Below are 57354 nucleotides of genomic sequence, written 5' to 3'. Positions count from 1 at the left end.
ATGGTTCAACCAGGACCTGACCCTGATCGGCAGCAAGGACATCAGCTTCGGCCCCAAACCATCCGACGACATCTACCTGGAATACGAGTACTTCGGCCGCAAGGGGCCTTTCGAGTTGTACGGCTATATTGATGTGCCAAAGGTCCTCGGCATCGGCAACAGCAATGACAAAGGCGTATGGGACCATGGCTCGCCGGTGTTCATGGAGCATGAGCCGCGTATTTCGATCGACTACCTCGCCGGACGCAGCCTGGCCATCGGGCCGTTCAAGGAGTGGTACGTGGCGTTCGACTGGATCTACGACCACGGCAGCAACAAGGAAAACCGCGCCAACACCCTCTACAGCGGCCTGGGCACGGACATCGACACCCACTCGCGGGTTAACCTTTCAGCCAATTTCTACGGGCGTTACCAGTGGGAAAACTACGGCGCCAGCAATGAATACTCCTGGGACGGCTACCGCGCGCAGATGAAGTACATCGTGCCCATCGGCACCTTCGACAACGGCGCCTCGCTGACCTACATCGGCTTCACCAACCACGATTTCGGATCGAACCTGCACCATGACAACCCGGCACGCACCGCCAATTCCACGGTGGCCACCAACGTGCTGCTGTATGCCTTCACCCACCTGCGCTTTACCCTGGTCGGCCGTTACTTCCATAACGGCGGCAACTGGGAGGATGGCAGCGAGTTGAACTTCGGCGAAGGCAATTTCCGCGCACGCTCCGACGGCTGGGGTTACTACGCCGGCGTGGGCTACCAATTCTGATCAAGGAGCATGAGATGAACACCTTTACCCGTCTGTCGATGGCCGCTGGCCTGAGTTTGCTGCCGCACCTGGTGCTGGCTGACGCCCCGGCACCGATCAAACCCAAGGTGATGCTGATCACCATGTTCGCCCCCGAGGCGCAAACCTGGATCGAGCGCCTGCAACTCACGCAGGAAGTTCGCGTGCCGGGCCTGTCCGCCGAATACCCGGTGATCCGCTGCAATACTCAGGACGTGTGCCTGCTGGTCACCGGCATGGGCCAGACCAACGCCGCAGCATCCACTCTGGCCCTGGCCTTGTCGCCCAGGTTCGACTTGCGCCACAGCTACTTCCTGATTGCCGGGATCGCCGGCATCAACCCCAAGCACGGCACGATCGGCACCGCTGCCTGGGCCCATTACCTGGTGGAATTCGGCACTCAGTGGGAGCTGGATTCACGGGATGCGCCCAAAGACTGGCCGACCGGCTATATCGGCATCAACACCAAGGGTCCCAACGAAAAACCACCGCTGGACTACAAGACCGAAGTGTTCGAGCTGAACCCCAAGCTGCAAGCCAAGGCGTTTGCCCTGTCGCACAAGGTCGAACTGACGGAAAGCAAGGAGTCCAGCGCCTGGCGCAAGCACTACCCCGCCGCGCCGGCCAACCAGCCGCCGCAGGTCACGCGCTGCGACACGCTGGCGGGCAATACCTGGTTCTCCGGCACGCGCCTGAGTGAACGCGCCGAAGTCTGGACCAAGTTGCTGACCGACAATAAAGGCGAGTACTGCACCACCCAACAGGAAGACAACTCCACCTATGAGGCTCTGCTGCGCGCCAGCCGTGAAGGGTTGGTGGATATCCAGCGCCTGGCCGTGGTGCGTGCCGGTTCCGATTTCGACCGGCCTTACCCCGGCTACAGCGAGGTGGACAACCTGCTCAAATACGCGGATCAGGGCGGCTTCGTACCGGCCCTGGAAAACCTGTACCGCACGGGCAATCCGTTGGTACAGGCAATCCTCAACAACTGGTCGGCCTGGGAAAAGGGCGTTCCCGAGGTATAACCGCGCAATCAAGGCAGCCGGATGATTGTGTCCGCGCTGCCTCGATTCACGTCCCTGGCAGCCCCAACGGCCAGCGGGGGGGACGCCCAGGCCCGTGGCGTGCGCATCGATCAAGGGAAAGGCGGTCGTGAAAATGATGACCGCTCGACCATCCGAGTGAATTTTTACCCGCACCGGGGATCACTTGCTTACATCACCAAGGTTAACGGGCCAATGAATAACGCAAAATTGTTTGTCATCGACTACACCCTGCATGGCGATGCCAAGTCATTCATTATCCGCCTGGATAAGCTTGATGCAGCAGAGGCCTGGCATTGGGCAAGTTGTGACGCCGGCGTGGGACGTATCGGACGTTTCTCCCGCGAGCAAGTGAAAAAGACCAGCCAGGCTCAAGCCGAGAAGTTCGGCATCCATAACGTGCAATGGCGCCGCTCGGACGCGCGCGCCCAGGCTTGATCAAGCAAGGAGTATGAATCATGACGTTACCCGAACAGATCCATGGCAAAGCGCGGATCGATTACACCCAGGACACGCTGCTTGGCCCCTTGTCCAAGCATGCGGAGTGTCAGGTAAGCCTGCAAAAAACACCTGGATGGCTGGTGGTGAAGGTGTTCCAGCCGTTGCCGGAAGACCTGCAGGATGCCCAGACGGTAGTGTTCGCGCTGCAGGGGCGGCGTACCAGTGGTGTGGTCAAAGACCGCCAGCGTCTGGCCGACCACAGCTTGCAGCTGGAGCTGGAAACCCAATGAATCGCGCCAGGGGCCGGCGCTACCGGCCGCCTGGCAACAGCGTCAGCCGTGAGCCGATTTAGCGCACTCACAGCCTGTCGGCGCGGCACAAGGCTCACCGTGGGCATGATGTTCCGCACACCCCTGGCAGCAATAGCCCTTCCCATCTTTCATGATCGCGTCGACGCCCAGTACGCATTTGCAGTGGGGGCAAGCACACGTTTGATCCGGCATGTTCAGACTCCTTCTTCATGGTCGTCCCGGTGCGGCGAACGCCGGCACCTTAAGCAATGACTGCACGCCCGCGCCGTTCGTTCAAACCATCAGTCGGTTCGCGTGTTGCTGCGATACATGAACACCAGGGCCAGGGCCAGACACACCATCGCCACGATCCGACTGCCTGACAGCTCAATCGCCGGGTTGCCCAGCCAGCCGAAGTTGTCGATCAACATCCCCATGGCCAACTGCCCCGTGATCACCGCAACGGTCGCCACTGCCGCGCCAACCACCGGTACCGCACCGACCATCACCATCATGTACACCACACCGAACAGCGCACCGGTCAGTTGCCATTTGGGCACTTCCAGCAAGCTCACGGCCTGGGCGGGCTCGAAGAAAAAAATCAGCAGGGCCGTCACAAGGGCGCCGACCCCAAAGGTCACCAGACTGCTGCGCAGCACGCCCACCGTCTGGCCCAGACGCCCGTTGATGGCCGCCTGCACGCTCAACACCGCGCCCGCTGCCACCACCACGACCAATAACAGAATCAGATTCATCGCCTTATCCTCGTGCAATCAAAACAAGTGCCGCCACAATCAACGCCAGGGCAATCCAGCGCTCGCCATTGACGCGCTTGCGCGCGGTGCCGAACCAGCCGAAATGGTCGATCAATACGCTCTTGCCCACCTGTCCCGAGAGGATCGCGATCATGGTCATGGCGATACCGATATGGGGGGTGGCCAGGGTCAGCACCACCACGTAGATCGGCCCCAGGAAACCACCGATCAACTGCCAGCGCGGCAGCTCGGTGAGTGCCGGGCCCTTTTGCGGGCCGCTGAACAGCAGCAGCAACCCCAGAATTGCCGAGCCCACGCCAAAAATGCTCAGGGTCGCCCATAAATGCCCCACCTGCTCGCCCAGCGGCCCGAGCAAACCGGCTTCCACCGACAAGCCCATGCCGGCCAGGATCACCAGCGGCAAGAGCAGCAGCCGCAACAGGTTAATTTTCGGCTTGGCCGGTGCCACACCTTCGATAGATCTGGATTGCATACATCACCTGCGTTGAACGCTGTTTTGAATGGCGCGCATTATCCGATGGCTGTGCTGTGCGATAAATGGGAGCATACGGATAACACCTTTGCGTAAAACGCACAGCACGGAGCCCCGATGCACGGTTTGAATGAATTGAGTTTCAAGGCCCTGCGCCTGTTCGTCGCAGTGCTCGACCACGGCAGTTTTTCTGAAGTGGCGCGGCGCGAAGGCCTGGCGCCCTCCTCCATCTCGCGCCAGATCCAACTGATGGAACAGGCCCTCGGCCAGCAGTTGCTCTATCGCCACACGCGCGCGGTGAGCCCCACCGAAGCCGGTCGCCTGCTGGGCGGGCATGCCCGCTTGATGCTCGAACAGTTGGAAGCCGCCAGCCAGGCCTTGCAGGAACAGGACAGCGAACCCAGCGGCGTGGTGCGCATCAATGCACCGATGGTGTTCGGCCAGCGGCATCTCTCGCCTTGGCTGGGCGAGCTATGCCGGCGTTACCCGAAGCTGCAACTGGATATCCAGCAAACCGACACCTACGTCGACCCGCTACAGGACGGCACCGATTTGCTGTTTCGCATCGGCGTGCTCAACGACTCCAGCATGCAGGCCCGCATCTTCGCCCCGCAGCGCTTTCGTATCGCCGCCAGCCCGGCGTACCTGGCAGAGCACGGCACGCCCACGCACCCCGACGAACTCAAACATCATCAATGCCTGGCCTACAAAGGTGTCACCGGCCAGCAACGCTGGTTCTTTCGCCGCGATCAGGGCGACTGGACGTCCTACAGCGTCAAAGGCCCGGTCACCGGCAACCATGCCGACACCCTCACCCACGCCGCCGAACAGGGCCTGGGGCTGGTGGTGTTTCCGTCCTGGCTGATCGGTGAAAGCCTGCGCGCCGGCACCTTGCAGGCAGTGCTGACGGAATACGACGTGGCGACCACCCTGGAACCTCAACAGATTGCGGCACTGTGGCCGGGCAGCCGGCGCCTGTCGCTGAAGGTCAGGACGGTGATCGATTACTTTGTAGAGTGTTTTGGAGCGGTGCCGTATTGGGACCGGTAAGGAATGTACAGAAGGGTTGAGAGAGGCCCGTGCTGATTTCCGGGCCCCTGCACCTCAAAACAGCCACTGAGCGATCAACCACGCGTTCGCGCCACTGATCACGGCGAACAGAAACCACGCCAGCACCCGCGTCGGCAGCCGGTTGACGAACGGCCCCATCAGTTGCTTGTCGCCGGTCATGCGGATCAGCGGGTACAGCGCGAAAGGCAGCTGCAGGCTCAGCACCACCTGGCTCAGAATCAGCAACTTGCCGATCGCATCGTCGCCCATCACCCACACACCGACAAATGCCGGGATCAGCGCCAGCCCACGGGTGATCAAACGGCGTTGCCAGCAGGGAATGCGCAGGTTCAAGTAACCTTCCATGATCACCTGCCCGGCGATGGTGCCGGTAAACGTCGAGCTTTGCCCGGACGCCAGCAAGGCAATACCAAACAGGATGCTGGCGAACGCACCGCCGACCAACGGGTCGAGCAGGTGGTAGGCGTCCTGGATTTCCACCACGTCGGTATGCCCGGTCTTATGGAAGGCAGCGGCGGCGAGTACCAGGATGGCACCATTGACCAACAACGCCAGGGCCAGGGAGCCGATGGTGTCGATACGCGCCAGCTTGACCGCGTCCTGCTTGCTGGCCAGGTCCTTGCCGATCAGGCGGGTCTGCACGATTGAGCTATGCAGGTAGAGATTATGGGGCATCACCGTCGCCCCCAGGATGCCGATGGCCAGGTACAGCGGTGCGGCATCGCTGATGGCCGACAGGGACGGCGCAAAGCCGCTGAACACGTCCGGCCAATAAGGCTTGATCAGCGCCAGCTCGATAAAGAAACACACACCGATGGTCGCCACCAACGCCAGCATGATCGCTTCCAGGCGACGAAACCCACGGTTTTGCAGGGCCAACACCAACAACGTATCGAACGCGGTAATCACAATGCCGGTGGTCAGCGAGACGCCCAGCAGCAAGTGAAACGCCAGGGCGCAGCCGAGCACTTCGGCAAGGTCGGTGGCGATGATCGAGATCTCCGCCAACACCCACTGGGTGCGTGAGGAGCGTTTGCTGTAGCGCTCGCGGCACAGTTGCGCCAGGTCCTTGCCGGTGGCGATGCCCAGTCGCGAGCACAGACACTGCAGCGCCATGCCCGCCAGGCTGGCGAGTAACACCACAAACAATAAGCTGTAGCCATAACGCGAACCCGCCTCGATGGCGGTGGCCCAATTGCCGGGGTCCATGTAACCGATAGAGACCAGCAAGCCAGGGCCGGCAAACATCAGGACGCGCTTGAAGAACGACGCCTTGGGATCAACGGCGACGGAACCGGCCACTTCCGGCGGGCAGAACGGGGCGGTAGCGATTTTTGGCAGGCTGAATTTCACGCGGTATCCCAGGCAAACACACTAGACAGGCGCGCAGCTTATCAGTCGGATGCAACCGTGCGCATCACCGTATCCCGCGGCAGGTCGAACGCTTCCACCACCTGCACCACCAGGTCCATCTCCTGGTTCAGCGCCTCACGCTCCATGCGCTGGCGAATCACACCGATCACCAGCACGGCGAGGGTGGTGATCGAATAGGCCGGCCCCGAAAATGCCCGCACCCCGCTCACCAGCAGCATCGCCGCCGCCAACGCCTGCCCCACCACCGGAATTGCAGTGGCCGCCCCCCGACGCAGGATAAACCCGGTCAGCCCCGCCAATGCCGTACCGCTCAAGGCAGTGGTGGCCGAACGGCCAAGGTCGATGCGATTGAACAAGCCCTGCTCTTTTTGCGCGGCGGCCTTGAGTTCGGCATCGAATACTTGCCGGTCAGCGTTGCTGAGTTTGTCCTTGTACTGCTCGATCAGTTTTTCTGCGACCTGGGCTTCAATGTCCGCCAGCACCACGCTCTCAAGCGGGTCGTCAAACTTGATCCCCAGGCGCTGCGCCACGTCCTCGGCGATCTGGCGGTAACTCACACCATGACCACGGGCCAGGTTCATAAAGGTATCGCCACCCATGCGCTGCAACTCGATGGCCAGCTTGAGCGGCTCACGCACCGTGGTGTCAATCGATGCACTGCGCTTTTGCGCCATCAACTCGGCGAGGAATTTCAACTCCTCAGGCCGCGCCTGCACCAAGGCCGGGAACAACTCGGTGTCTTCTTCGGCAAAGCGCACCTCGGCACTGCGCTGGTCGGAGCGAATCATGCCGCGTCGTTCGTGCAGCAGGTCGGTGTACTGCACCACTGTTTGTAACTGCGGCCAGTAGGCGGCGTGGTCGAAGGTGGCCAAATGCACATTGGTCACCTTCGCCTTCAGCGCCGGCGTCACGGGGATCGCATAACGCCCGATGCAACGCTCGGTGTCCGGCTTCAGGGCCAAGGCCCAATCCTTGCTGGAGTGGCAGTTGATCAGCCGTCCCTTGAGTGGCGCAGACACCTCATCCCAGGGGCTCGATGTGCAGATCGCGCCGCCCATCAGCAGCAAGTTGTCCAAAGGCAGCTCACGCGCGGTTTCAGGACTGGCCAGCAGGCTCTTGACCAGAATCCGCGCGCCCAGGGAATGCCCGATCAAATTGATACGCCGCACTGGCAGCGCCTGGCCTTGCAGGTAGCCGGCCAGTTCCGGCAGCAGGCTCTTGGCCACCTCATCCACTCGCGCCTCGACGCTTTTATAGTGGTCCAGGAAATACGCAATCGCCTTGCCCACGCCCACGGTGGCAGCCCCCACACTGCCGCCGCCGAGCATCGCGCCAATCACTTCCTTGAAAGGTGCAAACAGGTTCTCCAGAAAGTGCCCCGCCGGCCAGAACAGCATCAGATTGGTCGAGCCCTCAATGCGCGCCAACTGCTGCTGGAAATTGCCCAGTTGTTGCCGGTTAAAGAACGCTGAATAACCGTGAACATAGAGATTGAGCACATCCCCCTGGGGCTCGCCACACAGTACGAACGTGGGCTTGCGGGTGCGGTGCATTTCATCCCACTGGTGTTGCATGGGGCAGTGACTCCTGGTGACGAGGGGGAGCGATAGTAACAAAGGCTGAGCGACAACGCCCATCACGCGATATCTCACGACCACGCAGCAAAAACACAATTTTCAACCGGCAAAAAGCGCTCTAATACGCGCCTGTTGATTGGTTTTAAAGATTCTGGAGTTCGCAATGCCCCATGAAGGCAACCTGTTACAAGCAGCCGTAGTGTTCCTGCTCGCCGCTGTGCTGACCGTGCCACTGGCCAAGCGCCTGCAACTCGGCGCGGTGTTGGGCTATCTGTTTGCCGGTGTGATCATCGGCCCGTCGGTGCTGGGCCTGATCGGCAACCCGCAAAGCGTGGCGCAGTTCTCCGAGCTGGGCGTGGTGTTGCTGCTGTTCATCATTGGCCTGGAACTGTCACCCAAGCGTTTATGGGTGATGCGCAAGGCGGTCTTCGGGGTCGGCCTGGCCCAGGTGCTGTTGACCGGGTTGGTGATGGGCGCCGTGGCGCTCTGGGTGTTTGGGCAGGCCTGGAACAGCGCCATCGTGCTGGGTCTGGGCCTGGCGCTGTCGTCCACCGCATTCGGTCTGCAAAGCCTGGCCGAACGCAAAGAGCTGAACCAGCCCCACGGTCGGCTGGCGTTTGCCATCCTGCTGTTCCAGGACATCGCCGCGATCCCGTTGATCGCCATGGTGCCGCTGCTGGCCGGCAGTGATCACCCGACCACCGAAGCCCAAGGCGTGCAACACGTGCTGCAGATCCTCGGCAGCATTGCGGTGGTGATCATCGGCGGGCGTTACCTGCTGCGACCGGTGTTTCGCATCGTCGCCAAGACCGGCCTGCGCGAAGTGTCCACAGCCACCGCTTTGCTGGTGGTGATCGGCACGGCCTGGCTGATGGAACTGGTAGGCGTGTCCATGGCGCTGGGCGCGTTCCTCGCCGGCCTGCTGCTGGCGGATTCCGAATACCGCCACGAACTGGAATCCCAGATCGAACCGTTCAAGGGCCTGTTGCTCGGGTTGTTTTTTATCAGCGTGGGCATGGGCGCCAACCTCAGCCTGCTGCTCAGTTCACCGCTGGTGGTGATTGGCCTGACGCTGCTGTTGATCGGCCTCAAGTTGCCGCTGCTCTATGCCGTGGGCCGGCTGGTGGGCGACCTCAACCGCGAAAGTGCCTTGCGCCTGGGTGTGGTGCTGGCGGCGGGCGGTGAGTTCGCCTTCGTGGTGTTCAAGATCGGCCGCGACCAGGGCCTGTTCGAACCGCACCTGTACGACATCCTGGTGCTGACCATCACCCTGTCCATGGCCGTCACGCCGCTACTGCTGTTGGTGTGCCCAAAGCTGTTCAAGCCCAAGGTCAAACCAGTGCATGTGCCGGAGGAATTCCGCGCCATCGAGAGCGATGCGCCGCGGGTGGTGATCGCCGGCATGGGACGGATGGGACAGATCGTGGCGCGGATCCTGCGCGCCCAGAACATCTCGTTCATCGCCCTCGACACCTCGGTGGAAACCATCGAGCTGACCCGCAGCTTCGGCGGCATGCCGGTGTTCTACGGCGACCCGCAACGCCCCGAGATCCTGCACGCGGCCAAGGTCGACCAGGCGGAGTTCTTCGTGATCGCCATGGACGACCCGGAGATCAACATCAAGACCGCCGAGTTGGTGCGCAACCTCTATCCGCACATGAAGATCATCGCCCGTGCCCGTAACCGCCAGCACGTGCATCGTCTGGTGGACCTGGATGCGTCGCCGGTGCGCGAGACCTTCTATTCCAGCCTGGAAATGAGCCGCCGCACCCTGGTCGGCCTGGGCCTGACCCAAGCCCAGGCCGATGCGCGCATCAACCGCTTCAAGAACCACGACCTGCAAGTGCTGGCCGCCCAACACGCGGTCTACGACGATGCCGCCAAGGTGATGCAAACCGCCCAGGAAGCCCGCACGGAACTGGCGCGACTGTTTGAGATGGACCGCCTTGAGGAGGAGTCCGACAAGGGGTGAGCCTGCGGGTGAACGAAATTGCGAAATTTCTGACAGAATGTTCCGCAATTTCGTTCATCACTGGAGCGCTTCATGGCCACCTTCACCAAGACCGCCGCCCTGCTGGCCCTCGTGCTCGCCGCGGGCAGCGCGTTCGCCGCAGCCAAGCCCACCACCCAGACCATCTCCACCCTGGGCGGCAAGTTCACCTTCACCCTGCCCAAGGCCTACGCGGCCGACACCCTGCCGGCCGGCAAGGCCGAAGACGGCACCGCCGACACCCAGGGCACGATGTACGCCAACCAAACCACGAAAAGTGTGGTGATCGTCGCCGAAACCGTGCGCAACGATGGGGTAAACATCCAGGACAACGACTCGAAGTTCCTCGACGGCGCCGTGGCCGGTTTCATCAAGGACCAAAGCGCCGCCCTGCCCGACTTCAAGAAACTCAGTGAGAAAAAACTGACCCTCAAAGGCCTGGGCCTGCGCCAGGTGGACAGCACCGCCACCCAGGGCGGCGGCAAGACCTTGAACTCCACCTTCCTGGGCGGCTCGGGCAACCAGCTGCTGGTGATCCAGGCAATCTCGCGGGCCGACGATGCGAAGGGGCATGCCGCGCTGGTGAAGCAGATTACAGGCGGTAAGTAACGCCGACTCAATAGCCGACAGACACTCCGTCAGCGCAGGCTCTTCTGCAACCAGGCCTTCAAATCGCTCAACTGCGCCTCACTGACGGTGTGATTCATCCCCGGGTACCCATGAAACTCGGGTTGCAACCCCAACCCCACCAGCACCTCATTCGCCCGCGTCGCCGAGACATACGGCAACGCCTGGTCCAGCGTGCCGTGGCCGATAAAGATCGCCAGTTTGCCCAAGCGCTGATCCGGCTTGAGCTCTGCCTTGAGCACCGGCAACAGGCTGCCACTCAACGCCGCAATGCCCCGCACCAGAGCGGGATCACGCAAAGCCACCTCATAAGACATGATCGCGCCCTGACTGAACCCCACCAGGAACACCCGATCGCTTTGCGTGTGGTATTTCGCGGTGGCCTTGACGACGAAGTCCTTGATCAGCTTGGCGCTGCTGCGCAAATCAGCGGTCACACCATCGTAATCGCCGTCACCCGGCGTCTTGGTAAACCAGCGAAACCCGCTGGGCTGCACCGGTATCGGCGCGCGTACGGACAAGTAGGTCCATGTGGACGGCAACGCGTCCTTGATGCCGAACAGGTCTTCCTCATTGCTGCCGAACCCGTGCAAAAAGATCACCAGCGGCTCATTGCGCGCATCGCTTTGGCTCTGTTCCAGGTAAGCGAGCGGCAAATCGGTGTGCAACTCGGAATCAGCGTGGGCAACGCCGGCCACCAGGGTCAGCGCGAGGGCAAACAGCTTGAACATGGGGACGTTACCTCAGGGTTTGCGCAACAAATACGTATCCATGATCCAGCCATTGGCCAGGCGTGCCGCCTTGCGCACCCGTTGAATCTCGTCAGCCACGTCGCTGACTTTACCGCTGATCAGGATTTCATCCGGCGTGCCCAGGTAGGCACCCCAATAAATATCCAGGTCCTGATCGGCCACCGTGCGGTAGGAATCTTCGGCGTCGAGCATGACCACCAGGGTGTCGGCATCACTCGCCTGCCCCGCCGCCAGGCGTCGACCGGTGGTGATCTCCACAGACTTGCCGATACGGTTCAACGCCACCTTATGCTGCGCCGCCAGGGCCTGCACGCTGGTGATGCCGGGGATCACCTCAAACTCAAATGCACAGCGGCCGCTGGCCAGGATCGCCTGCAGGATGCGGATGGTGCTGTCGTACAGCGCCGGGTCGCCCCAGGCCAGGAACGCGCCCACTTCACCGTCGGCCATTTCCTCGTTGATCATGCGTTCGAAGGTGGCTTGCTTGTCGCGGTTCAGGTCCTGCACGGCGGTGGTGTAGTCGATGTCACCGCGCACGCGCTCGGGGCAATCGGCCTCTACAAAGCGGTAGCCGGGTTCGGTGATATAGGTCTGGCAGATCTCGCGGCGCAGGTCGATCAGCTTGTCTTTGCTCTGGCCCTTGTCCATCAGGAAAAACACGTCGGTGCGGTTCAGCGCCTTCACGGCCTGCATCGTGATGTAGTCAGGGTTGCCGGCGCCAATGCCGATGATCAGGATGCGTTTCATGGGTTGCTCTCATTGCGGGGCGTGGATTTTGCCATGTTCAGGCGCCTGGGCGTGAGTTTCCAGACGCAGGCGCCACACACCGTTGAAACGCAGTTCCGTGGTGGACAACGGCTCGACATCGATCCGGTAGAACATCGAGACCGGGAACTGCATGACGTACAGCAGCGCGGCGCGGACCACAAAGGGATGGGTAACGGCCACGACATGGCCCGGCTGCCTTTCGAGGGATTGCAGCCACTGTGCCACCCGCGTGCACAGGTGCGCCACCGACTCGCCCCCGTGGGGCGCGCAGCTGCTATCGGTGAGCCAGGCACTCAGTTGATCAGGTTCAACCTGTCCAATGTCCCGGCCAGCCCAAGCCCCCAGGTCAACGTCGCGCAGCGCGGTTTCGATCACCGGGTGTGCGCCGAACAGTCCCGCCGTCTGCCGGGCTCGCGCCTCGGGGCCACACAGCAGGCGCAGGTTTTTCGTGTAACGGCCGGCCAGGGACAACCGCGCGCCTTGCCAGTCCATCGCCACCGACTCGTCCTCGGCAAAACGCCCCTGTTTTTGCAGGGGCGTAACGGCATGGCAGACGAGGGTCAAACGGGTGGCCTGCATCGCAGGTTGCTCCAACACAAAGGACGAGGCCGTCAAGACTGGCGCAGATAGCGCCAGGGCGCAACGCCTCTGGCCGCACAAAGCGCCGCAGCGCTAATCAAACCAAGCGCGTCGCCCCTCGAAGGTACTGACTATCAGCGCCACAATCATCTGCACCGCCTCGGCATCGCGCACCTGTGCATTCACCGCCAGCCACACCTGGCGCTGCATGCTCTCGGCCAGCAACCCCGGCAGCGCCACCAATCCACGGTCGAAGCTGCTCATGTAGTGCGGCAGCAAACCGATGCAGGCACCGCAGCGGATCATCTCCAGCATCAGCGAATACGCCTGCACCTGTACCACGGCAGCCTGGCGTCGTTCCACCATCTGGTTCCACGGTTGCAACGCGTCGACCTGTGCGTCGGGCTGCCATTGCACCAGCATGTAATCGTCGAGGTCTGCCACGCTGTCCGGGCGTGCGGTCACGCGTGAATAGCGCTTGGCGATGTGCGGCAAATACTGCAACCGCGCCAGCGCTCGGGGCGGTTCGGTGGCAAAACCCGGACCGGGCAACGGACCGTCGTTGCCCGATAACCACAGCACGATGTCCACGTCCAGCGCTTGCAGGGACTGCCGGCTGTCGAGGGAGATGATCTCCAGGCGCACGCTGGCATTGCGGCGCAGCAAGGCAATCAGATCACGCCCGAGGATGTCGTGCAGGATCGGTTCGGCCACCGCCAGGCGAATCAAGGGTTGCGCCACCGCCGGCAGGCGCCGTTCATGGGCCAGGGCAACCAACTGGGCCTGCAATTGCAGGCCATCGCGACTGAGCACCAGGCCATTGCCCTGGTAGCTGAACAACGCGTGGCGCAGGTGTCCTTCCAATTGCGCCAGGCGTTTGCGCAGCAAGGTGGCCTTGATATTCAAGCTGCGCGCGGCCTGCATGAAGCAGCCGCAGCGCGCACTGACCAGAAAGTAACGCGCCACCTCCGGGTCGATCTCATGGGCCAGAGCCAGCCAATGGCTGCGCGACTCGGCCGGTGCACGATAGGCGGCGGGGCCCTGAGGGCCGGACGGTTCCAGTAATGCCATGGCAGACTCCCTGTCTTGTCGGTCGATGCATCCAATGCGGGTTGGAGCGTATTACTCCAGCACTTTATTCAGCTCGGCGCCGTCGATGCTCAGCGTGGCGGTGTTGAGCATGCCTTCCAGATAGGCCTTGGCGATCTGCTCCTGACGCTGGGCACGCAGGGCCTGGGTGAGGCGTTCGCGCAGTTCGTCGAGGGTGGCGGTGCGCGCCGGTTGCTGGCCGATCAACTTGAGTACATGGAACCCGGCCGGGCTCTGCACCGCGTCCGACACCGCGCCGACCTTGAGCCGCGAGACGGCCTCGCGCACGGCCGGCACCAGTTGCTGCAAGGGCTGCAGGCCCGAGTCGCCACCGCGCGCGGCGCTGTCCGGGTCCTGAGAGAACTGCGTGGCCAGGGCGGCAAAGTCCGCCGGCGCGGCCTGGGCCTTGCGGCTCAATTCCTGGGCCTGACGGCGTACCGCATCGGCACTTTGCGGGTCATTCACCGCAAGGAAGATCTGCCCTACCCGGTACAACGGCGGCGTCATCCACTGGGCCTTGCCGCTGTCATACGCCTGTTGCAGTTCGACAGCGCTGGGGTAATCGGCCGGCACTTGGCTGACCGAGAGCATGTAGTCGCGAAACACAATCTGCTCAGTCGCGGCGCGGGTCTGCTGTTCCACCTCCGGGCGCTGGCGCCAGCCCTGGGCGTCGGCCTGTTCGAGGACGGCCTTTTGCGCCAGGCGCGAGCGAATCCAGGTTTCCAGGGCGCCACGGTTGCCGCGCAGTTGCTCGCGGGACTCAGCCGGCAGGCTCGCCAATACGCTTTTCAGTTCCGGCAGGTCGATTTGCTGGTTGCCCAGGCGCGCCACCGCCGGCCCGCCCGCTACAGGGTTAGTCACCGAAGCCGGCTGTTGCGCCGCCACCGGGTCGCTGCCCGGGCGCAGGCTCAAGCCCACCGCCACCACCAGCAGGGCCAGCGCGCCGGCGCCGACCATCAAGGTTGGCTTTTTCACAGCGCCGGCGCCTCTTCAGCAACGGGTGTGGACTGGGTCTGCAAGTGCGCCGCGTGCTGGCTGTATTCACGCAGGTACACGATGAACTCCTGCAACAGGCGGTCCCACAGTTCCAGCTGGCTGCGCAGGTGCGTGGCGCCAACGCCGGCGACCACCACGTCCATTTCCATCAGCAGAAACTCGCCCTGCAGCGACAAGCGCGCAAAACGCCGCGATGCGTTCCACACCTGGGCCAGGCCTTCAGGCAATTCGCCCTGTACCCGCAGCGCACAGCTGTAGGTGAAATCCACATAACTGCCCTGCTCGGCCGCCGCGTTGCCAAAGCGCACCGCATAGCCGATGCCCTGACTGGCGCTGAGCAACTGCACGATGCCGTTCTGTTCGCTTTGGTTGACGCGGTAGCCGGCCTCCTGCAACAGCTCGGTGAGGCTCTGCACGCTGACGCTGTTAATCAATTCGCTCATGGTGATCTCTTCCTTGTCTATCAATGGTTGGCGGTTGCCTGGGGCGCATCGAAACGGCTCTTGTACAAATCGTCACCAAACCCCTGGGCCAGTTCCTCGAACTTGACCCGCGTGCTGCTGGCGAAGGGCTGGCGAATGCTCATGACCTGCGCCACGTCGATTTTTTCATAGGCCGTGAGTAAGTGTTGGGCGACCCCGTACATCTGTTGATTCTTGACCGAACATTGCTGCACTTGTGTGTCACGTTCGCTCAGTTGCACCTGCAATCGGGCACGCTCGGCCTCCTTGCCTTTGGCCAGTACCAGCAGTTCGTCATAAGCCTTCTTGAACTTGCCAAGCTGCTCATCCCGCGCCGCCACCTGGGCCTGGGCCTGGCTGTGCAGGCTTTGTTGCTGGCCGGCCAGTTGCTCGGCCATGCCACGGGTCTTTTCCAGCTCGGCCGTAAGCTGCTTGATTTGCGCCTGGGCCTGCCTGGCCTGGGTTTCGGCCGCCAGACGTGCCGCACTGGCCTGGGCCTGCTCGCTTTGCAGCGCCTGTAATTGCTGGGTGGTGCTGCGCAGTTGGGTACGCAGGCGCTCTTCCATGCCTTCGGCCGAGGCGCCGGTGGCGACGAACAACAACAGCAGTGCGCAGATTCGCGTGTTCATGTGGCATCTCCCGGCGCATCAAAAGCGCGTGTTGAGTTCCAGTTGCATCACGTCCACTTCGAACGGCTGGCCGTACACTTCGGACGCGCTCAACCAGCGCGCACTGGCGTAGATGTTCTTGTCGATGCCGTAGTTGCCGCCAATGAAGTAACCCTTGGCGTTGGTGCCGCCCAGGTGGAACGAGGAGTCGTTGAAGCCGTCGGGCAAGGCGTCGGGCTGGATGTACTTGTAGCCGGCCAATACGTTCCAGTCGCCGCGCTTGCGCATCTCCAGCGCACTGCCGAGGGTGAACGAGACCATCAAGGCATTGCCGCCACTTTCAAACTGGCCCTTGCTGTTGATGTTGTTGACGATCTCGCCTTCGCTGCGCTTGAGCATTTCGCCCTTGTCGTAGCCCAGGTTGTGGATGAAGTTGCCTTGGCTGCGCAGCTTGAAGTCGCTTGGCAGTTCGCTGTCCCAGACCAGGTTGAGGTCGAGCACGTCGAATTTGGACGCCAGGCCCACAAACTGCGGGTCGGCTGTGCGCACAGGATCAGCCGGGTTGGTGGTGTTGTTGCGCAGGTTGAACACTGAGTTGCCTTTTTGCATGAACGCCACGCGCGAGCCGTCGGTGTCGCACCCCGCTGCCCCTTGCCACGTGGAGCAAGGGCTGGAGCGCTCGCCCTCGATGTCCTGGAACTGGTAATAAGCGGCAGCGAGCTTGAGTGTGTTGCTGCGGTTGATCTTCCAGTCGGCACCGATCTGCCCGCCGAACAGCCATTTGGTCTGGCTGTCTTCCTTGTCGATGCCGTTGCTGCTGGCCGTGTCGGAGGTGTATTCGACCGGGAACGCACCGAGGGTCCCGAACAGGCCCCACTCGCTGTTGAGGCGGTGGTTGAAGAGCGCCGCCACGCCGTCGAAGTTGAGGTCGTTGGAATACATCATGTCGGTGGAATAAAACGGGTTGGCGATACGCCCGGCAGTCAGCATCATGTAGTCGGTGGTTTTCCAGGTCAGGTAGCCCTGGTCGAGCCAGATGTCTTTTTTGCCGAAGCCGCCGCCCAGGGTTTGGGTGGTGGACACCGGGTTGTTGTCCGAGCCGGTGGCGATGCGGATGCCGGCGGTCCACTCCGGCGAGATCACCGCTTTCATGCCCAGGCGCGCGCGCAGGCGGAACAGGTTTTCGCGGTCCTCGCGGGTGTTGAGCAGCGGCGGAAACTTGGTGTTGGAGTTTTTGTTGACGTCGTACGGGCCGGTGTCATTGAGCTTGGCGAAGTCGGTGATGTTGTTGCTGTTGTTACCCGAGAAGTAGCGCGACTCGTCGCGCAAACGGATATCGCCATCAAAGCTGATACGCGAGATCCAGTCCGGGAACGTATTGGGCTGGGCCCAGTTTTCCTGTTTGGCGGTGGCCATGACTTCGGCTTTGACCTGATCACGGATCTGGTCGCGCACCGCTTGCGGCACGTACTGCACGCGCACGTCCCCAGGGGCGGTAGGCGGCCCGCTGGCGACCGCCGGCGCGGCATTGGCCTGGCGTGCCTGCCGAGCCTCTTTTTCGGCCTGGGCGATCAGCCCGTTGGCGGTGTCCTGGGTCAGCACGCCTTGCTGCACCAGCAGGCGGATCAGGTTGATGGTGACGTTTTCCGAAGGCGCGACCGGCGCGGCCGTCGCCTGGCCAACCAGGGTCGCAATGACCATGCCAACCGCCAGGGTCAGTCGATTCACGGGGGAAATCATGTGTACGCAACTCCTGTAAAAAACCGTTGAAAAATTCAGTTGAGCAATGCAGTTGAATACGTATCCGATCAATCCGGCCGTCGGCCCTTGAGCGACAGGCGTACCGGCATGCTGACCGAGGCCGGCACCCGTTGCGTGGCGTGGGGTGCACGCAACGCGGCCAATACCTGGGCATCCGTGTCGGCATCGCCGCTGGATTTGGCCAACGCCACGCGAGTGACTTCGCCCTCGGCGTTCAGCCACAAGTCCGCCTGTACGCTGTAAGCCTTCTTGCGCAACTCCGGGTCTTCGCGCAGCAGGCGTTGAAACACCCCAGCCAGGTATTGCTTGTAAGTGCCCGTGCCCAGGCCTCCTCCTCCGGAACCGGCCATCCCCCCGCCCTTGCCGGCGCCGATATTGAAACCGTCGGTGCCCGACTGGGCATCGCCGTCGATCTGCATCGGGTTGGCCAGATCATCGGCGGGCGACGGTGGCGCCTCCTCGGCCGGCTTGACCTCTTCCGGCGCTGGAGTCGGTATTGGCTCCGGCACTTTTTCTTCCACCTGGGGTTCGGGCTCCTTGGGTTTTTCCGGTGGTGGCGGCGGCGGTGGCGGCGGTGGCGGCAACGGAATGATCGTCGGCACCTTCGGTGCTTCGCGGCGTACGCCACTCATGTCATTGGCCCATTGCCACAAAAACCAGGCGGCCACGGCCCCCAACAGCAGGCCGGCGCCCCACTTGAGCGGGCGCAACGGCGGCTTGGTCTTGGTCGGTAAGGGCGTGATCGGCATCTGTGCGGTCATGACTCAGCCCTGGCTCGGTTTGCCGGTGACCAGCCCGACCTGGGACAGCTCCAGCCGGCGCAGCAAGTCGAGCACCTCGATGACCTTCTGGTACTGCACCATGGCGTCACCGCGCACGATTACCGGGAAGTCCGGGTTCAACGCTTTCTCGATACGCAGTCGCTCTTCCAGCTCGCCGAGGGTCACCGGGTAGGCATCAAGGAACACCTGGCCGCCGTCGTTCACCGAGATCGCCTTGGTCTTGGCCTCCGACAGCGACACCGAGGCGCTGGCCTTGGGCAGGTGGATCTGGATCCCCGAGACCTGGGCGGTGGCCGTGAGGATAAACATCACCAGCACCACCATCAGCACGTCCACCAGGGGCGTGATATTGATGCTGTCGACGGCCGCATCATCGTCATCGTCGTGGGAGGCATTTACAGAAGCCATGGCAATTCTCCTCAGGCCGGAACCGATGCGTGATGCTCACGGCGATGCGCCGTCTCGCTGTGTTGGCTCTCGCCGTGCATCTCCGCCAGGCGGGTGATGAACTCGTCGACGAACACGCGCATGTCCGCACTGACTTCCTTGTTGCGCGTGATCAGACGGTTGTAGCCAAACAGTGCAGGAATCGCGACGAACAGGCCCATGGCCGTGGCCAGCAACGCCGCCGCCATACCGGGGGCGATGGCGTTGATATTCACGTCACCGGCCATGGCCGTGCCGAGAAACACCACCATGATCCCCAGCACCGTCCCCAGCAGGCCGATATAGGGGCCGCCGGCGATGGCGTTGGATAAGGTTGAGAGCTTGGCACTGAGGGCCTGGTTTTCGCGGGTGCGCACGCCGTCCATGGAGCAGCGGATGGCTTCGATGGTGGCGGCCGACACCGACGAAGTGTCCGCGCCCTGGGCACGGCGGGTGCGGATTTCCTTGACCGCCACCAGGTACAGGCGCCACAGCGACGAATAGGTCAGGCGTTCGCCCAACTGGGCGTCGTCGGCATACATCTCCAGGCGCGTGCCGATCTGCGCAAAGTGCTCGCGGAACACCTCGTTGGCGCTGCTCACGCGGCTGACCTGACGGTTCTTGCGCAGCATGATGAACCACGACTGCACCATCATCGCCACCAACACCAGGATGATCACCCAGGCGTCCACCGGCACCGCGTTGAGCAAAAAGCCCAGGCTGCCGAAGCCCATGCCCGACTGCTCTTCATCCACCCCGTAAGCCACCAGCTTCGACTCGGCGCCCTGGGCACTGGCATCGGCCAGCAACAGCGCGGCCGGGCGCGCCACCTTGGACAGGCGCAGCTCATCCATGGCCCCGGCGAACGGCTGGTGCGTAGCGGCTGCGTCCGGCAGGTCGGCACCGATGGCCAACGGTGTGTTGAACGCGGGCATGGCCACGGCGAGGCTCGCGCTTTCGCGGCCGTTGACATACAGCGCGACCTTGTCACCCTCGGCGGTGAACGCCAGGTGCTGCCATTGGCCGGGGTTCAGCGGCTGCGTCGAGACCGCACGCTGGCCGTCGATTTCAACAAACGGCGAGCCTTGGTTCAGCCCCAGCAAGAGGCTGTGGGGCCCGTCGCGCCGGGCCAGGACGATTTGTTCACCGCTGGCCTGGTCCAGGCGCAGCCAGGCGCTGAACGTGAACGCGCCGCCTGCCGCGTGTTGCAACGATGGGCTGGCCGGCAACATCAGCGGTTGGCCGCCGAACTGCAAGGCACGGCCGATCACGCCATCGATGCTCGATCCGGTGGCGTTCAACGCATTATTGGCGTAGGCCGTGGTGTCGCGCGGCGGCGTCGCGTTGGCACCGTCAAAGTGGTACAGCGCGGTGTAATTGGGGTCGAACGTCAGTTGGCCGTTGGCCGTGGCCGGGGCCTTCTGGTTGCCGTAGTACATCCACAGGTCCTGGCGCTGCCCGCCTTCGACCTTGGGCACATCGACCCAGATCAACGCCATGCCCATCAGCGGATCGAAGCTCTCGATCTGGTGATTGAACACGGTCTTGTCATCGGCACTCACAAACCGCAAATCAGCGCCGTCGTCCTTGACCCCGTCAAAGGTGAAGTTGCCGGTGTGCAGGCGCACCAGCAGTGCGGTGCGCCCCAAGGCCTGACTGATCGCCGCGCCTTGGGCGGTGGTGTCTACCGAAATCTGTTTGCGGTAGTGCCAATCATCCTGCCACCAGGCATGGGCGGTGGCCGGGAGCGCGAAGCCCAGGCAGATCATCAGGCTCAGAAATAGGCGTTGCATGGGTGAAGTCTCCGGAAGAAAAAGTCAGAAAGTCGCCTGCACACTGAAGTGCAGTCGCGAGTCCTGTTTCTGGGTGTTCGGTCCATCGAGCAGCGGGTAGCCCCAATCCAGGCTGCCGGACAACCATTTGCTCAAACTGGCGCGGGTGCCCAGGCCGACACTGGCCAGGCTGTATTCGTCTTCTTGCTCGGGCAGCGGATCGTGCAGGCGCAGACGCGCACCTTCGGCGAATGCATAGAAGCGCCACTCCTGCACGTAACTGCCCAGGAACTTGGCCAGGGACGGCGTGCGCAGTTCCTGGGAGAGCAGCAAGCCCTCATCGCCGGTGCGTTCCGCCGCCAGATAGCCACGCACCGAGGTGGCGCCACCGGCCGAGTACTGCTCGTTGGACACCAGTGGCCCTGAGGCCAGTTGGAAGCCGGCCTTGGACGCCGACTGCCAATCATTGGCGAAGGTGTAGCTGTAAGTCAGGTCGCCCTTGAGCACGGCAAAACTGGCGCTGGCCTTGTAGCGTTTGTAGTCGAATTCTTCAGCGTCGCTGCCATAGCCGAAGAAGGCGCGGGTGCCGACGATCAGGTTCAGGCCCAGGCCCAACTGGGATTGCTCGGTATAGCGATAGCCGTTGTAGCCCAGGGTCAACGGTGCGTACTTGAGCGGCACCTGATCGCTGCTGGCACCGAATTTCAACCGCTCGTCGAAGTCTTTGAAGTCGATACCCAACGAGAAAGAGTTGGCCCAGTTGCCGGCGGCCGGCAGGCTGTAGATCGCCGACACCCCGTAGGAGTGCCCCTTGCCCAACACGTTGCTGCCGCCGATGGTGGCGATGTCGCTGTCGGACTGGTAACCGGAGAACTGCAAGGTCCAGCGCTCATCCAGCGGCGCGCTGTAGGAGCCGGACCAGACCTTGGCGTTCGAGGTGTCCTCGGGTGCGGTGAAGTAGGTCAGGGAAATGCTGTGGCCCAGTTGCCAGAGGTTGTCGTAGCCAAGGGTGGCGACTGAGCGCAGTTCCTTGGTGTCGGCGCTGTAGTCGTTGTTCAGGCCAAGACTGGCGTGCCAGGGGTTCTGGTCTTCGACCTGCAAGTCCACATCCATGGTGCCGGGGCGCTGGCCTTCGCGCACCAGTGGCGTGACCTGGCGCCCGGCGCTGCGGTTGAGCCCGGCCAATTGGCTTTGCACCTTGGCAAAGTCCGGCACCGCACCCTCCTCCAGGCCGGTCACTTGCTCGCGGATTTCTACCGGCGAGTAATGCTTGGCGCCCACCACACGCACCCGGCCGACCTTGGTTTCACTGACCTGCAGGTAGACGATGCCGTCATCGACTTTCTGCTCCGGCAGCTCGACAAACACCGACTGGTAGCCACGCGCCTGGTAGATCTTCTGCAGCGCATCACGCGCGCCTTCGATATCGTCCAGGGTCTTTTGCGGCCCCAGGAACGGGTACACCGCCTCTTCGATCGTGGCGGCATCGAGCACAGTGTTGCCGCGCACGAAATACTCATTGACGTCGACCTTGCGTGCCGCCGCTTCGTCCTCTGCCAGCACGGGTTGGGCCATGGCCCAAAGCGTCAGGCAGCACAGCGCCAGCGTTGACTTGAACAGATGCTCCACACCGCCCCCTAATGGTCTATTTTTATGCGCCGCCCTGCGTTGCCCGGCGTTCAACCGGTTCAATTGCTGGCGATCGCGGTGTTGCCGTGGCGGGCCAGCCAGGTGTGCAGCAAGGCGAAGTTCAAGGAGAACTCCGGCATGTGCAGCAAGGCGCCACAAAACACGTCACTGATGATTTTCTGGATGAGTTGCACCGCCCGCGGGTTATCGAGCAGCGTGGCAATGTCGCGGCTCAACACCTGAATGCTCCAGACCTTCTGGTTCAGGTCCAGGCCGACAAACCAGCGGAACAGCAGGTTGTAATTGAGCTGCTCGTGCAGTTGCTGTTCGTTGGGCACCGAGTACAGCAGTTGCAGCAACAGGATCTGCAGCACGGTGTGCGGCGCGATCTGCATTGAGGGCGCGACCACCAACAGGTCGCGGTGCTGGTCCAGCACCTCGTCGATCTGCGGACGCAGCAACACCAGGGAATGACCGGCGGGGATGTAGCTGGAGACTTCCTTCAAAGCGCCTTGCCAATCGTCCTGGGAGACGATCCACACCCAGGGCGCGCCATAGCGATAGACCGACACCGGCTTCTTGCGCGCCGCTTCGACGATCTTCGACAGGCGCTGATCGAGCTCCTGCATGCCGACTTTCGAATAACGTTCCATAGTTCCCATTGCCCCACTCCTGGCGTCCTGCTGGCGACTTGAGAAACACCGTGATGGTGTCCTTGAGCGCGTTACACAGGAGAGACGGGGATGGCCAAGGGCTACCGAACTTTTGTCATGAAAGGTTCATTCGGGATTGGGTGGGAGGCAATTTTTTGGCTGGATGGGGCACACCACCTTGCAAAAAAACGGGGCGATCACTGATCGCCCCCAAGGTACAACGAGAGGTTTTTGCACCGCCCTACAAGGTAATCTGCTTGCGCTCCTCATCGGTCAAACGCGCCCGCGCCTGTTCGCTCAAGGGGCCTGCGCCCAGCACCTGCACCGGGCTGTTGGGGTTGTACGCCGAGGTTTTCTGCTGCTCCTGCGGCTCACGGGGCACCGGTTCGGTGCCAAACCCCAACACCTCCACGGTCACGATCGAGGCCCGGCCCTGCCTGGCCGCCGCCTGCTGACCGCGCGCCGCGTCTTCCGCCGCCTGGGAGGCCGCCGCCCCCGCCGCGCTGGCCGAGCTCATGGCGCCGGTGTTCACCGTCGCTGTCACCGGCACGCCCGACGACTTGCCCTGGGTCTGGATATTCGCCGCGTTCACCACACGCAAGGCGGCGATGTTGACGTTACCCGACACCCGGATTCCCGCCTCGCCGGCATCGATGGTGCCCAATGGCGCGATCAGGTCGATATCCCCCGCCGGCACTTCCGGGATCGGGTTGAGCGTGGCGATCCCGGCACCGGTGCTCGGCACCGACGGCGACAGGCTCACGTTGCCCCAATTGTCATAGACGCGCTTGGGCGGCGTGTACACCACGGTGGTCTTGGAGCCGCGCCCGGCGTTGATGTCGCCCTCGCTGGTCCAGGCCATGATCGAGCCGCCAAAGGTGGTCATGATGCGGCTCTGGCCAAGCAGAATGCTGCCCAGGGAGTACAGCTGGATATCTCCCGCGCCTTGAGTGATCACACCCGCCGTCGACGGTGGTGCGGCGCCTTCGATGCCAAAGGTCTGGCGGCCGCCGGGGGTGAGCATCTGGATCGAGCCACCGAAGTTGGTGTGCACACCCGCGCCGCCGAACATCGTAATGTCGCCTTTGTAGGTGATCGGGTTGCCGGCCACGTCGGTCTCGGGGAACAACTTGGCAATCGCCACCCGGCCGCGCACATAGCTGCCCTGGCGCACACTGCCGTCCTGGTTGTACTCACGGCCGGCGGCCTTGAGTTCGGCAAAGTACACGTCGCGGGCGAAGATCCGTTGTTGTTCGGCGGGCAGTGCGGCGTAGTCGGTACGGGCCTGTTCGCTGTCGCCGGCAACGCCGAAGCGTTCGGTGAGCCAGGTAACCAGCTCGTTTTCGTAAGTCTTGGCCACCTTGGCGCCTTGCAGGGATTCACCCGGTTGCGCCAGGTTGGCGGGGTTCAGGTAAGCCTCGACGAAGCGGCGGTAATCCGGGCCGTTGGCGCCCATGCCGGCTTGCATGACGATGCTTGCGCCAGGGCGGCTGTCGCCGGCCGCCACAGCGCCCAGGCTGTTCACCGCGACCCTGTCTTCCATCTGGATGTTGCGCCCCGCCGTCAGTTCCAGGGTACCGGGGCCGGCAACGTTGAAACTGCTGTAGAGGATGTCGCGGCCAGCGCTGGCGATGGAGATATCGGTGGGGCTGTTGTGCACGAACAGGTTGCCGGCGTAGGTGTATTCACCCGTGGTCTTATTACCGCCATTGGCACCGCTCAGTGGCGTACCGCTGCTGACGATGTCGCGACCGGCCTGCATCCAGACCGGACCGGCACCCTCGTAGTAGGTCTGCCCAAAACGCGGGTCCTTGGAGGCGTCGGTAGTAATGGTGATTGCACGCCCGCTGTTGACACCCAGCAGGTCCCCGCTCAGCGCGTAGAAACGTGCCGGTTCCAGGGCGTCGCCCCAGGCCGTGCTGGCGGTGTTGGGGCCAAAGGCAAACAGCGGCGAAACCGTGAAGGTGGCAATGCTGCCATCGCTGGACAGATTACCGCTGCCGCTGACCGGGTTTTGATCAGTCAGAAAACCAAGAAACGCCGGGCGCAAAATCGTCGCCAGGCTTTGCGGGGCTGCGCTGGAGCGGCTGATGGGCAGGTCGCCGCCGTAGATCGAGTCGCCGGCGAGCAGTTCCAGTTGCCCGTTGGCCGAAGGCGCCAGCACCATGGCCCTGAGCGGCGGCACGGTACTTGGGTCACCGTACGATGCGCGACCGTAGTACAGGCTGCCGCTGGCGGCGACGGCGCGCAAGGTCGCGGGATAGACGGCCGCCATGTCGGTGTCCAGCGTTTCGGTCAGGGGCGTGAGGTTGCCCCCGGCGGAAAACAGGTCCACCGCCGTGCGGTCGGTCCACAGGCTGAACCAGCTGTGGCCAATCCCGTTGACGCCACCGTTGGCGTAGGCCAATGCGTTGACTTGCGGCGCGCGGCCCGGATCGGCGACATCCTGCAGCACCAGGTCACCGCGGGTGGCGAGACTGAAGGTAGCGTCACCCGGCAACAGGCTCAAACCACCCGCCGCCCTGGCGGACGTGGAGCGCAGCGGGTCGTAGGCGCGCACCTCACTCGGGCTCTGGTAGCTGGCCTGGTTGCCATACAGCAGCGTCAGGCTACCCAGAGCGCCGCCAGTGAGCTGTACATGCCCTCGCGTATTCACCAGTACGCCATTGAGGTGGTTCAGGTTGATCTGGCCGGCTGGGTTAAGCGCTCCGCCGACCCGCAGGTTCAGATCGCCGCCACCGGTCAGTTGGACGCTGCCATCGGTGGCGACGCGACCGGTGCCGCCGATGGCCAATACCAGGCCTTGGCTGCGGGGGCTGACGTTCTGCGGCCCCGACGACGCGTTGAGAACCCCCGCGTCGCCGCCCACATCAACGTTAAGGTTGCCTCCCCCCAGGGTGCCGAAGCCCGTGAACCCGACCATCTGGTCCGCACCTGGGTAGGCCATGCCGGGCACGTAGGAACCAAAGTTGACCCACCACGCGGTGGCCTGCGCCTGGCTGCCACTGAGGCCATTGCCCTGACGCCACAGCCAATTGCCGACATTGGCTGAGTCCTGGCCCAGGTCGCTGGGTACCGGACGACCGACGCCATTCAGCGCCGGGCTGGTGATATTGCCAGTCAGGTTGCCGCCCACTTTAAGCAGCAAGTTGCCACCCGTATCCGGGTACCAGGCACGGTACGGGCTGGCAGTGTCTGCGTTGACCAGCTTTTCGTTGCCCCCGGCGTTAGCCAATACCTTGCCATTGCTGCCCAGGGCTCGCTTGAGGTTATACGGATCGCTGGCCGAGGTGCCGGTGGACGAACTGCCCGCCGTGTATACGCCGAACAGCGACTCCATGCTCAGGTTGCCGGCGGCCAGCAGGTCAAGGTCGGCAGCGCCGGTGCGGATTACGCTGAAGCGAGTGCTGCCGCCCACCAGCAGCGTGTAGGCAGTACCACTGATAACGCAGTATTCCGGGAGGTCTTCGCATATCCCCGGGTATTGTATTGCGTCGAAATCAACCGGTTGGCCTACCATGCTGTCATCGCCGAACCACCCCTCTGAGCCCTCAAGGGTCCAGACCTGGGCGCCCTTCCCAAACGTCCCGTAGTGACTGTCCGCCAATCGCAGATTGCCGCTTACCGGATGCGGTTGCAGCAGGCGACTGTCGGCTGCCTCGGTGTCGGCCCCCGCAACCAGGCGAATCGACCACGACTGCGAGCCCTCCTCCAGCATGGGAGCAATGGCCCAGTTTTTGCCAGGATGGCCGGTGTCACGCAACGTCACCGACTCCACGCCGCCCGGCAGCTTCACGTCTGTCCCAGACGGCAACAGGGCGCCACGGGGCAGCACTTTGCTGGCGGTCAGGGTCACCTTGGTGGCCAGTGGCACGCCCTTGGGCCAGATCAGGCTGTCGACACTGGCTGAAGTGCCCAACAGGCTGCCGGCCTCCAGGACACTGCCACTGGCGAGGGTCTGGCTCTGAGTCAGCAACGTGCCCGCCGCGAACAGCACAGTGCCCGAGGCATCCCGAACAGCCGCCGCCAACACCGTACCCGCCGGGAGTACCAACGGTTGAGTCAGCTTGGCCGCCACGGGCAAGCGGGTGCCCGCCGGCAGAAACAGGGGGTTGGTCAGTACATCGAAATTAAGCGCAGCGCCCGCAGGGAACACGGTGCCCACATCCAGGGTCACGCCGCTGCCCGGTACCACCACAGTGCCGCCGGTGTGGTCGATACCGGCGCGCAGCACCCAGCCACTGTCATCGTCGGTGGGCGGTGGCGCGGCAAAGCCATCGTTGATGCTGCCGTAGATATTCAGGTCGCCGCCGGCGCGCAGGGTCAGGCTGCCGGACTCGGTCTTGGCCGTTGATTTAAGGCTGGCGTAGCGATAGCTGGAGAGGTCCAGATCGCCCTGCACGACCAGATCACCGTCCGGGGTTTTACTGATGATTTCTACACCGGGGCGCAGGTGGAACACGTCGCCGTAGGTCGCGTTGTTCAAGCCGGCGAGCTTCTGCAGCAAGTTGCTGTTAACGCGCGCGGCATCGATGAATGTCGTATTCGCGTCATTGACGCCATTGAGGTAGTCCTGATCAATCACTTGGTACGGGCGCCCATCCGGCGTTTCATCGGTTTTGGTCGGGGCATCGTCGTAGGTTCTCATGCCGTTGAGGGCAATCGAACGCGCGCCCTGGATAGTCAACGGCCCACGGGCGTCGATGGCGATGTCATTGCCACCCACGCGCGGCGCGTTGAGTTCCAGCGTGCCACGGTTGCGCCCGTCGTTGCCGGTCGCGGCCTCGGTGCCATGGCGCAGGTCGATGCGCGCGCCAGTGGCCAGGGTCAACTGGCCCTGGCCAGAACTAAGGACCACGGTGGCGCGGTTAGGCGAATCGATGATCTTGCCGTAACTGTCCACGCGTAATTGTGTGCCATGGGCGTCCAGCACGGCGCTGCCGTCGAGGGTCAGGCCATTTTTTGCGGCCAGGTTGATGCTTCCCACGCGCTCGCCGCTGGCATCCACCAGGCCGGTCACGCGCAGGCTGCCATTGTCGATCGAGACGTTGACGCTGCTGGCCTTGACGTCGCTGCCGATGGTCAGGTCGCCCTGCTTGAGCTGGAAGCTGCGCGCACCGTAGACCTGGCCCTGGTTGAGGCGCTGGTTGAGCGCGGCGAACTGGTCGCTGAGGGTGCCATTGCCGCCCAGGCGTTGGGCCTGGATTTCCACCGCGCCGGCGAGGTACGGCACCAGGGTGCCACCGGCATCGTAGCCACCGCTGCTGCCGGCGGTGATCTTGCCCGCCAGGTCGACGATCCCCGCTGCGCCGGCCACCGCCACTGCGCGCAACGTGCCCGCCTGGTTGTGCTGCGCCGACAGGTCGATGGTCGATCCGGCGGCCTGCTGCACATTGCCCGCACGGCTTTCCAGCAACACCTCGCCGCCGGCGCTGTATTTGGTCACGTCATTGAAGGCAATGGCCCGGCCGGACACATCGATCGAGGCGGCATCGGTCAACACCACGTCGCCCCGCGCGCCCAAGGTCACCTTGCCGCTGGGCAGCACCACGGCAGTGGCCAGGCGCAAGCTATCGCCTTGCAACGACAATTCGCCGCCGATGCCGTCCACCTTGCCTGCTGCGCCAGCCGAGGCGCTGACATCAATCGCGCCACCGGCGGTAATACGGTTGACCGAACCGGCCTCACCGGTCATCAGCGGCGTGAGGATATTCAGGTTGCCGCCGCTGTAGGCAAAGCCCTTGATCGCATCAAATGCACCCTGGCTCTGGTACACCGACAGGCTGCCCTTGTGGTTGGCGGTGATGCGCTCACTGGCATTAAGATTGACGTTGGCAAAGCCCAGGGCCAGGCGGTCGAAGGTCTTGGTGGTGCTCGGCTGGGCAAAGTCGCCGTAGCCGAATTCGATACGTTCGGCATTGATATCCAGGCGCCCGCTGCCGCTGCCGGCACCACCGGTCACCGCCGCCACAGGAGCTGCCTCGGCACCTTGCCAGATCAGGTTGGCGGTGTGGATAGTCGCCACGTCGTTCAAGCCGCCAGCGCCGTAGATCGCCGGCGTGGACAGCATCAGGTTGCTCAGCAATGACTTGCCGGTCACCGCGTCGTAAGTGTCCAGGGTGCTGGTGCCGTAGAAGTTGAAGCTGTCACGCGCCGACAGTTGCAGGGTTTCCAGCGCCGGGGCGCCGAATTGGCTGTCGCCGCGCAGCAGGCGTTCCAGCACTTGCTGGTTGAGGGTCATGCCCACCGGCAGGCGATTGTTGGCGGCTGCAGCGGCCAGGGCTTCGGGGCTGCCGACGTTGATGCTGGACACGCCCAGGTTCAGGTGACGGGTGCCATAACGTACCTCGTCGCCCATCTGCAGGGTGCTGTCGGTGACGGTAACGATGCTGCCCTCGGAATACAGGGCCGTCTGCCCACTGCAGGATGCGTTCGCGCATACGCCTAACTGAATGCCCTTGCTGGGGACTCCACCCGGCGACGGAGCGGCGATGACATTGAGCAAACCGTTGGACACCGCCAGCACATTGCTCAGGTTGTAGATAAAGCCGTCACGTGCGTCGTAGCTGGCCTTGCCCTGGCCTATCGTGTTGATCGAGGCGCCTTGTTCGAGCGTAATTTTCCCGGTGACGGTCGCCAGTAGTACCTCCGGCGCCGCCAGGTTCGCGCCGTCGCGCAGGATGATGGAGCTGGTGACGTTGCTGGGGAGGTTGATGTAGTTGCCGCCCTGGCCGTACGTGACATAGGTCATTCCACCGATCAGCAGGCGAGCCGCGCCCATTGCGTTCAGGCTGTCCGCATCCACCGTAATGCCTTTGAAATTGGCGGTAGCCGCGTTGCCTGCCGCGACAATTTCGATGTCGGTTTTTTCTCCGTTTATCAGCGATACGGTCCCGCCGTAACCGCCAGCAGCGGCCTCGAAGCGGCCGATGCCCTGGAACGAAAAGGCATCCGCACCTGCGCCTGGCCGCAGGGCCAGTTGCAGGGTCTTGGCATCCACCGGCAGCAGTGCCCGAGGGACACCAAGCCGGGTGGCATCGGCCACGGCGAAGGGTGAATAGCCGGTCTCGTTGTATTGAGAGTAACGACGCAACCTATCGGCCGACGTGAGAATCACCTGGCTGGGCGCACTGTTGCTGATACCGGTATTGGCGATGGACAAGCGCCCTGCCGTGGCCCATGAGCCATTGCGCAACGCCTGGGTCGCACCGTCGGCGCCCATACCGGCCAGGCCGTTGATCTCCAGCCGGAAAGCCCCCGGCATCAATGCATAGGTGGACGGCATCAGCGTATAGGTGCCGGCCGCCAGGCCCGGCACGCCGGAGCCGATTGTGATCTGCTGGCCGATCAACGGATCGACCGCGCCACCTTCCGGCGCCACCGGGGCATAACCCGGTTGCACGCCCGGCACAATTGCATAGATCGGGTTGGTACTCAGACCCGGCAGTACAAACCCGCCGTTCGCACCGAACTGTACCAGTGGGTTGTAACGTGCATCCGTAGACCCCCCGCGCCCGGAAATAAAGCCGGCGCCGAGCAGTTCGCCACCGCCGGACAGATCCAACGTCGCCTGTGGCAGCACCGCCACCGTCTGGCCCCCCAGAATCACCCCGACGTTCAGACTGCCTGCACCGTTGCCGCCACCTTGGCCTATGAACGTTACGGTCTTGCCGTTGTACTTGTAGATCTGGCCATCCACGGTACCGCCGTAAGGCAATACCAGGCCCTTGCCACTCACCGACGTGAGGCTGCCCGGCAGCAGTTGCACGTTTGTAGAACCCAGGTTGCCGATCTCGATCAGCCCCAGGGGCGCACGCACCACCCCGTCCTGCTTGATGGTAGGCCCGCCCAATTGCAGACGACCAAAGACCGAGTAAGGCATGGCGGCATTGCTGTTGGCGGTGCGTGCGATGGTCAGGGTGCGTGTCGGATCGTAATTGAAGCCTGTGCCATTGCTGGCAGCATTATTCACATAGCCCGCCAGTACCCGGGCGCCGACTTCAGTCGCCGGATACAACTGCGCCGCGCGCAGGGTCAGGTCACCACCGGTCACTAACTGCGTGCTGATGCCCTGGGCAATCACATCTGCCCCCGCCCCCGCCAGGAAGCGCAAGTCGCCCTGGCTGGTCAGTTGCACCTCATCAAACCCACGCCGCTCAAGGCTGGCCCGGCTGTTGTCGGGCCGCAACAGATAGCTTTTGTTGCCGAACACCACATTGCCACGCACCTCGATCAGGTTGGCGTTGGCGTTGAACTGCGCCGTGGTGGCCAGCACCGAGGGATTGGGCAACACCGGCACCGCGCGGGTGTAGGCCTCCTTGCCGGTTTCTGCGGGCGCGAGCAGGCCGGCCAGCAGCAGGTACGGGGCCGACAGGTTGACCCGTGAACTGGCCGCGGCGGTTTCACTGAGGTTATAGCTGCCACCGTAGAGGCGCAGGCTCTGGCCCATGCTCAACGACACATCGCCGTCGAAACTCAGCAAGCCGTTGCTGAGCAGCGCCAGGTTGTCGAAACCGCCGGCGGTGACCTGGTCCACCCCGAGGCGGCCATGGCCGTATTCCAGGCTGGCGTTCGGGCTGGTTTGATGGGTCTGGCTGAGCACCAGTTCACGCACGTTGAGCACCCGGTCATTGACGCCGGCCTTGAGGTAATACGGGCTTTCCAGCGCAAGCGCCAAACTGCCGCCCGCCGCACCCGCCCCGCCCGCGCGGGCAACGAAGCTGCCGTCCAGGTACAGGCCGTTGTTCGACGCAAAGCTGATACTGCCGCCATTGCTGGCCACCGGCACGCGACCCTGACCGGGCACGTCGAGCACCGCCTGGGCACCGGAGGCGTCCAGCCGCGCGCCCTCACGGACCACCACAAACACATCGCCGGCACTGGCAATCCCGGTGGTCAGGTTGATATCGCCGCCGATGCTGATCTTGCCGCCATTGAGGACCTGGCCGTACACGTTGCCCCGGCTGCTCACCGCCGTGACCGCTCGCGCTGCAACGTCGATCAACGCCTCTTCGCCCACCCGGATCGAGCGGTCGTGACCCGCGGCAATCGACGGTTCCCAGGTCTTTGGCGAGACACTCAAACCGCCCAGGCTGACACTGCCGCCCCAGGCATTCAGGCTGCCATTGAGGGTCAACTGGCCGATGCTACGCAAATTGATGCCCTGGCCGGGGTCGACATTAATCACTGCCCCCCGGCCTACCGTCAGGGCGGTGGTCGCCAGTTCTGCGGCGGTGGAATCCTTGGAGCCGGCCGTCAGCGTCAGGCTGGCACCCCGGCGCTGGGTCAGAACGCCCTGGGTCGGGTTTTCCTGGTAGAGCGTCGGCGTCCAACGCTCCAGAGCCGTGGCCGGGTCGCTGCCACTTGGCGTCATCGCTGTCTGCTCGCCCAAACGGTAGACCGGCACATTCACATCGACTTGGGTACCGTCGGTGACGAGCAGTCCCTCGTTGCCGGTGATGTCGTAGGCCGAGAAACCCTTGTTAAAGAAGCCGCCAGTCAATTGCAGCGTGTCGATATCGGGTGCATTGGCGCTGTCGCCGATCTGCACCTTGCGCCCCTGCAACGCCAGCGTGCCGCCGCCGTTGACGCCATAACCGCGAATGTCGCCGCCCAGCGCCAAGGCCCCAAGCGCCCCCAGCGTCACGTCGCCGCCCTTGCCGCCGCTGAGCTTACCGTCAACGCCGAGCGTGCCTGCGGAGGACGTATCCACCAGGCTGCCGGTCGCCAGATCAAGCGTACCGGTACTGCGCAGCGAGACCTTGCCACCGTTCACATACGCCAGACCTTCACGGGTGTTCGGGTCCAGCGCCAGGTTGTTCCAACGCCCGCTGGCATCGAGCTTGACGCCCGCCGCCACATCGACCCGCCCGCTGCCCGCGAGGATCACATCGTCGAGCGCATTACCGGCATTGAGATTGACCTGATTGAGGATGTTGCCCGCATTGATGCTGCCGCCATGGGCGGTGAGGTTGGCGTTGAGGTTGACCACTGGCCCGAACAGGGTGATCTCGCCGCCATCCGCCACATTGAGCGCGCCCTTGACGGTGATCTGCTGCGTGACACCGGCTTTGATCTGATTGGTGACGCCGACTTTGATCGCGCCCAGTTGATAGCCATTGAGCTGATCACTGTCGAGCACCATCTTGCCCTGGCGATCCGCTGGCAGCGCGGTGGTGAGGTCCAGTCCGTCGGCGATTTTCTGCGTGTTGCGGTCAATCAGCACCTCATCGGCAATGCCGGTCAACGCATAACGCAGGGTGCCGGTGCTCTTGTTGTAGACCGGCGTGTAGCCACCAATGATCAACTGCGCGCGCTGGGCCATGGCCTTCTGCGACTGCTGATAACCGTCGAGGTTGATATTCGGTGCCTGGGTCTGGCGATCGCCCTGGAACACATCACTGACCACCTGCCCTTCGAGCACCGCGCTGGTGGTGCCGACCACCAGCTTGCCGGCATCGCGGCCCACGGTGTACCCGCTCTCGAAACGGCGTTGCCTGGCAATCATCGGGTTGTAGTAGTAATCGGTCTGGCCCCAGCGCTTGCTGGTGTCTTCATAGCCCTTGTAGAACCCGGAATAGAGAATGTCCCCCGGCGCGTTGGACAGCTCATACAAACGCCCATCCGGACCCTTGAGCCAGGTCTGCTGGATATAACCGTCCTGCACGTCCACGGTGCCGCCCGACAGGTTGATCTGCGCGCCCTTCTGGGTCACCACCTCCTTGCCGGTAAAGGTCACGGTGCCGCCCTGGGCCATCCACTCGCCCACCGAGTGGCCTTGCGTGCCAAGGTAACCGCCGACTTCCAGCAAACCGCCGGCGGTGTACCAGCGATCCGTTGCATAGCCGTTGGTGCCTGCGGGCACAAACACCAGATCGCGCAGGTCGACCCACACATCGTTGTTGATCAGCTTCCCGTCTTCACGGTTGACCGGCGCGTCGCGCTGCTCGTTGCCCTGCACGTTGATCTTGATGTTGTTGGATTCCATCGACACCTTGACGCCCACCGCGCCGGACACGTCGATCAGCGCCCCATCGCGTAACAGGCTGCGCCCGGCGGCACTGACCGCGACCTGCCCGCCGGTGGCCAGGGTGATCGAGCCTTTCTGGAAATCCACGGTGCCGCCGCTGACGATTTCGATGCGCGACTGATCGGTACGGTCGGCCACCGTGCTGAGGTTATTGAAACGCCCGGTCGCCTGATTGGCCGGCATACCGTCGAGGTTGACCAGGCCATTGCTTTGCTGGCTGTTCAGCGCGGTGCTGCCACTGCTGTCCAACAGGATCGCGGTGGTGCTGCCCTCGCCCAGGGTCACACTGCCGGTGGTGTCGGTGGCGGAGTTGAGCAGGTGAATCGTGCCACGGGTGTCCACCGAGGTGCTGGCCAGGGCCACGCCATTTTGCTGCACCTGGTGCCCGGTCAGGGTGATGTCCCCGGTGGCGGCCATGATCAGGCCATTGTTGCTGACCTTGCCGGCGCTGCTGCCGGGTTTGAGGCTGGTCGCCACTTCGTTGCCACGCGTGGTGGAGCGGTCATTGCCGGACGTGCTCACGCCCTTGCGGATGTAAAAACTGTCACCGGCCGCCAGGGTGGTCTGGCCCTTGGCGGTGATGATCGTACCGGCGTTGTCCACTTCCGAACCGAGCAACAAGGCGTAGCCACCTGCATCGGTGGACGTGGCCGGGTTGTGAGTCTGGATCAGCGCGCCGCGCTGCACCTGGACCTTGCCCGCCGCATCGGTGAAGGTCGGCTGGGTGCCGGTGCCATCCACATAGAGACCGCGCTGGGTGAACTGCTCATCGGTCATGTTCGCTGCGGCGGCCACCAGGTTGCGCACGTTGACTTGGCTGGTGCCGCCGAAAACCACGCCGTTGCGGTTCATGATCATCACCGTGCCGGCGCCATTGATCTGGCCCTGGATCTCACTGGGCCGCGCATCGGGGTCGTTGACGCGGTTAAGCACGGCCCAACTGGACTGCTGCTGGAAATCCACGGAGGTGTTGCGCCCGACGTTAAAGGTCTCCCAATTGAGGATGGCCTTGTCGGCGGTTTGCTCGATACTCACCGTGGTCTTGCCGCCGGACTGGCTTTGGGTCGGGGCCTTGGCGTTGGTCCAGCCCTGGGTGAGGCTGTTATCCACCTGCAGGCCACCTTTGCCGAGGCCATCGGAAATCGTCGAGACCTGGCCGAACGCCGCCTGACGCCCCGCCGCTTGCGCGGCCTGCTGCGCCGCAATCGCCGCGACGCTGGTGTTCAAGGTGCTGATGGAACGCGCCAACTGCTGGTTGACCCGCGCCTGCTGGTTCAGCGAAGGAATTCCCGGCACCTGCCCGGCACTGATGCGCGCCGCCGTCGCCGCTTGCGTCGCACCTTTGTCGGCAAACCAACTGGAACTGAACGCCGTGGCCGCATGGGCATTGCCCGCCACCATCAACAAGGCAATGGCCTGGGCCAATGGCTTGAGGCGCAGCACGGTTTCTTGGGCTTTCAGGTTGACCGGTGATTTGCAGCGGACCATCGGGAATCTTCCTTCTTTGTTATCACGCAGGGAGCAAGACAGGCTCACGTATGAGGGTTAGGCGGTTGGCGGGAGACGGGACTGAACTTATGTCATGCAAAGTTCACATAGGGCTGGTAACGGCGGGCACCCACGCAAAAAATCAGCAACGGCGCAGGCCGTTGCTGATCAGGTGGTGCAGGTCGTTGAAAGCGAGGGTTACAGCGGACGACCGATACCGTTGCAGACGTTGGTGTTGCCGATGCTCAGGGCGTTGCTCGCGGTCAGGAAGCTGGCGCGAACGGTGGCTTTCCAAGCGGTTGGCAGCGGCACGAAAGCGTTGGCGGTGATGGCTGCATCGTTGTTGTTGGAGGCGCCGTAGTGCTTGGCGAAGAAATCACGCACTTGGCTGGTCTGGGTGGCATCGGCGTAGCACTGGCTGAAGATCAGGTTGGTGAAGCCCAGGATCGGGTAGCCCGAGGTAGGGTAAGGCTGCACGCCGGCGGTGTTGGCTTTACCGAACACTGGAACCCAGGCGTCCGGGTTGCCACGCTCGGTGGAGGCCGGCACGGGTACGGCGTTGATGGCAGCGGAGACGTTAGCGGCGGCAGGCGAAACGCCCGCAGTGTTGGTCGCGACGTCCTTGCCGACACGTGCCACTTTGGTCGCGTCGTCCAGACCGGCCAGGGTTGGGGCCGCGAAATCAGGGCTCATGTAGGTGATACCACCGTCGGCGCCGGCCAATGCGGTCATCACACCTTGGCTGCCGGCGGCAGAAACGGCGCCGGCAGGCAAACCACCGGTGTAGCTGGTGCCGAACGTGGTGGAGATATTGAAGGTGCCGGTTTCAGCACACTTGGCGTTGAGGAAACGGGTGAACAACTCGGTGGTGCCACTGCTTTCGCTACGGTAGACCACGGTGATCGCGCCGGTACGGCCGGAACCGGAAATACCGCTCCAGTCAGTGATACGCCCCGAGAACACACCGCACAGCTCGCTGACGCTCAGGTCAACCGCTGCGGTGCCGCTTTTGTTGAAGGGAATAGCGACCGCAGTACCCACCGACGGCACCTGGATCAACTTGCCCCAGGTCGGTTGCTTGGCAGACGCGTAGGTCGACAGCTCAGTGGCGCTCAGCTTGGAGTCGCTGCCCGCCCAGTGCACGTTCTTGTTCGTCACGCCGGCCTGGAACTTGGTGTAGTCGTTGTTCAGGAAGGCGGCCTTGCCGTTACCGCTGCCCACGCCGATGTACGGGGCAAAACCGGCAGTCAGCACGCCGGAAGTCTGGTACAGCGCTTGTGGCAGGGTTGCACCACCACCGTTGATGTCAGCCATTGCAGCCTGGGCCGAGCACAGTGCAGCGAGGGTCATGGATACCGCGAGAACGTTGCGCTTAAACATGAAGAATCTCCTTTCGTCGTGTTTGTACGTTTGGGTAGAGGGCTCTTGCATGACGCCATGGCTTCGGTCCCAAGCCGGTATGCGGGGGTGGCCGGGGGTGAAAACCATGGGAACGAAACTCGCAGTTTCCGATGACAGATATAGGAAAAAACCTCGGGAGGAAGCGCTTGATTTTAAAAAGATTCTCGGGTGTTTTGGTCATACTTTTGAGCGTTTTAGGCCCACGTGACAGCGGCGTTTCAGTACGCCTTCGCAACCGTGGGCTGGAGGCCGCGCGGGGCGTGCCGAACGGGTGAAACATGACAGGATGAGGAACCCGAGTTCGCTCCGCTGACCTAGGTGACCAACTGGTTGATTTCGATGATCGGCAGCAGCACCGCCATCACAATCACCAGCACCACCGCGCCCATCACCACGATCATCAGCGGCTCCAGCAACGCAGTCATGCCCATCGCCCGGCGTTCGATATCCCGTGACAGGGTCTGCGCCGCACGTTCGAGCATCGGTGGCAGCGAGCCGGTCTTTTCGCCGCTGGCGATCAGGTGGATCAGCACCGGGGGGAACACATTTTCCACCGCCAGCGCCGGCGCCAGGTTGACCCCTTCGCGCACCTTGGCCGTGGCATCGTTGACGCACTGGCTCAGGCGCTCGTTGGACAGGGTCTGACGTGCCGCCTCCAGAGCGCGCAACAGCGGCACGCCGGCACCGCCGAGAATCGCCAACGTCGAGGCAAACCGCGCGGTGTTCAGGCCCAGCACAAACCGCCCGATCAGCGGCAGGCGCAGCACGCGGCTGTGCCAATTCAACCGCGCCACAGGGTTGCGCAGGTACAGGCGCCAGCTCCAGAAACCACCGACGATGCCGGCAAAACACAGCCAGCCCCAGGCGCGGATAAAGTCGCTGGCGTTAAGCATCGCCAGGGTCAGCCCCGGCAAGTCCTGGCGCGCCTGGGAAAACGCGCTGACCACTTGGGGCACCACGTAGCTGAGCAAAAAAATCACGATGCCGATGGACACCAGCCCCACAACGCCGGGGTAGATAAACGCGGTGAGAATCTTGCCGCGCAGGTTGTTGCGCTCCTCGATGTAGTCGGCCAGGCGCTCCATCACCTGGGCCAGGTCACCGGACTCCTCTCCCGCCGCGATCAACGCACGGTAGATCGACGGAAAATCCCGCGGTCGCGCGGCCAACGCCTGCGCCAGGCGCATGCCGCCGCGTACATCGGCGCGCACGGCGGCGAGGGTCTGGGCGATGTGCTTTTTCTCCGCTTGCTCCACCGTGGCACTCAGCGCTGCTTCCAACGGCAGGCTCGCACCGAGCAGGCTCGCCAGCTGGCGCGTGGCCCAGGCCAGGTCATTGTCCGACAGCTTGGCGCTGAACAGGCTGCCACCGGCCGTCGTTGGCTGCCCCACCTCGACCTGCACGAGCAACGCCGTCAGGCCACGGCTGCGCAGCAGCGCAAACGCCCCGCTCTGGCTGTCGGCCTCGACATGCCCGGCCTCGACCTTGCCGCTGGCATCGGCGGCTTCATAGCGATAGCGATTCATCAGGCGTCCCGTGTGACGCGCAGAATTTCTTCGGGCGCGGTGGCGCCGCTGCGCACCCAGCGCTCGCCGTCTTCACGCATGCTGAACATCCCCGCACGGCGCGCGGCCACACGCAACTCCTGCTCGCCGGCGCCTTGGTGGATCAGGCCGCGCACGTCGTCGTCGACGCAGAACAATTCATGAATACCGGTACGCCCGCTATAACCGATCTGGTTGCACTGTGCGCAGCCCACCGGGCGCCAGGTGCCGGGCGCGGCCGGGTCTTCCTGCTTGCAGTGCGGGCACAGGCGCCGCACCAGGCGCTGCGCCAGCACCCCCAACAGCGACGAAGCCAACAGGAACGGTTCGACGCCCATGTCGATCAGGCGGTTGACCGCCGACACCGCGTCGTTGGTGTGCAGGGTGGCGAGCACCAGGTGGCCGGTGAGCGAGGCCTGCACGGCGATCTGCGCGGTCTCCAGGTCACGGATTTCACCGATCATGATGATGTCCGGGTCCTGCCGCAGGATCGCCCGCAGTGCCAGGCCGAAGGTCATGTCGATCCTGGCGTTGACCTGGATCTGGCTGATGCCCGGCAGGTCGTACTCCACCGGGTCCTCCACCGTGAGGATATTGCTGGTACTCGCATCCAGCCGCGCCAGGGCCGCGTACAGGCTGGTGGTCTTGCCGCTGCCGGTGGGCCCGGTGACCAGCACAATGCCGTGGGGCTGGCGGATCAGAGTATCCAGGCGTGCGAGCAACTGCGGCGCCATGCCCAGGGTCTCCAGTTGCAAGCGCCCGGCCTGTTTGTCGAGCAAACGCATCACCACGCGCTCGCCATGCCCGGTGGGCACGGTCGACACGCGAATATCAATCGGCCGCCCGGCCACGCGCAAGGCGATGCGCCCGTCCTGAGGCAGGCGTTTTTCGGCGATATCGAGCTGCGCCATGATCTTGATCCGTGACACCAGCGCGCCGTGCAGCGCCTTGCGCGGCGACACCACATCGCGCAAGGTGCCGTCGACGCGGTAGCGCACCACCGAATGGGTTTCGTAGGGCTCGATATGAATATCACTGGCCTCGTCGCGCGCGGCCTGGGTGAGCAAGGCGTTGATCATGCGAATCACCGGTGCGCCGTCCTGGGTGTCGAGCAGGTCGGTGATCTCGGGCATGTCCTGCATCAGGCGGTCGAGGTCCACCTCGTTTTCGGCGGCGCCCACCACCGCGGCAGCACTGCCGGTATCGGCATAGGCGCTGGCCAGGAGGCCGTCGAGTTCGTCGTCGCGCACCTGTTCTATCCGCGACTCGCCGAACTGGCGCTGGACTTCGCTGATGGACCAGCCGGGCGTTGAGGGGCAGACGGTGAGCAGCCGGCCCGCCTCGTCGGGGCGCAGAAGGATGCGCTGGGATTTGGCCCACGCGTAGGGCAGCAGGCTCATGGGGCCGGCACCGCCCGAATTACCGCCCTGGGCCCCGGCGGCTGCCCGCCCGGAATCGCCTTGTCCACCGAGGGCAATTGCGGCGCCTGCACGTCCGGCATCGCCCAACTGTGCTCCGGCTGCAAGCCGCCCTGGGCCCGGCGCATGAATTCATAGCGGTTCAAGGTAATACTGCGCCCCGCGCCACTGTCGCGAATGATGTAAGGCCGCAAAAACACCATCAGGTTGGTCTTGCTCACACTGCGTTTTTCATTGCGAAACAGTGCCCCCAGCCCCGGAATGCTGGAGAGCCAAGGCACTGCATCATTGCTCTGGCTGTAGCCATCCTGCAGCAAGCCACCGAGCACCATGATCTGCCCGTCATCCAGCAAAATGCTGGTATCGATCGCGCGCTTGTTGGTCACCGTACCCGCGTCCACCGAGGTGCGCGTGTCCACGCTGCTGACCTCCTGATAGATATCCAGCTTCACCGTACCGCCCTCGGAAATCTGCGGCCGGACGTTCAGCTTGAGCCCGACTTCTTCGCGCTGCACGGTCTGGAACGGGTTGTTGCTGGTGCCCCCGCCGCCCGTCACATAACTGCCGGTGACGAACGGAATGGTCTGCCCTACAAAAATGCTCGCGGCTTCGTTGTCCAGGGTCAGCAGATTGGGCGTGGACAGCACATTGGTGCCGCCCTTGCTCTTCAGCGCGCGGGCCAGCACCTTGAGGTCGAGCACCTTGCCGATCCCCGGAATGTCCACGCTGCCGTTGACCAGGCCGACGTTAAGGCCCTTGGGCAACACATCAATGCTGGTCTTGCCGGTGCTGACGATGCCGCTGCCGCCCAGGTTGACCCCGCCAAACCCGCCGTTGCCCGCCAGGTTGCCGGCCTGCCATTGCACGCCGAACTCGGTGGCATCGTCCTCGCCCACTTCGACGATCAGGCTTTCGATCACCACCTGGGCACGGCGCTGGTCAAGCATATCGATCACTTCGCGCAGGTTGCGGTACAGCGGGTCCGGCGCGGAGATCAGCAAGGTGTTGGTGGTGGCGTCGGCCTGGATGGTCACGCCGCCGGCGCTGAATGCGGTGTCCTGGTCTTTGGCCGTGCCACCGGTGCTGGTGGTCGCCGTGTTGCTTTGCCCATAGCCCGACTGCACGCCGCTGCCGGTGGGTGTGCCGCTGCTGTTTTGCGCGCTGCTGCCTTGCGCAGTGTTCTGGCCGCTGCCGCCCATGCTGCTGAGCTTGCTGCGCGCCTCGTCGCTGACGCCGGACTCGCTCTCGCCGGTCAACAACCCACGCAGCGACTGGGCCAACTTGCCCGCCTGGGCATTGCGCAGGTAGACCACGTGCATATTGCTGGGGTTGCTCTGGGCGTTGTCGAGTTTGTAGATCAGGTTGCGCGCCAGCTCCGTGCGCTCGGGGCTGCCGGAGCGAATGATGATCGAGTTGGAACGCGGGTCGCCGATCACAGTGATCTTCTGGGTCTGGTCGGCGCCTTGGGTTTCCAGGAGCTCGGCGACCATCGCTGCAATGTCCACGGCGATACCGTTCTGGATCTGCACTACGTCGGTGTCGATGGCGCTGGGGGTGTCGATGCCGCTGATGATATGGGCCACCCGCGCGAGGTTTTCCGCGTAGTCGGTGATGACGATGCTGTTGTTGCCGGGGTAGGCGTTGATCGGATTGTTCGGCGACACAATGGGGCGCAGCACCGGGATCAGGTTCACCGCGTTTTCGTACTGCAGGCGAAAGGTGCGGGTCTGCATGCCGCTGCTGCCGGCGCTGTACATCGGCCCGCCGAGCAACTTGGCATCGGCCTCCGGCACCACTTGGGCCACACCGCCGACGTCCACCACGCTGAAGCCTTGCATGCGCAGCGCCGCCAGCAGCATGTCATAGGCCTGATGCGCCGGTACCTGGCCTTCGCTGACCAGGGTCAGGTTGCCCTTTACACGCGGGTCGACCAGAAACTGCTGGCCGGTGGCACGGGATAACGCACGCACCACGGCCTGGATATCGGCGTCGACAAAATTGAGCTGCACCGGCTGATCGCCCAATGGGTTGCGCGCTTTGACGTTGGCCGGCGCCTGGCCACGGGCGCTCTGGGTCACCCGATGTTGTACGGTCGGCTTGGGTACGGGGTCGCGCTGGCGATCCAGCACGGTGTCGCCGCTGCGACGGGTATCGGCCAGGGGCTGGCCAAGTTCGCTGTCCACCAGCAACGGTTTGGATGCGTCCTGGGTGCTGCACGCGCTGAGGGCCAGCAACAGCAATGGCGCGACGGTGCGAAAAGGCGGGACTGACCACTTCATGAAGCTTCCTTAGCGCCAGGCGCCTGATCCATGCGAACGGTCCCGGACACAGTGCCGGCCGAGGTGTCGACGGCGTCCGCGGCACGTTGCAAACGTGCCTCGGACACTTCCAGAGAAAACGAACGGGGATTGCCCAGCAACCAGCCCACCACCGCGTCGGCCGGGGCGTTGTCGAAGGTCAGGCGCCAAGCGCCGGGTTCCAACACCTGCAAGTGGTAATGCCCTTGCAGGCCGGCGCTGTCCAGGGCCTGTTGCAGCGTGGTTTCGTCCGCCACGCGGGGCGCTGCGACGTCCTGCAACAGCACCTGTAAAGCGGCGGCCTGGGCGCGCAACTTGGGGGTTTCGGCCTGCCAGTAGTCGATCTTTTTCAGCGCCGGCTGCACCAGAATCAGCCAGCTCAACAGACTCGCCAGCAACAGGCCGACACCCGCCAGCAGGCGTTTTTCGCGCAGGGCCAGGCCGTTCCAGAACACCTGGGACTGGCCGCGCAGGCGGCGCCATTTATTCATCGTCGGCTCCCGATTTTTGCGTGGCCTGCGCCGGGGCAATGCTCCAACCGTGATCGTCCCGTGTGGCGGCAAAACCGGCCTGCGCCAACGCCGCCTGCCAATCGCCCTGCGCGGCCGGGTTGCGGCTGTCGGCCAGCAGTTCCAGGTGCAAGCGCCCTTGCTCGAAGGTCAGGGCGTTGACACTGCCCACCATAAACGGCAGGTGTGTACCCACCAGTTGCAACAGCCCGGAAAAGCGCTGAGCAGGATCGGCAGCGGCACCGTTCTGGCGCGCCATCAGTTGCTGACGGGCCTGCTGCAACGGGTTAAGCACCACCGGCAGTTCGGGAAATGCCTGACGCACCTGCTGACTCATCAACGCCTTGAGTCGCTGGCCCTCCTCGACCTTGCGCGCGGCGTACAGGTTCAGGCCCAGGGCCCAAATGGCAGCGGCCAGGGCGATGCAGCCCAGCGCCCTGCCCCAGCCACCACTGGGCCCCTGGCGAAGGCGCGCATGCAACCCCCACGCAGGTACGGCGCCGGCCCAACGCTGGGACGCGCTCATCGGCGGCAGATCCAGCGCCTGCCCCCCTAATGGATGCACCGTGCCTTGTTGCGGGCTGTCGCGGGTCAACAGATAACCGTCGTCCAACGCTGCCGCTCCCACCGGCAAGGCATAGGGTGCCGGGTACACACCCCGCAGTTTCAGTTGTGCCTGCGCCAGGACCTGGCCGAGCCGCTCCAGCTCAGCCGTCGACACCCAGCCCACTTGCACGCACCCGTCGCTTTCGCGCGGGCCGTGGGCCACGTGCATCTGCTCCACGGGGCCGAGGATCAGCGCCTGGGCTGCACAGGCCACCGCCGCGGCAGTTTTGGCGGCGGGCAATGGCGGCAGTTCCAGGCTTGTCATCACACTGTCGCGGGGGTGCAGAAAACACTCCACCGCCTGGCGGCCCTTGCCCAGCCGTGCCAGGCGTTCATGCCCTTCGGACACCACCGCGCCGCGCTCCAGCCAGGCAAAGGCGACCTGGCTGTCCACGCTCAACTGCGCCAGCGGTGGCAACCCAATGCGCAAGCGCTTCATACGCCCACCCGCGACCAGATCACCTGCGGCCGACGACTTTCCGGGCGATGCAGCAGCGCGTCCAGGGTCACCCGGCGCGGGTCCTGCCGCACCTGGCCTTGCAGGCGAAACCACTCACTGGTAATGCCCACTTGCACCGAATCCACCGGCACTTGCGGCAGGTGCAAGCGGTTGACGAAGTCCCCGCGATTGATAAACCACTGCCCACTGTCCCGCTCGGCCACCAGCGCCTGGGCCTGGGCCAGACTCAGCTGCGGCACCACCGCGCTGAGCACCTCGGCGCGGGCGGTGTTGCCGTTGACCCAGGTGATGTCGGGCAACACGCTGATGAAGGCCTGCATGCGCTGCAACAGCAGCGGGTCGAGTCCTTCCACAGCGCTCAAGTCATCGAGACTGCGCAGCATCGGGTATTTGGCCGGCGTGTCGAATCGCTCATAGGAACCGATCACCCGCTGGCTGATGCGCCGACTCAGCGCCGGGTCGACCCCGATCAGGCCGCACAGGCGCTCGAAACTCTGCAACTGCTCGGTATCCACTTGCTGGCGGTTGACCAGATTGCGCAGGTTGAACTTGCCTTGTTCGTCGTCCACCCGGCCATCGAACACGCCGCGCTGGGCCTGGGCCCAGGGCTGGTCGAGGCGGGTCAACACGTCTTTCTGGCGCGCGTCCCAGAGCAATTGGCGGCTGCGCTCAATACCGCCCAGCAACAACCACTGGCCCTGGATGCGCAGTTGTTCGGCTTCCAGGCTGCGAGTAAATACGGTCTGGCGCGTCAGCATGCCGCCTGCAATCACCGCCACCACCGCAGCGATCAGCAATGCGCTGATAATCGCCATGCCGCGCTGCTTCGCCGCTGTGGGCGAATACCGTTTCATGGGGCGCCTTACAACTGCCAGGAGCCGATATCAGCATTCACGCCATCACCGTCCGGTTGGCCGTCGGCGCCCAGGGAGAACACGTCGACTTCACCGTTGGCACCGGGGTTGAGGTAGTGATATGGGTGGCCCCACGGGTCGTTGGGCAGTCGGTCCAGGTAGGCGCGCCAGGTGGTGTTTTTGGCGTCCGCCGGGCGTTCCACCAGCACCTTCAGGCCCTGGTTCATGCTTGGGTAAGTGCCATGGTCGAGGCGGTAGAGTTTCAGCGCCTGCATCAGGCCGCCGATGTCCTGCCTGGCCGCCGTGGCCCGCGCCTGGTCCGGCCGGTCGAGCACCTTGGGCACCACCATCGCCGCGAGAATCCCGAGGATAACCACCACCACCATGATCTCGATCAGGGTGAAGCCACGCTGGCCGCGAGGGCCTGGCAATGGAGGCATTAGGCGCGCGATATCCATCTCGACATTCCTTGGGTTGAGTGCATTTCGTGGCGCAGTGTTGCAAGAACACATGTCAGTCGTATTGAAAATCCTCGGGAGTTTCGGTCGCCAATCGGTCAACTCGCGGCGTTAGTCTGCGGGCCTGTCTCCGGGCTTTGAGAGTGCCATGTACGGCCATCGCAACGAGCAAGGCTTTACCCTGATCGAAGTGCTGGTGGCATTGGCGATCATTGCCGTGGCCATGGCCGCCGCCGTGCGCGTGGCCGGTTTGATGACCCAGAGCAATGGCTTGTTGCGTGACAAATCGATGGCCTTGCTGGCGGCCCAGAGTCGTTTGGCGCAGGTGCGTCTGGAGGGCCGCTTGCGCAGCGGCAAGCAGACCTTCGTGTGTGATCAGGGCCGCTTGAAGCTGCGTTGCGAGCAAACCATCAGCGCCGATGGCCCGCTGTTTCAGGTCTCGGTACAGGTGCTCGACGCCAGCCGCGACGCGCCGCCCCTGGCGCGCCTGGCCACCCAGGTCATGGCCGAGTGAGCCGCGGCAATGCCGGCGCATCCGGCAGCTTGTCCAGGTGCACGCGCAGCTTCTCGCCGCCACGCTCGATCTCCACGCCGTTGCCTTCAATGGCGGTCAAGCGCACACCAGGACTCACACGTTCACCCACTAGAAAGCTGCGCGGCGGGCCGTCGTTGAGGCTAAGGATCGCCACCGCGCCACGCGCGCCGGCCAACACGCCGGTAACCTTGACCTGCAAGGCCGTCGGCGCATTGGAAAACCATTGCAGCGCCGGGTTATCGCTGCGCGCCGCCAGAGCCTGCGGGGTGGCCTGGGGCGTGTGGGATTCGGCGGAGGTGAGCAGCAGCGGTGTCCACACCACCGCACCGGCCAGGGCCGCCAGCAGCGCACCGAGCTGCACGCCATGGGCGGCTGAAAATCGCAGGGAAAAAGCCATGAGTTGGACCTCCTGTTTGTCCGTGTCACCAGCGTACAGGCCAATTCGCACGTTTTTATGTCACAACCTCGCCAGTTCTGCAGGTGCTTCGCGATGAAACAAAAAGGCTTCACCTTGATCGAGCTGATGGTAGTGCTGGTGATCATCGGCATCGCCAGCGCCGCCATCAGCCTGACCATCAAGCCCGACCCACTGCGCCTGCTGCGCAAAGACGCCGAGCGCCTCAGCCAACTGCTGCAAGTGGCCCAGGCCGAAGCCCGCGCCGACGGCCGCCCGATCACCTGGCGCGCCGATGCCAAGGGCTTTGGTTTCAACCGCCGCAGTGACCGCGGGCCGGGAACCGAGACGTTCGAGGACGACGCCCAACTGCGCCCGCGCTTATGGGAGAGCACGCCCATGCAGATCAGCATCGAACCTCGGCAAACCCTGGTGCTTGACGCAGAATGGATCAGCCCGCCGGTGCGCGTGGTGCTGTCGGACGGGCAGCACAGCCTCAGCCTGCAACGGGATGCGGCGGGCTTGATGCGTGTGGTGAGCCAACCATGAGCACGTCCCAGAAAGGCTTTACGCTGATCGAAGTGATGGTCGCGATCATGCTGATGGCGCTGGTCAGCCTGATCGCCTGGCGCGGCCTCGACAGCGTGACCCGCGCCGATCAGCACTTACAGGCCAGCACCGAACAGACTGAAGCCCTGCTGCGAGCACTGAACCAGATGCAGCGCGATATCAGCCTGCGCGCCAGCGTCGAACTGACCGCGCCGAAAAACGACGTCGAAGGGCTCGCCGCGGTAACGATCCGCAGTTCCGACAGCAAGGGCTTCAGGCTCGACGTGATACGCAGCGCGCCAGTCCCCGGTGACGGCCTGCAACGGGTGCGCTGGTGGCTCAAGGGCGACAACCTGTACCGCGCAGCGGCGCCGGCACGGGATCGATTCCCGCTACCGGCGGCCAGGGACGCAGTGGTGGTGCTGGCCGGCGTCAGTGACCTGCAGGTACGGGTGTGGGAGGCGGATAAAGGCTGGCGGCAGTTGAGCGGCAATCGACGTGAAGACCCGCTGGGATTAGAGATCAGCCTGGTGCGCCAGACGCCCCAGGGGGTGGAGCGGTATCGGCAGGTTATGGGGCCTTTGCGCTAAGGCCGGAACGCCTTCTGTAAAGAGATTCACGGGATGAGGTCGGCTAACTCAACAACACCACCCCACCCGGCAACTCGGTGCATTTGGCGCCATACGCATCCCGAATCAACAACGCCACGCCCGCTAACTGCTGCAGGCTGAACCGTGCCTGCACGCGCCGCTGGCCCAGTTCTTTGTTGAGCAGCACCAGCATTCCGGGCCGATAACGGTTGATCTCATCCACCACCGTGGCCAGGGTCGCGTTATTGAACACAAGCACCTGTTCACGCCAGGCCACCACGGCCTGCGTATCCACCGACGTCACGGCACTGACCCCGGCCGCGCCGTAGCTCAGTTGCCGGCCAGTACCCAGGCTCACCGTGTGACCGGCGACGTCCACCGACAGCGACCCTTCGATACAGGTCACGCACACTGTGCTATCGGTGTGTCGCACATTGAACCGCGCCTGCGCCGCGCTCACCCACCCCTCGGCAGCCTGGACCTTGAGCGGCTGGGCCACGTGGGCGAGCACTTCGACTTCACCTTCGAGCAATTCGATCCCCTGCCCGACCCGGCTGATGCGCGTCTGGGTATTGAGTTCCAGGCTCACGCCGTCACTCAACAGCACTTGGCGCTGCTCGCCGACTTCGGTGCGATAGTCCGCCGTCAGTCCGGCAAAGCCGCCGGGCACGCCGACGCTGACCATCACCACCGCCGCCGACGCGGCGATCGCACCGCCCAGGAACGCACGACGCCCAAAGTGCCGAGGGCGTTCCGACTGCTCAGCCGCGGCGCCAAGGTGCTGCCATAAACGCTTGGCCTGCTCGAATGCCTGAGCGTGCTCGGGGCTCTGGGCACACCAGGCTTTGAGGGCCTTGGCATCGGCCACAGTGGCGCGGCCCGAGGTCAGCAACACCAACCAGTCACGGGCTTCGTCATGCAAGGGGCTGGCCGCGGATTGCCGGGCGATGGAGAGGCTAAAGATATTCAAGCGCGCACATACTCACGGATTTTTCAGGGACTCAACACTAAGACGGTTTTCCGGCCCCGGGACCGAACCGCTGGATCACTTTTCTTTCCAGGCGCTTGGCGCAGTGGCCCAGGGCGGCCTTGATTTCTTTCTCGACCATGCGCGTAGAAATGCCGAAACGCTGGGAGATCTCCAGGTGCGGCGCTTCTTCGAGGCGGGCGGCGATCAGGATCTTGCGCCGACGGGCCGGCAGTTCGTAGAGCGCCTTGACCAGGGATTGGATTTCTTTCTGGCCGCCCACCACCCGCGACGGGTCCTGGGCTTCGTCGGCGCTTTGCAGCAGTTCTTCCACCTCGCTGCCGGTGAGCAGACGCGCATCGGCCTGACGGCGGTCGGCGGCGATGTTGAGGGCCATGCGGTACAGGTAGGCATTCGGTTGCGCCAGGTTCGGCGGCACGTCCATGCGGTCGACGCGCAGGTAGGTTTCGTGCAGCACGTCATTGGCCAGGTCTTCCGAGCCCAGACGCTTGCGCAAACGTACCTTGAAGTCTTCATAGGAGGCCAGGAACAAGCTGACCATCGCACTGTGGCCGGTATTTTTCATCCGCCCAAGGCTCCCGTTGCTGCTGTGCATTCCATGCGCGTTCCTGTTGTGTCGGGCATCAAAAGTAAAGTCACCGGTTGGCGCAGCGAACTCGGCGCCGGGCGGTCCACCCGTGCAGTTCCCAGGCTGCGTACCAGTGCTTCATCGCGTTGTTCATCGCCGGTGGAGCTGACCAGCCGGCTGTGTTCGATCACCCCGTCACGGTTGACCCACACCTGCACCAGCGCACGAAAACTGCCGGGGCGCGTGAGCGGCGACCGGCACAGGCTGGTTTCAATGGCCTGTTGCAAGGCCGTGGCATAGCTGTTGTTGATGCGCGTGGCGTTGCGCGCCGCCGCGCCAGCCGTCTGGGGCGGCTGACTGACCTCGGGCAACTGCAAGGTGAACGCATCGCTGCGTGCATAACGTGCCATCAGGCCACTCCCTGTCAGCAACATCGCCAGAGCCTCCTGCGCGGTATAGCGCCCGCGCACCCCGATGGAGCGCCGGCCCCGCGTCAATTCGCGGTCCACCAACACCGCCATGCCGGTGGCGCGGCTGTAGGCTTGCAGTGCCTGTTCCAAGTCTTGCGCCGGCAGGTCGAGCGGCAACAGCGGCGTCTGGGCCTGCACCACGCGCGCGCCGACCAGCAGCAACAGCAAGACCAAGGCGCATACACGGCGCCTCCAGCCCCCCTGTTCACCCCCCGCTCTGCATCGCTGCACGGCCGACGCGCCCTAGAAAACCGTCATCCTGAGGCCCGTTTATGAATCTGATGTTACGGCGCCAGCAAAAAAAACATCACGGTGACGAGAGACCCGCTGCTCTACACTTTCAAGCCTAACCGGCCCACTCCCTCGGGCCCGCCAGGAGGCCATGATGAAGCTGCTCACCACCCTCGCCAGCCTGTTGCTGTGCGCCGCCCTGCCTGCGCTCGCCCACGCCGAAAACGCGCCCGGTAGTTGCACCGAGGTTTCAGTGGATGGGTACAAGGCGCCCGACTATGGCTGCCTGGGCAGGCAGCTGGGCAATGACACGAATGCAGCCAAGGCCGCCAAGAAAAACCGCGAGGCGCAGAACCTGTCCGTGGAAAAACGAGCGCCGAACGCGGTGGGTTTATCCACGCCGGCAGCGACGAGCGTGCGCATGGGCAATACGTTCGGCACGTCGGTCAAGCCACAACGCCCCTGAACCGTCCAACCTAGCACACCCGTACAAGCCCGCCGTCCCTGTTGGCGCGATAGTGAACTGCGTCTTCTCGCCCCCTCAACCAGGAGTTTTTGCATGAGCACTTTCGTTGCCAAAGACGGTACCCAGATCTACTACAAGGACTGGGGCAGCGGTAAACCCGTGCTGTTCAGCCACGGCTGGCCGCTGGATGCCGACATGTGGGAATACCAGATGGAATACCTGAGCAGTCGAGGCTACCGCACCATCGCCTTCGACCGCCGAGGCTTCGGCCGCTCGGACCAGCCGTGGACCGGCAACGACTACAACACCTTCGCCGATGACATTGCCCAGTTGATCGAACACCTGGACCTTGAGGACGTGACCCTGGTGGGCTTCTCCATGGGCGGCGGCGATGTGACGCGCTACATCGCCCGCCACGGCAGCGCACGGGTGGCCGGCCTGGTCTTGCTGGGGGCGGTGACGCCGATCTTCGGCCAGACCGCCGATTACCCGCAGGGCGTGCCGGCCGAGGTGTTCGTCGGTATCGAGGCTGGCCTGCTCAAGGACCGCGCGCAGTTCATCTCGGACTTCAACACGCCATTTTTCGGCCTTAACAAAGGCCAGGTGGTCTCCGCCGGCACCCTGAGCCAAACCTTGCAGATCGCGATGCTGGCCTCGCTCAAGTCGACGGTGGATTGTGTGTCGGCTTTCTCCAAAACCGACTTCCGCCCGGACATGGCCAGTATCGACGTGCCGACCCTGGTGATCCATGGCGATGGCGATCAGATCGTGCCGTTCGAAACCACCGGCAAGGTGGCGGCCCAGATGATCAAGGGCGCCGAACTGAAGGTGTACAAGGATGCGCCGCACGGTTTTGCCGTGACCCACGCCCAGGCCTTGAATGAAGACTTGCTGGCGTTCCTGAACCGCTGAAACGCCTGAAACACCGCTCTCCTTACTTTGGCCGGGCTCGCCCGGCCTTTTTTGTTCAGGTAAAACGCTGCCCCAGGGTAAGTCGACCCGGCCCGGCGATCAGTACGCTGGTGAAGATGATCAGCAACAACCAGCCAAACTGCCCTTCCAATAACGTCCACTGCGGATGCACCACCAGCATGGCGATCAATAGCACCGCCAGGATCGGCAGGCACGCCAGCCGCACCCAGACACCGACCACGATCAATACGGGGCACACCACCTCGGCAAAGATCGCCAGCAGCAACGTGACAGTGGCCCCCACGTGAAACGGGTCTTCGATCAGCGTCAGCTGTTCGCTGTAGTTGAGCACCTTGGGCACGCCATGCACCCACAGCAGGAACAGCGCCCCACTCACTCGCAGGAACAACAGCCCAAGGTCCTGGTGTTTTGATTCGTTCATAGGCGCTTCCTGGTGATTGACAGGTTATCGACCTCGATTGTGTCCACCCAGGGGCTGGCACGCTTGCAAGCCTGTGCTGACTTTTTACTCTCCAGTGCCGGCATACGCCGCGATGCTCTCCTCGGTCACCGCCCGTACCCGCGGGATGATCCCCCACCCTCATCAGCAACAAGCAGCCTGGCGCCGCGCGCCCCTCTCGTTTGCCACGTTCCAGGCGATCGCAGGCTTTGCCTATTCAGCGCTGTTCAACCTCAGCGGCGGCCCGCATGCTGTGTTGTTCGTCATCACCGTCGTGGCGATCGTGGTCGCGCTGGCGCTGGAACCGGGCACGATCCTGCTGAACCGACGGCCGCCCGATGCGGTCCCAACCCATACGCTCATCGCTACAGGTAAACTCAAATGACCCTCCCTGCACACATGACCCTGATTGAAATCACCACCCCTGGCGATCCACAGGTGCTGCAACCGCGCCAGGTCGACGTCCCGGTGGCCGGTCCCGGCGAGATCCTGATTCGCGTGCACGCCGCCGGGGTCAACCGCCCCGACGCTTTGCAGCGCGCCGGCAAGTACCCGATGAAACCCGGCATGAGCCCGTATCCTGGCCTGGAAGTGGCCGGTGAAGTGGCGGCCTTGGGCGATGGTGTGTCGACGTTCAAGCTGGGTGACAAGGTGTGCGCGCTCACCAACGGCGGCGGCTACGCGCAGTATTGCGCGGTGCCCGCCGGCCAGGCCCTGCCGATCCCCGAAGGCATGGACTGGATTCAGGCCGCGGCCGTGCCGGAAACCTTCTTCACCGTCTGGGCCAACCTGTTCGGCCTCGGCGATGCGCACACCGGTCAGCGGGTGCTGATCCATGGTGGTACCAGTGGCATCGGCACCACCGCGCTGATGCTGTGCCGCGAATTTGGCATCCAGACCTTCGCCACCGCCGGCAGCGCCGACAAATGCGCGGCCATTACCGCCCTGGGTGGGGAACCGATCAACTACCGCGAGCAGGATTTTGCCGAGGTCATCGCCCGACAAACCGACGGCCAGGGCGTGGATGTGATCCTTGACATCATGGGCGGCTCTTACCTCAACAATAACCTCAAGGCCCTGGCCATGGACGGGCATCTCGTGATGCTGGGGTTCCTCGGTGGCGCCAAGGCGAATGACGTTGATCTGTTGACCATCCTCGGCAAACGCGCGGTGATCACCGGCTCGCTGCTGCGCGCACGCACCGGGGAAGAAAAGGCCGCGATTGCCGAGCAACTGCGTGAATACATCTGGCCGGTGCTGGAAGCGGGTCGCTGCATGCCGATCATCGACAAAGTGTACGACTACACCGACGCCGCCCAGGCCCACACACGGATGGAAGGTGGCGATCATATCGGCAAGATTGTGTTGCAGGTGGTGTGAGCGCTTGGTCTGCGGTGTGTGGTTGCAGTTGTGGTGAGCAGGCTTGCCTGCGCTGGGGCGCGAAGCGGCCCCAACACCGACACCGCATGCGTCCAGACAGCACTGGATCGCCGGTATCCGGGCTGCTGCGCAGCCCGGCGCGGGGCAAGCCCGCTCACGACATACAGCGCTTAAGCGCTGGCACCTGTTATTCGGCGTACGTCGGGTAGTCGATGTACCCCGCTTCACCGCCGCCATACATCCCCTCTTCACGCAGCGGATTCAACGGCCAGCCGTTGAACAGCCGCTGCGGCAGATCCGGGTTGGCAATGAATGGCCGCCCGAACGCGATCAAGTCCGCCAGCCCCGCCTCCACCAGTTTCGCACCGCGTTCAGCGGTGTAGCGCCCGGCGTAGATAATTCGGCCGCTGAAGGTGCTGCGCACGGCTTCACGGAAACTGTCCGGCAGTACGGGAGCGTTGTCCCAGTCGGCCTCGGCGATGGAGACATAGGCGATGCCCGACGCTTCGAGCACTTTGATCGCTTCGATATAGGTGTGATGCGGGTCTTCTTCCACCAGACCGATGTAGACGCGGTCTTCATCGGTGCCGCTGAACAACGGTGAAAAACGCACGCCCACGCGGTCCGGCCCCACAACCTTGCACACGGCCTCGACGATCTCGCGCAGAAAGCGCAGGCGGTTGTCCAACGAACCACCGTATTCATCGTCACGGGTGTTGGAATGCGCCGAGATGAACTGGTTGACCAGGTAACCGTTGGCCGAGTGAATCTCTACCCCGTCAAACCCGGCATCCAGCGCATTGCGCGCCGCTTGTGCGTAGTGCCCGACCAGTTCCTCGATCTCCAGCGCAGCCAAGGCTCGCGGCACCGGCGGCTGCATCAACTCACCCATGCCTGGCCCGGTTTCGATAAAGGCCTTGGCCTGCAACGCCGGCAATGCAGAAGGCGCCACCGGTGCGGCGCCGCCTGGCTGCAAGGCGTTGTGCGAAACACGCCCCACATGCCACAACTGGGCAAAGATCACCCCGCCCTCGGCATGCACGGCTGCGGTAACCTTGCGCCAGCCGTTGATCTGCGCCGGGGTGTAGATCCCCGGCGTCCATGCATAGCCCTGACCACGGGGCTCGATCTGCGTGCCTTCGCTGACCATGAACCCGGCGCCCGCGCGTTGACGGTAATACTCAGCCATCAGATCGGTGGCGATATCGCCGGGCTGGGCGCTGCGCTGGCGGGTCAGCGGCGGCAATACCACACGGTTGTTCAAGGTGTGGTGACCCAGTTTGATCGGGGTATTTAAAATGCTGTTTGTCATGGGACCTTCCAAATTCAGGACGAGCAAAAGCATTGGCGGCTCTTATGAGCCGCCAATTAATACAGCGGTTAGTTAACTTAAGCGGTGAGTTTCAACAGAGCCTTGGCGACATCACTGGAACTACCAGGGTTCTGGCCTGTGACCAATAAACCATCTTCGATAACGAAGGATTGCCAATCGGCGCCCTTCTCATATTTGCCACCCAATTGCTTGAATTCATCTTCAATCAGGAACGGCACCACCTGGGTCAGGCCGACGGCCTCTTCCTCGGCGTTGGAGAAGCCCGTCACACGGCGGCCCTTGATCAGCGGATCGCCATTGACCGCCTTGACGTGACGCAGCGCGCCCGGTGCATGGCAGACAAAACCAATGGGCTTGCCGGCGCGTTCAAAGGCTTCGATCAGGGCGATGGACACCGGTGATTCGGCCAGGTCCCACAGCGGGCCGTGGCCGCCAGGGTAGAACACGGTGTCGAAGTCGTCAGCGTTGACGGTATCGAGCTTGATGGTGTTGGCCAGCGCCTGCTGCGCAGCCGAATCGGTGGCAAAGCGATGGGTCTGCTCGGTTTGCGCATCCGGCTCATCGCTTTTGGGGTCCAGTGGTGGCTGGCCACCGGCCGGGGATGCCAGCACCACCTCGGCGCCGGCGTCCTTGAACGCGTAATAGGGTGCCGCGAACTCTTCGAGCCAGAAGCCAGTCTTGCGGCCGGTATCGCCAAGCTGGTCGTGAGAGGTCAGTACCATTAATACTTTCATTTTCCAGTGCCTCGATCAGTGAATGTCAGTGTGTTCAGGGTGACCCACGAGCTGTCGGGTCAGCAGCAACGCCTCATCGAACGGCGCGCCGGTACGGCTGATCTTGCTCATGACGCTGCTCCCCAGCCACAGCGCGTACAGGCGCCGGGCCAGCTTTTGCGGGGGTTGCCCAAGCGTGAGCGAACCGTCTTCGACGCCGCGTTGCAGGGCAATCGCCAGTAAATCGATAGTGCGTGACGTGCCGCGCTGCAGGGCCAGACGCATCGGCTCTGAAAGGTCAGACACCTCGGCGCCGAGTTTGACGGCAAGGCATTTACCAGTGTCGGTGCAGCCGGTCTGGGTGTCGGTCCAGGCTTGCCAATAGCGCATCAACTTCACGCCGTGGGTCAAGCCAGGCTGATCGAACAGTTGCTGCATGCCCTGCACATAGTTGTCGAAGTAGGTGTCGAGCAGCACAACGCCGAACGCATCTTTGGAATTGAAATAGTGATAGAACGAACCTTTAGGCACTTGGGCGGCTTGAAGTATTTCGTTCAACCCCACCGCAGAGAATCCTTTACGGCCGACAATCACTTGCGCCGTATCAAGAATGGTCTGGCGCGCACTTTTGGTTTCGCTGTTCATGGTTCATCCCGTCCGATTAGACCAGTCGTCTAGTTCGTAGGGCCATGTTAGGAGCCAGGCCAAACACCCACAATGTCAGATACGCAAGGATTCCGGACATGGCTCGAAGCAGGTTGCCGTTTACCCGGAGCGCGCCGACAATCCCCCCCTCGCCCCCCTTGGAGAATAACGATGCACAGCGTTGCGCTGATGGTTTACCCGAACTTCCAATCCCTGAGCCTCAGCCTGGGCTCGGTGTTCGAGTGCGCGAACCTGCTGCGCGGCGAGCCGGCGTATGAGTTCCATCTGGTGTCGGAAAGCGGCGGCGCGGTGATGACCTCCCAGGGGTTTTCGGTGAATACCTCAGCCGTTCGCCCCGAGGGGTATGACACGCTGATCGTCAGCGGCTACCTGGAGTTTCGCCTGCCGGAGGCCGACCTGCTGGAACTGGTCAAGGCCGCCTCGGCGCAATCGCGGCGGGTCGCCTCGTTGTGCATGGGCATCTTTGTGCTGGCCGAAGCCGGGTTGCTGGAGGGCAAACGCACCACCACCCATTGGATTCACGCCCCGGCGTTTCGCAAGCGCTACCCGGATATCCACCTGGAAGAAGACAAGCTGTTCGTGGTGGACGGCCAGGTGTGGACGGGCGCCGGCATGAGTGCCGGTGTGGACCTGGCGCTGGCCATGGTGGAGAACGACCTGGGCAGCGACCTGGCCCGGCGCATCGCGCGCAAACTGGTGATCGCCCAGCGCCGGGGCAGCGAGCAGTCGCAGTTGTCGGCCTTGCTGGAGCTGGACCCCAAGTCCGACCGCGTGCAATTGGCCCTGGCCTATGCACGCGAGAACCTCACCCACGACCTGTCCGTGGAAGCCCTGGCCGACGTCGCCCGGCTGAGCCCGCGCCAGTTCAGCCGGGTGTTTCGCGAAGAAACCGGGCAAACCCCGGCCAAGGCCATCGAAGCCCTGCGCGTAGAGGCAGCACGGGCGCTGATGGAAACCAGCCGCCACCCGGTGGAAGTGGTGGCCCGCGAAACCGGTTTTGGTGATCGCGAGCGCATGCGTCAGGCGTTTCTACGGGCGTTCGGGCAACCGCCGCAGGCGATGCAGCAGGCGTTTAATGCAGCGCCACTCGGGTAATCAGGTAACTCACTAGCTGCGGTTCATCTGCAAGCTCGAGCGTTTGCACCGGGCGCGGCAGGCTGTCGAGCACCGTACGCCAGAACGCCTGGGACACCTCATCCTGGTCATAAAAGCGCACCAGCCAATTGGCCTCGCCGCTGCACAGCACCTGGGTGGCGATGGCGCGGCCGATGCCTTTGCGGCGGTAGCGTTTAAGGATGAACAGGTCGGCCAGTTCCAGCGCATCGATACCCGGCACTTCACTGTCCTCGATCAACAGGAAGCCGGCGATAAAGCCATCGACCAGCAACAGGTTGGCGCTCCAGCGCGGGTCTTGCCAGTAGCGATTCAGGTGCTCGTCATGGATGTAGAAGCGGCCATCGGCTTCGACATCTTCCTGCTCCCAGTCCGACGACTCATAGGCGTAGTACTGGTAAAGATTGCGGATCAGCTCGGCCTCTTCGGGGCTGGTCTGGATCAGTTCCACGGTGGTTTCAGGCATGGGGCTCTCGGTCAAAAACACAGGGCGCCATTGTTCACAAAACCCGAGAAGAGTCCACTCGTGTGGCAAACCTTTCTACTTGCTGAACCGATTGCAAATAGCCGTCGGTGCCTTCCGAAGCGCTGAAACATTTGGAATAAACTCCGCCACATCTCCCTTTTCTCAAGGACACGTATTTTGACGAACGTCTGTTCCGCCGGCCTGGATGTGGGCTTTGCGTCCCTGGACTACCTGCAGATATTCATCCTGGGGGTGATCCAGGGCATTACCGAACTGTTACCGGTGTCCTCCACCGCGCACATGCGCGTGGTGCCCGCCCTGCTCGGCTGGCAAGACCCCGGTTCGGCGTTTTCGGCGGCCATGCAGTTGGCCGCGCTGGCGGCGGTGGTCAGTTATTTCTGGCGCGATGTGCGCCAGGTGACCACAGGCAGCATCGACGCGGTACGCCGGGGTGACTATGACGACCGCTGGTTCAAGCTGGCGGTGGCAATCGTGCTGGCGACGATTCCCATCGGCATCGCCGGGCTCGCGCTGTCCTCGACCTTGAACGCGTGCAACTCGCCGTTGCGCGGCCTGATGGTGATCGGCGTCTCGTGCCTGGTCATGGCGGCATTGCTGGCAACGGCCGAACTGCGCGCACGACATACCCGCGAAATGAGCCAAATGCGCCTGCGCGATGCGTTGATCGTGGGCGTTGCGCAGATTGGCGCGCTGATTCCCGGGGTATCG

Annotated in this window: 49 protein-coding genes and 3 pseudogenes (2 of these 52 running past the window's edge); 16 read left to right on the top strand and 36 right to left on the bottom strand. The window is 63.5% G+C overall.

Going from position 1 to position 57354, the window contains the following annotated elements; genetic code table 11:
• The 4 genes from PSH59_RS10755 to PSH59_RS10740 form a co-directional block, all read left to right on the top strand.
• Positions 1-772, top strand: partial view of a nucleoside-specific channel-forming protein Tsx gene (locus tag PSH59_RS10755; protein ID WP_248083596.1) — the 3' portion only. The gene continues 176 nt to the left of window position 1, outside the view; 772 of the gene's 948 nt are visible here — the last part of the coding sequence; the start codon falls outside the window, past its left edge; the stop codon is at positions 770-772.
• Positions 773-786: 14 nt separating this feature from the next.
• Positions 787-1815: a purine nucleoside permease gene (locus PSH59_RS10750; protein WP_248083595.1), complete on the top strand. Its 1029-nt coding sequence runs from the start codon at positions 787-789 to the stop codon at positions 1813-1815.
• Between the two features lie 213 nt (positions 1816-2028).
• A complete protein-coding gene (locus tag PSH59_RS10745; RefSeq protein WP_305395291.1) occupies positions 2029-2271 on the top strand; it encodes a DUF6555 family protein in 243 nt (80 codons plus the stop codon).
• A gap of 20 nt (positions 2272-2291) precedes the next feature.
• Positions 2292-2564: a hypothetical protein gene (locus PSH59_RS10740; protein WP_248083594.1), complete on the top strand. Its 273-nt coding sequence runs from the start codon at positions 2292-2294 to the stop codon at positions 2562-2564.
• Positions 2565-2606: 42 nt separating this feature from the next.
• Here the strand turns inward: PSH59_RS10740 and PSH59_RS10735 are convergent, their stop codons facing one another.
• The 3 genes from PSH59_RS10735 to PSH59_RS10725 all read right to left on the bottom strand — a co-directional run bounded on the left by PSH59_RS10735 (position 2607) and on the right by PSH59_RS10725 (position 3812).
• Entirely contained in the window at positions 2607-2777 is a 171-nt protein-coding gene (locus PSH59_RS10735) for a metallothionein (protein ID WP_248083593.1), read from the bottom strand.
• A gap of 89 nt (positions 2778-2866) precedes the next feature.
• Positions 2867-3319, bottom strand: a complete 453-nt coding sequence (locus PSH59_RS10730) for a DMT family transporter (protein ID WP_305395006.1) — start codon at positions 3317-3319, stop codon at positions 2867-2869.
• A 4-nt stretch (positions 3320-3323) separates the two neighbouring features.
• Positions 3324-3812, bottom strand: a complete 489-nt coding sequence (locus tag PSH59_RS10725) for a DMT family transporter (protein WP_248083591.1) — start codon at positions 3810-3812, stop codon at positions 3324-3326.
• A gap of 117 nt (positions 3813-3929) precedes the next feature.
• Here PSH59_RS10725 and PSH59_RS10720 point away from each other — a divergent pair, with 117 nt between their 5' ends.
• On the top strand, positions 3930-4862 hold the full coding sequence (locus PSH59_RS10720; protein ID WP_305395005.1) for a LysR family transcriptional regulator: 933 nt from the start codon (positions 3930-3932) through the stop codon (positions 4860-4862).
• A 54-nt stretch (positions 4863-4916) separates the two neighbouring features.
• Here PSH59_RS10720 and PSH59_RS10715 read toward each other — a convergent pair whose 3' ends face one another.
• Both PSH59_RS10715 and PSH59_RS10710 read right to left on the bottom strand, forming a co-directional pair.
• Positions 4917-6236: an Nramp family divalent metal transporter gene (locus PSH59_RS10715; protein ID WP_305395004.1), complete on the bottom strand. Its 1320-nt coding sequence runs from the start codon at positions 6234-6236 to the stop codon at positions 4917-4919.
• A 41-nt stretch (positions 6237-6277) separates the two neighbouring features.
• On the bottom strand, positions 6278-7831 hold the full coding sequence (locus tag PSH59_RS10710) for a DUF726 domain-containing protein (RefSeq protein WP_305395003.1): 1554 nt from the start codon (positions 7829-7831) through the stop codon (positions 6278-6280).
• A gap of 166 nt (positions 7832-7997) precedes the next feature.
• On the opposite strand from PSH59_RS10710, the gene PSH59_RS10705 reads away from it, so the two are divergent.
• Together PSH59_RS10705 and PSH59_RS10700 are read left to right on the top strand one after the other, a co-directional pair.
• Positions 7998-9806, top strand: coding sequence for a monovalent cation:proton antiporter-2 (CPA2) family protein (locus PSH59_RS10705; protein ID WP_248083587.1), 1809 nt, complete (start codon positions 7998-8000; stop codon positions 9804-9806).
• Positions 9807-9878: 72 nt separating this feature from the next.
• Entirely contained in the window at positions 9879-10433 is a 555-nt protein-coding gene (locus tag PSH59_RS10700; RefSeq protein WP_305395002.1) for a hypothetical protein, read from the top strand.
• A 29-nt stretch (positions 10434-10462) separates the two neighbouring features.
• Here the strand turns inward: PSH59_RS10700 and PSH59_RS10695 are convergent, their stop codons facing one another.
• The 22 genes from PSH59_RS10695 to gspG form a co-directional block, all read right to left on the bottom strand.
• Entirely contained in the window at positions 10463-11182 is a 720-nt protein-coding gene (locus PSH59_RS10695; RefSeq protein ID WP_305395001.1) for an alpha/beta hydrolase, read from the bottom strand.
• 12 nt (positions 11183-11194) lie between these two features.
• Entirely contained in the window at positions 11195-11950 is a 756-nt protein-coding gene (gene cobF, locus PSH59_RS10690; protein ID WP_305395000.1) for a precorrin-6A synthase (deacetylating), read from the bottom strand.
• Positions 11951-11959: 9 nt separating this feature from the next.
• Positions 11960-12550 carry a histidine phosphatase family protein gene (locus PSH59_RS10685; protein ID WP_305394999.1) on the bottom strand — a complete coding sequence of 197 codons (591 nt, stop codon included), beginning with the start codon at positions 12548-12550 and terminating at the stop codon, positions 11960-11962.
• Positions 12551-12643: 93 nt separating this feature from the next.
• Complete coding sequence (locus PSH59_RS10680; protein ID WP_305394998.1) at positions 12644-13621, bottom strand: LysR family transcriptional regulator; 978 nt, start codon at positions 13619-13621, stop codon at positions 12644-12646.
• Between the two features lie 51 nt (positions 13622-13672).
• Positions 13673-14614: a peptidylprolyl isomerase gene (locus tag PSH59_RS10675; RefSeq protein ID WP_248083581.1), complete on the bottom strand. Its 942-nt coding sequence runs from the start codon at positions 14612-14614 to the stop codon at positions 13673-13675.
• On the bottom strand, positions 14611-15078 hold the full coding sequence (locus PSH59_RS10670; protein WP_305394997.1) for a YbjN domain-containing protein: 468 nt from the start codon (positions 15076-15078) through the stop codon (positions 14611-14613). The genes PSH59_RS10675 and PSH59_RS10670 overlap by 4 nt, the downstream gene beginning before the upstream one ends.
• Before the next feature lie 20 nt (positions 15079-15098).
• A complete protein-coding gene (locus PSH59_RS10665) occupies positions 15099-15725 on the bottom strand; it encodes a DNA repair protein (protein WP_305394996.1) in 627 nt (208 codons plus the stop codon).
• 18 nt (positions 15726-15743) lie between these two features.
• Entirely contained in the window at positions 15744-17444 is a 1701-nt protein-coding gene (locus tag PSH59_RS10660; protein WP_305394995.1) for a putative porin, read from the bottom strand.
• A gap of 68 nt (positions 17445-17512) precedes the next feature.
• Positions 17513-18226, bottom strand: a complete 714-nt coding sequence (locus PSH59_RS10655) for an energy transducer TonB (RefSeq protein ID WP_305394994.1) — start codon at positions 18224-18226, stop codon at positions 17513-17515.
• A 3-nt stretch (positions 18227-18229) separates the two neighbouring features.
• Positions 18230-18655, bottom strand: a complete 426-nt coding sequence (locus tag PSH59_RS10650) for a biopolymer transporter ExbD (RefSeq protein WP_010211136.1) — start codon at positions 18653-18655, stop codon at positions 18230-18232.
• A gap of 11 nt (positions 18656-18666) precedes the next feature.
• Complete coding sequence (locus PSH59_RS10645) at positions 18667-20466, bottom strand: DUF2341 domain-containing protein (protein ID WP_305394993.1); 1800 nt, start codon at positions 20464-20466, stop codon at positions 18667-18669.
• A 24-nt stretch (positions 20467-20490) separates the two neighbouring features.
• Complete coding sequence (locus PSH59_RS10640) at positions 20491-22074, bottom strand: ShlB/FhaC/HecB family hemolysin secretion/activation protein (protein WP_305394992.1); 1584 nt, start codon at positions 22072-22074, stop codon at positions 20491-20493.
• Between the two features lie 59 nt (positions 22075-22133).
• Positions 22134-22727: a transposase gene (locus PSH59_RS10635; RefSeq protein WP_305395290.1), complete on the bottom strand. Its 594-nt coding sequence runs from the start codon at positions 22725-22727 to the stop codon at positions 22134-22136.
• Between the two features lie 241 nt (positions 22728-22968).
• Positions 22969-35244: a filamentous haemagglutinin family protein gene (locus PSH59_RS10630; protein WP_305394991.1), complete on the bottom strand. Its 12276-nt coding sequence runs from the start codon at positions 35242-35244 to the stop codon at positions 22969-22971.
• A 198-nt stretch (positions 35245-35442) separates the two neighbouring features.
• Positions 35443-36624 (bottom strand): substrate-binding domain-containing protein, encoded by a 1182-nt coding sequence (locus tag PSH59_RS10625; protein WP_248083573.1) that lies wholly within the window; start codon positions 36622-36624, stop codon positions 35443-35445.
• A gap of 335 nt (positions 36625-36959) precedes the next feature.
• Positions 36960-38171, bottom strand: a complete 1212-nt coding sequence (gspF, locus tag PSH59_RS10620; protein WP_305394990.1) for a type II secretion system inner membrane protein GspF — start codon at positions 38169-38171, stop codon at positions 36960-36962.
• Positions 38171-39589 (bottom strand): type II secretion system ATPase GspE, encoded by a 1419-nt coding sequence (gene gspE, locus PSH59_RS10615; RefSeq protein WP_248083571.1) that lies wholly within the window; start codon positions 39587-39589, stop codon positions 38171-38173. Before gspE ends, gspF begins: the two co-directional genes overlap by 1 nt.
• Positions 39586-41886, bottom strand: a complete 2301-nt coding sequence (gene gspD / locus PSH59_RS10610) for a type II secretion system secretin GspD (RefSeq protein ID WP_305394989.1) — start codon at positions 41884-41886, stop codon at positions 39586-39588. Before gspD ends, gspE begins: the two co-directional genes overlap by 4 nt.
• Positions 41883-42395, bottom strand: a complete 513-nt coding sequence (gene gspM, locus PSH59_RS10605; protein WP_305394988.1) for a type II secretion system protein GspM — start codon at positions 42393-42395, stop codon at positions 41883-41885. The genes gspD and gspM overlap by 4 nt, the downstream gene beginning before the upstream one ends.
• Entirely contained in the window at positions 42388-43458 is a 1071-nt protein-coding gene (gene gspL, locus PSH59_RS10600) for a type II secretion system protein GspL (RefSeq protein WP_305394987.1), read from the bottom strand. The genes gspM and gspL overlap by 8 nt, the downstream gene beginning before the upstream one ends.
• Positions 43455-44333, bottom strand: coding sequence for a type II secretion system minor pseudopilin GspK (gene gspK / locus PSH59_RS10595; RefSeq protein WP_248083567.1), 879 nt, complete (start codon positions 44331-44333; stop codon positions 43455-43457). The genes gspL and gspK overlap by 4 nt, the downstream gene beginning before the upstream one ends.
• An 8-nt stretch (positions 44334-44341) precedes the next feature.
• Positions 44342-44791 (bottom strand): type II secretion system major pseudopilin GspG, encoded by a 450-nt coding sequence (gene gspG / locus PSH59_RS10590; protein ID WP_248083565.1) that lies wholly within the window; start codon positions 44789-44791, stop codon positions 44342-44344.
• 148 nt (positions 44792-44939) lie between these two features.
• Between gspG and gspI the strand changes: the two genes are divergently transcribed.
• Positions 44940-45305: a type II secretion system minor pseudopilin GspI gene (gene gspI / locus PSH59_RS10585; RefSeq protein WP_248083564.1), complete on the top strand. Its 366-nt coding sequence runs from the start codon at positions 44940-44942 to the stop codon at positions 45303-45305.
• On the opposite strand, the gene PSH59_RS10580 is transcribed toward gspI, so the two are convergent.
• Positions 45292-45723 (bottom strand): type II secretion system protein N, encoded by a 432-nt coding sequence (locus PSH59_RS10580; protein WP_248083562.1) that lies wholly within the window; start codon positions 45721-45723, stop codon positions 45292-45294. The genes gspI and PSH59_RS10580 overlap by 14 nt on opposite strands.
• 93 nt (positions 45724-45816) lie before the next feature.
• Here PSH59_RS10580 and gspH point away from each other — a divergent pair, with 93 nt between their 5' ends.
• Together gspH and PSH59_RS10570 are read left to right on the top strand one after the other, a co-directional pair.
• Entirely contained in the window at positions 45817-46269 is a 453-nt protein-coding gene (gene gspH / locus PSH59_RS10575) for a type II secretion system minor pseudopilin GspH (protein ID WP_305394986.1), read from the top strand.
• Positions 46266-46859, top strand: coding sequence for a type II secretion system protein GspJ (locus PSH59_RS10570; RefSeq protein WP_248083560.1), 594 nt, complete (start codon positions 46266-46268; stop codon positions 46857-46859). The genes gspH and PSH59_RS10570 overlap by 4 nt, the downstream gene beginning before the upstream one ends.
• 43 nt (positions 46860-46902) lie before the next feature.
• On the opposite strand, the gene PSH59_RS10565 is transcribed toward PSH59_RS10570, so the two are convergent.
• From PSH59_RS10565 to PSH59_RS10555, 3 genes are read right to left on the bottom strand one after another with little or no spacing between them, the layout of a single operon-like run.
• Positions 46903-47829, bottom strand: coding sequence for a FecR domain-containing protein (locus PSH59_RS10565; protein ID WP_305394985.1), 927 nt, complete (start codon positions 47827-47829; stop codon positions 46903-46905).
• A gap of 37 nt (positions 47830-47866) precedes the next feature.
• Positions 47867-48412 (bottom strand): RNA polymerase sigma factor, encoded by a 546-nt coding sequence (locus tag PSH59_RS10560; RefSeq protein WP_248083558.1) that lies wholly within the window; start codon positions 48410-48412, stop codon positions 47867-47869.
• Positions 48409-49053 carry a secretin and TonB N-terminal domain-containing protein gene (locus tag PSH59_RS10555; protein ID WP_248083623.1) on the bottom strand — a complete coding sequence of 215 codons (645 nt, stop codon included), beginning with the start codon at positions 49051-49053 and terminating at the stop codon, positions 48409-48411. Before PSH59_RS10555 ends, PSH59_RS10560 begins: the two co-directional genes overlap by 4 nt.
• A gap of 217 nt (positions 49054-49270) precedes the next feature.
• Here PSH59_RS10555 and PSH59_RS10550 point away from each other — a divergent pair, with 217 nt between their 5' ends.
• Complete coding sequence (locus PSH59_RS10550) at positions 49271-49582, top strand: hypothetical protein (RefSeq protein ID WP_248083557.1); 312 nt, start codon at positions 49271-49273, stop codon at positions 49580-49582.
• Positions 49583-49675: 93 nt separating this feature from the next.
• Positions 49676-50494 (top strand): alpha/beta fold hydrolase, encoded by an 819-nt coding sequence (locus tag PSH59_RS10545; protein ID WP_305394984.1) that lies wholly within the window; start codon positions 49676-49678, stop codon positions 50492-50494.
• 55 nt (positions 50495-50549) lie between these two features.
• Here PSH59_RS10545 and PSH59_RS10540 read toward each other — a convergent pair whose 3' ends face one another.
• Entirely contained in the window at positions 50550-50936 is a 387-nt protein-coding gene (locus tag PSH59_RS10540) for a DoxX family protein (RefSeq protein ID WP_248083555.1), read from the bottom strand.
• Between the two features lie 151 nt (positions 50937-51087).
• Between PSH59_RS10540 and PSH59_RS10535 the strand changes: the two are divergent.
• Together PSH59_RS10535 and PSH59_RS10530 are read left to right on the top strand one after the other, a co-directional pair.
• Positions 51088-51339: pseudogene (locus tag PSH59_RS10535) on the top strand (MFS transporter); the annotation flags it as partial.
• Positions 51336-52334: an NAD(P)H-quinone oxidoreductase gene (locus tag PSH59_RS10530; RefSeq protein ID WP_305394983.1), complete on the top strand. Its 999-nt coding sequence runs from the start codon at positions 51336-51338 to the stop codon at positions 52332-52334. The pseudogene PSH59_RS10535 and the gene PSH59_RS10530, both read left to right, overlap by 4 nt.
• Before the next feature lie 187 nt (positions 52335-52521).
• Here the strand turns inward: PSH59_RS10530 and PSH59_RS10525 are convergent, their stop codons facing one another.
• From PSH59_RS10525 to PSH59_RS10515, 3 genes and pseudogenes are all read right to left on the bottom strand, one after another.
• Positions 52522-53646, bottom strand: a complete 1125-nt coding sequence (locus PSH59_RS10525; RefSeq protein WP_305394982.1) for an alkene reductase — start codon at positions 53644-53646, stop codon at positions 52522-52524.
• Between the two features lie 77 nt (positions 53647-53723).
• Positions 53724-54401 (bottom strand): type 1 glutamine amidotransferase domain-containing protein, encoded by a 678-nt coding sequence (locus PSH59_RS10520; RefSeq protein ID WP_305394981.1) that lies wholly within the window; start codon positions 54399-54401, stop codon positions 53724-53726.
• Positions 54398-55025: pseudogene (locus PSH59_RS10515) on the bottom strand (TetR/AcrR family transcriptional regulator). The gene PSH59_RS10520 and the pseudogene PSH59_RS10515 overlap by 4 nt, the downstream one beginning before the upstream one ends.
• A 171-nt stretch (positions 55026-55196) precedes the next feature.
• On the opposite strand from PSH59_RS10515, the gene PSH59_RS10510 reads away from it, so the two are divergent.
• Positions 55197-56141: a GlxA family transcriptional regulator gene (locus PSH59_RS10510; protein WP_305394980.1), complete on the top strand. Its 945-nt coding sequence runs from the start codon at positions 55197-55199 to the stop codon at positions 56139-56141.
• On the opposite strand, the pseudogene PSH59_RS10505 reads toward PSH59_RS10510, so the two are convergent.
• A pseudogene (locus PSH59_RS10505) lies at positions 56119-56663 on the bottom strand (GNAT family N-acetyltransferase). The gene PSH59_RS10510 and the pseudogene PSH59_RS10505 sit on opposite strands and share 23 nt — an antisense overlap.
• A 139-nt stretch (positions 56664-56802) precedes the next feature.
• Here PSH59_RS10505 and PSH59_RS10500 point away from each other — a divergent pair.
• Positions 56803-57354 carry the 5' portion of an undecaprenyl-diphosphate phosphatase gene (locus PSH59_RS10500; protein ID WP_305394979.1) on the top strand. Its footprint extends 324 nt past the window's final position, so only the first 552 of its 876 coding nucleotides appear in the window; it begins with the start codon at positions 56803-56805; its stop codon lies off the right edge, out of view.

Origin of the sequence: Pseudomonas sp. FP2309, assembly GCF_030687575.1 — a bacterium.
Lineage (GTDB): Bacteria > Pseudomonadota > Gammaproteobacteria > Pseudomonadales > Pseudomonadaceae > Aquipseudomonas.
The sequence above is the reverse complement of the archived record's forward strand: the minus strand, read 5'-3'. Positions and strand labels throughout refer to the sequence as shown.

Excerpts from the sequence above, each read along its gene's own strand:
- PSH59_RS10525 (WP_305394982.1), bottom strand. The coding sequence starts at position 53,646 with ATGACAAACAGCATTTTAAATACCCCGATCAAACTGGGTCACCACACC.
- PSH59_RS10685 (WP_305394999.1), bottom strand. The coding sequence starts at position 12,550 with ATGCAGGCCACCCGTTTGACCCTCGTCTGCCATGCCGTTACGCCCCTG.
- PSH59_RS10705 (WP_248083587.1), top strand. The coding sequence starts at position 7,998 with ATGCCCCATGAAGGCAACCTGTTACAAGCAGCCGTAGTGTTCCTGCTC.
- PSH59_RS10625 (WP_248083573.1), bottom strand. The coding sequence starts at position 36,624 with ATGTTTAAGCGCAACGTTCTCGCGGTATCCATGACCCTCGCTGCACTG.
- PSH59_RS10510 (WP_305394980.1), top strand. The coding sequence starts at position 55,197 with ATGCACAGCGTTGCGCTGATGGTTTACCCGAACTTCCAATCCCTGAGC.
- cobF (WP_305395000.1), bottom strand. The coding sequence starts at position 11,950 with ATGAAACGCATCCTGATCATCGGCATTGGCGCCGGCAACCCTGACTAC.
- PSH59_RS10570 (WP_248083560.1), top strand. The coding sequence starts at position 46,266 with ATGAGCACGTCCCAGAAAGGCTTTACGCTGATCGAAGTGATGGTCGCG.
- PSH59_RS10655 (WP_305394994.1), bottom strand. The coding sequence starts at position 18,226 with ATGACCGCACAGATGCCGATCACGCCCTTACCGACCAAGACCAAGCCG.
- PSH59_RS10560 (WP_248083558.1), bottom strand. The coding sequence starts at position 48,412 with ATGAAAAATACCGGCCACAGTGCGATGGTCAGCTTGTTCCTGGCCTCC.
- gspG (WP_248083565.1), bottom strand. The coding sequence starts at position 44,791 with ATGGATATCGCGCGCCTAATGCCTCCATTGCCAGGCCCTCGCGGCCAG.
- PSH59_RS10720 (WP_305395005.1), top strand. The coding sequence starts at position 3,930 with ATGCACGGTTTGAATGAATTGAGTTTCAAGGCCCTGCGCCTGTTCGTC.
- PSH59_RS10665 (WP_305394996.1), bottom strand. The coding sequence starts at position 15,725 with ATGAACACGCGAATCTGCGCACTGCTGTTGTTGTTCGTCGCCACCGGC.
- PSH59_RS10745 (WP_305395291.1), top strand. The coding sequence starts at position 2,029 with ATGAATAACGCAAAATTGTTTGTCATCGACTACACCCTGCATGGCGAT.
- gspI (WP_248083564.1), top strand. The coding sequence starts at position 44,940 with ATGTACGGCCATCGCAACGAGCAAGGCTTTACCCTGATCGAAGTGCTG.
- PSH59_RS10660 (WP_305394995.1), bottom strand. The coding sequence starts at position 17,444 with ATGATTTCCCCCGTGAATCGACTGACCCTGGCGGTTGGCATGGTCATT.
- PSH59_RS10730 (WP_305395006.1), bottom strand. The coding sequence starts at position 3,319 with ATGAATCTGATTCTGTTATTGGTCGTGGTGGTGGCAGCGGGCGCGGTG.
- PSH59_RS10550 (WP_248083557.1), top strand. The coding sequence starts at position 49,271 with ATGAAGCTGCTCACCACCCTCGCCAGCCTGTTGCTGTGCGCCGCCCTG.
- PSH59_RS10650 (WP_010211136.1), bottom strand. The coding sequence starts at position 18,655 with ATGGCTTCTGTAAATGCCTCCCACGACGATGACGATGATGCGGCCGTC.
- PSH59_RS10740 (WP_248083594.1), top strand. The coding sequence starts at position 2,292 with ATGACGTTACCCGAACAGATCCATGGCAAAGCGCGGATCGATTACACC.
- PSH59_RS10520 (WP_305394981.1), bottom strand. The coding sequence starts at position 54,401 with ATGAAAGTATTAATGGTACTGACCTCTCACGACCAGCTTGGCGATACC.
- PSH59_RS10635 (WP_305395290.1), bottom strand. The coding sequence starts at position 22,727 with ATGGAACGTTATTCGAAAGTCGGCATGCAGGAGCTCGATCAGCGCCTG.
- PSH59_RS10540 (WP_248083555.1), bottom strand. The coding sequence starts at position 50,936 with ATGAACGAATCAAAACACCAGGACCTTGGGCTGTTGTTCCTGCGAGTG.
- gspM (WP_305394988.1), bottom strand. The coding sequence starts at position 42,395 with ATGAATAAATGGCGCCGCCTGCGCGGCCAGTCCCAGGTGTTCTGGAAC.
- PSH59_RS10700 (WP_305395002.1), top strand. The coding sequence starts at position 9,879 with ATGGCCACCTTCACCAAGACCGCCGCCCTGCTGGCCCTCGTGCTCGCC.
- gspH (WP_305394986.1), top strand. The coding sequence starts at position 45,817 with ATGAAACAAAAAGGCTTCACCTTGATCGAGCTGATGGTAGTGCTGGTG.
- gspD (WP_305394989.1), bottom strand. The coding sequence starts at position 41,886 with ATGAAGTGGTCAGTCCCGCCTTTTCGCACCGTCGCGCCATTGCTGTTG.
- PSH59_RS10725 (WP_248083591.1), bottom strand. The coding sequence starts at position 3,812 with ATGCAATCCAGATCTATCGAAGGTGTGGCACCGGCCAAGCCGAAAATT.
- PSH59_RS10580 (WP_248083562.1), bottom strand. The coding sequence starts at position 45,723 with ATGGCTTTTTCCCTGCGATTTTCAGCCGCCCATGGCGTGCAGCTCGGT.
- PSH59_RS10530 (WP_305394983.1), top strand. The coding sequence starts at position 51,336 with ATGACCCTCCCTGCACACATGACCCTGATTGAAATCACCACCCCTGGC.
- PSH59_RS10680 (WP_305394998.1), bottom strand. The coding sequence starts at position 13,621 with ATGGCATTACTGGAACCGTCCGGCCCTCAGGGCCCCGCCGCCTATCGT.
- PSH59_RS10710 (WP_305395003.1), bottom strand. The coding sequence starts at position 7,831 with ATGCAACACCAGTGGGATGAAATGCACCGCACCCGCAAGCCCACGTTC.
- PSH59_RS10670 (WP_305394997.1), bottom strand. The coding sequence starts at position 15,078 with ATGAGCGAATTGATTAACAGCGTCAGCGTGCAGAGCCTCACCGAGCTG.
- PSH59_RS10545 (WP_305394984.1), top strand. The coding sequence starts at position 49,676 with ATGAGCACTTTCGTTGCCAAAGACGGTACCCAGATCTACTACAAGGAC.
- PSH59_RS10630 (WP_305394991.1), bottom strand. The coding sequence starts at position 35,244 with ATGGTCCGCTGCAAATCACCGGTCAACCTGAAAGCCCAAGAAACCGTG.
- gspK (WP_248083567.1), bottom strand. The coding sequence starts at position 44,333 with ATGAAACGGTATTCGCCCACAGCGGCGAAGCAGCGCGGCATGGCGATT.
- PSH59_RS10750 (WP_248083595.1), top strand. The coding sequence starts at position 787 with ATGAACACCTTTACCCGTCTGTCGATGGCCGCTGGCCTGAGTTTGCTG.
- PSH59_RS10735 (WP_248083593.1), bottom strand. The coding sequence starts at position 2,777 with ATGCCGGATCAAACGTGTGCTTGCCCCCACTGCAAATGCGTACTGGGC.
- PSH59_RS10695 (WP_305395001.1), bottom strand. The coding sequence starts at position 11,182 with ATGTTCAAGCTGTTTGCCCTCGCGCTGACCCTGGTGGCCGGCGTTGCC.
- PSH59_RS10645 (WP_305394993.1), bottom strand. The coding sequence starts at position 20,466 with ATGCAACGCCTATTTCTGAGCCTGATGATCTGCCTGGGCTTCGCGCTC.
- gspL (WP_305394987.1), bottom strand. The coding sequence starts at position 43,458 with ATGAAGCGCTTGCGCATTGGGTTGCCACCGCTGGCGCAGTTGAGCGTG.
- gspE (WP_248083571.1), bottom strand. The coding sequence starts at position 39,589 with ATGAGCCTGCTGCCCTACGCGTGGGCCAAATCCCAGCGCATCCTTCTG.
- gspF (WP_305394990.1), bottom strand. The coding sequence starts at position 38,171 with ATGAATCGCTATCGCTATGAAGCCGCCGATGCCAGCGGCAAGGTCGAG.